The 57,671-nt window shown below is 65.7% G+C and carries 51 protein-coding genes and 4 tRNA genes (2 of these 55 only partly in view); 17 read left to right on the forward strand and 38 right to left on the reverse strand.

Annotation, left to right across the window (positions count from 1 at the left end; all coding sequences use genetic code 11):
- The 6 genes from smc to coaD all read right to left on the reverse strand — a co-directional run.
- On the reverse strand, nt 1–1,048 hold the 5' end (the start) of the coding sequence (gene smc, locus AC1MDG_RS12570) for a chromosome segregation protein SMC (RefSeq protein ID WP_479804183.1). 2,615 nt of this gene lie to the left of the window's left edge; 1,048 of the gene's 3,663 nt are visible here — the first part of the coding sequence; the start codon lies at nt 1,046–1,048; its stop codon lies off the left edge, out of view.
- 90 nt (nt 1,049–1,138) lie between these two features.
- A complete protein-coding gene (mutM, locus tag AC1MDG_RS12575; RefSeq protein ID WP_479804185.1) occupies nt 1,139–2,116 on the reverse strand; it encodes a bifunctional DNA-formamidopyrimidine glycosylase/DNA-(apurinic or apyrimidinic site) lyase in 978 nt (325 codons plus the stop codon).
- Nucleotides 2,117–2,123: 7 nt separating this feature from the next.
- Entirely contained in the window at nt 2,124–2,846 is a 723-nt protein-coding gene (gene rnc / locus AC1MDG_RS12580) for a ribonuclease III (protein ID WP_479804187.1), read from the reverse strand.
- Between the two features lie 18 nt (nt 2,847–2,864).
- On the reverse strand, nt 2,865–3,068 hold the full coding sequence (gene rpmF / locus AC1MDG_RS12585; RefSeq protein ID WP_009356569.1) for a 50S ribosomal protein L32: 204 nt from the start codon (nt 3,066–3,068) through the stop codon (nt 2,865–2,867).
- A 36-nt stretch (nt 3,069–3,104) separates the two neighbouring features.
- Nucleotides 3,105–3,629 carry a YceD family protein gene (locus tag AC1MDG_RS12590; protein ID WP_082049716.1) on the reverse strand — a complete coding sequence of 175 codons (525 nt, stop codon included), beginning with the start codon at nt 3,627–3,629 and terminating at the stop codon, nt 3,105–3,107.
- 175 nt (nt 3,630–3,804) lie between these two features.
- Nucleotides 3,805–4,305, reverse strand: coding sequence for a pantetheine-phosphate adenylyltransferase (gene coaD / locus AC1MDG_RS12595; protein ID WP_479804190.1), 501 nt, complete (start codon nt 4,303–4,305; stop codon nt 3,805–3,807).
- Nucleotides 4,306–4,349: 44 nt separating this feature from the next.
- On the opposite strand from coaD, the gene AC1MDG_RS12600 reads away from it, so the two are divergent.
- Genes AC1MDG_RS12600 through AC1MDG_RS12610 form a run of 3 tightly spaced genes read left to right on the forward strand, consistent with a single transcriptional unit; the run spans nt 4,350 to nt 7,218 of the window.
- Complete coding sequence (locus AC1MDG_RS12600; protein ID WP_479804192.1) at nt 4,350–5,225, forward strand: SDR family NAD(P)-dependent oxidoreductase; 876 nt, start codon at nt 4,350–4,352, stop codon at nt 5,223–5,225.
- The gene (locus AC1MDG_RS12605) at nt 5,222–6,430 is read left to right on the forward strand and encodes an aminotransferase class I/II-fold pyridoxal phosphate-dependent enzyme (RefSeq protein ID WP_479804194.1); all 1,209 of its coding nucleotides are present in this window, start codon (nt 5,222–5,224) and stop codon (nt 6,428–6,430) included. Before AC1MDG_RS12600 ends, AC1MDG_RS12605 begins: the two co-directional genes overlap by 4 nt.
- Nucleotides 6,427–7,218, forward strand: a complete 792-nt coding sequence (locus AC1MDG_RS12610) for a spermidine synthase (RefSeq protein WP_479804196.1) — start codon at nt 6,427–6,429, stop codon at nt 7,216–7,218. The genes AC1MDG_RS12605 and AC1MDG_RS12610 overlap by 4 nt, the downstream gene beginning before the upstream one ends.
- On the opposite strand, the gene rsmD is transcribed toward AC1MDG_RS12610, so the two are convergent.
- From rsmD to AC1MDG_RS12630, 4 genes are read right to left on the reverse strand one after another with little or no spacing between them, the layout of a single operon-like run.
- Nucleotides 7,219–7,797, reverse strand: coding sequence for a 16S rRNA (guanine(966)-N(2))-methyltransferase RsmD (rsmD, locus tag AC1MDG_RS12615; protein WP_043482386.1), 579 nt, complete (start codon nt 7,795–7,797; stop codon nt 7,219–7,221).
- Between the two features lie 39 nt (nt 7,798–7,836).
- A complete protein-coding gene (locus AC1MDG_RS12620; RefSeq protein WP_479804199.1) occupies nt 7,837–10,050 on the reverse strand; it encodes an ATP-dependent DNA helicase RecG in 2,214 nt (737 codons plus the stop codon).
- Nucleotides 10,040–11,041 (reverse strand): DAK2 domain-containing protein, encoded by a 1,002-nt coding sequence (locus tag AC1MDG_RS12625; protein WP_479809092.1) that lies wholly within the window; start codon nt 11,039–11,041, stop codon nt 10,040–10,042. The genes AC1MDG_RS12620 and AC1MDG_RS12625 overlap by 11 nt, the downstream gene beginning before the upstream one ends.
- Nucleotides 11,042–11,063: 22 nt before the next feature.
- Entirely contained in the window at nt 11,064–12,089 is a 1,026-nt protein-coding gene (locus tag AC1MDG_RS12630; RefSeq protein ID WP_479804201.1) for a thiamine-phosphate kinase, read from the reverse strand.
- Nucleotides 12,090–12,145: 56 nt separating this feature from the next.
- Here AC1MDG_RS12630 and AC1MDG_RS12635 point away from each other — a divergent pair, with 56 nt between their 5' ends.
- A complete protein-coding gene (locus AC1MDG_RS12635) occupies nt 12,146–12,649 on the forward strand; it encodes a DUF3515 domain-containing protein (protein WP_479804203.1) in 504 nt (167 codons plus the stop codon).
- Nucleotides 12,650–12,739: 90 nt separating this feature from the next.
- On the opposite strand, the gene AC1MDG_RS12640 is transcribed toward AC1MDG_RS12635, so the two are convergent.
- The 6 genes from AC1MDG_RS12640 to leuC form a co-directional block, all read right to left on the reverse strand.
- Nucleotides 12,740–13,888 carry a D-alanine--D-alanine ligase family protein gene (locus tag AC1MDG_RS12640; RefSeq protein ID WP_479804205.1) on the reverse strand — a complete coding sequence of 383 codons (1,149 nt, stop codon included), beginning with the start codon at nt 13,886–13,888 and terminating at the stop codon, nt 12,740–12,742.
- Between the two features lie 2 nt (nt 13,889–13,890).
- Nucleotides 13,891–14,943 carry an NAD(P)H-dependent glycerol-3-phosphate dehydrogenase gene (locus AC1MDG_RS12645; RefSeq protein WP_479804206.1) on the reverse strand — a complete coding sequence of 351 codons (1,053 nt, stop codon included), beginning with the start codon at nt 14,941–14,943 and terminating at the stop codon, nt 13,891–13,893.
- Nucleotides 14,940–15,686, reverse strand: a complete 747-nt coding sequence (locus tag AC1MDG_RS12650) for a lysophospholipid acyltransferase family protein (RefSeq protein ID WP_479804208.1) — start codon at nt 15,684–15,686, stop codon at nt 14,940–14,942. Before AC1MDG_RS12650 ends, AC1MDG_RS12645 begins: the two co-directional genes overlap by 4 nt.
- Before the next feature lie 10 nt (nt 15,687–15,696).
- A complete protein-coding gene (gene murA / locus AC1MDG_RS12655) occupies nt 15,697–17,022 on the reverse strand; it encodes a UDP-N-acetylglucosamine 1-carboxyvinyltransferase (RefSeq protein WP_043482405.1) in 1,326 nt (441 codons plus the stop codon).
- A 143-nt stretch (nt 17,023–17,165) separates the two neighbouring features.
- Nucleotides 17,166–17,768 carry a 3-isopropylmalate dehydratase small subunit gene (gene leuD / locus AC1MDG_RS12660; RefSeq protein WP_043482407.1) on the reverse strand — a complete coding sequence of 201 codons (603 nt, stop codon included), beginning with the start codon at nt 17,766–17,768 and terminating at the stop codon, nt 17,166–17,168.
- Nucleotides 17,769–17,838: 70 nt separating this feature from the next.
- A complete protein-coding gene (gene leuC / locus AC1MDG_RS12665; protein WP_479804211.1) occupies nt 17,839–19,293 on the reverse strand; it encodes a 3-isopropylmalate dehydratase large subunit in 1,455 nt (484 codons plus the stop codon).
- A 112-nt stretch (nt 19,294–19,405) separates the two neighbouring features.
- Here leuC and AC1MDG_RS12670 point away from each other — a divergent pair, with 112 nt between their 5' ends.
- Together AC1MDG_RS12670 and AC1MDG_RS12675 are read left to right on the forward strand one after the other, a co-directional pair.
- A complete protein-coding gene (locus AC1MDG_RS12670) occupies nt 19,406–20,125 on the forward strand; it encodes an IclR family transcriptional regulator (protein WP_011692361.1) in 720 nt (239 codons plus the stop codon).
- A gap of 60 nt (nt 20,126–20,185) precedes the next feature.
- Complete coding sequence (locus AC1MDG_RS12675; protein ID WP_479804213.1) at nt 20,186–20,731, forward strand: DUF1697 domain-containing protein; 546 nt, start codon at nt 20,186–20,188, stop codon at nt 20,729–20,731.
- Here AC1MDG_RS12675 and AC1MDG_RS12680 read toward each other — a convergent pair.
- The 4 genes from AC1MDG_RS12680 to AC1MDG_RS12695 form a co-directional block, all read right to left on the reverse strand.
- Nucleotides 20,728–22,347: a GTPase gene (locus AC1MDG_RS12680; protein WP_479804215.1), complete on the reverse strand. Its 1,620-nt coding sequence runs from the start codon at nt 22,345–22,347 to the stop codon at nt 20,728–20,730. The two genes, AC1MDG_RS12675 and AC1MDG_RS12680, sit on opposite strands and share 4 nt — an antisense overlap.
- The gene (locus AC1MDG_RS12685) at nt 22,344–24,125 is read right to left on the reverse strand and encodes a dynamin family protein (RefSeq protein ID WP_479804217.1); all 1,782 of its coding nucleotides are present in this window, start codon (nt 24,123–24,125) and stop codon (nt 22,344–22,346) included. Before AC1MDG_RS12685 ends, AC1MDG_RS12680 begins: the two co-directional genes overlap by 4 nt.
- Nucleotides 24,126–24,301: 176 nt before the next feature.
- Nucleotides 24,302–24,377, reverse strand: a tRNA-Glu gene (locus tag AC1MDG_RS12690).
- A gap of 127 nt (nt 24,378–24,504) precedes the next feature.
- Nucleotides 24,505–24,576, reverse strand: a tRNA-Gln gene (locus AC1MDG_RS12695).
- Nucleotides 24,577–24,916: 340 nt separating this feature from the next.
- Here AC1MDG_RS12695 and AC1MDG_RS12700 point away from each other — a divergent pair.
- Nucleotides 24,917–26,311, forward strand: a complete 1,395-nt coding sequence (locus AC1MDG_RS12700; protein WP_479804219.1) for a hypothetical protein — start codon at nt 24,917–24,919, stop codon at nt 26,309–26,311.
- Between the two features lie 14 nt (nt 26,312–26,325).
- Here the strand turns inward: AC1MDG_RS12700 and AC1MDG_RS12705 are convergent, their stop codons facing one another.
- From AC1MDG_RS12705 to AC1MDG_RS12785, 17 genes are all read right to left on the reverse strand, one after another.
- Nucleotides 26,326–27,063 (reverse strand): HAD family hydrolase, encoded by a 738-nt coding sequence (locus tag AC1MDG_RS12705; RefSeq protein ID WP_479804221.1) that lies wholly within the window; start codon nt 27,061–27,063, stop codon nt 26,326–26,328.
- Nucleotides 27,063–28,577 (reverse strand): glutamate--tRNA ligase, encoded by a 1,515-nt coding sequence (gene gltX / locus AC1MDG_RS12710; RefSeq protein ID WP_479804223.1) that lies wholly within the window; start codon nt 28,575–28,577, stop codon nt 27,063–27,065. The genes AC1MDG_RS12705 and gltX overlap by 1 nt, the downstream gene beginning before the upstream one ends.
- Before the next feature lie 120 nt (nt 28,578–28,697).
- Entirely contained in the window at nt 28,698–29,474 is a 777-nt protein-coding gene (locus AC1MDG_RS12715) for a fumarylacetoacetate hydrolase family protein (protein WP_043482418.1), read from the reverse strand.
- A gap of 77 nt (nt 29,475–29,551) precedes the next feature.
- Nucleotides 29,552–30,367, reverse strand: a complete 816-nt coding sequence (locus AC1MDG_RS12720; RefSeq protein ID WP_479804225.1) for an MBL fold metallo-hydrolase — start codon at nt 30,365–30,367, stop codon at nt 29,552–29,554.
- A gap of 196 nt (nt 30,368–30,563) precedes the next feature.
- Nucleotides 30,564–31,676 carry a branched-chain amino acid aminotransferase gene (locus AC1MDG_RS12725; protein WP_479804227.1) on the reverse strand — a complete coding sequence of 371 codons (1,113 nt, stop codon included), beginning with the start codon at nt 31,674–31,676 and terminating at the stop codon, nt 30,564–30,566.
- 102 nt (nt 31,677–31,778) lie between these two features.
- Nucleotides 31,779–32,831 carry a 3-isopropylmalate dehydrogenase gene (locus tag AC1MDG_RS12730; protein ID WP_479804228.1) on the reverse strand — a complete coding sequence of 351 codons (1,053 nt, stop codon included), beginning with the start codon at nt 32,829–32,831 and terminating at the stop codon, nt 31,779–31,781.
- A gap of 80 nt (nt 32,832–32,911) precedes the next feature.
- Entirely contained in the window at nt 32,912–33,715 is an 804-nt protein-coding gene (locus AC1MDG_RS12735) for a class F sortase (RefSeq protein WP_479804229.1), read from the reverse strand.
- Nucleotides 33,716–33,800: 85 nt separating this feature from the next.
- Nucleotides 33,801–34,583, reverse strand: coding sequence for a PT domain-containing protein (locus AC1MDG_RS12740; protein WP_479804231.1), 783 nt, complete (start codon nt 34,581–34,583; stop codon nt 33,801–33,803).
- Between the two features lie 429 nt (nt 34,584–35,012).
- Nucleotides 35,013–36,572: a methionine--tRNA ligase gene (gene metG / locus AC1MDG_RS12745; protein WP_479804232.1), complete on the reverse strand. Its 1,560-nt coding sequence runs from the start codon at nt 36,570–36,572 to the stop codon at nt 35,013–35,015.
- A 64-nt stretch (nt 36,573–36,636) separates the two neighbouring features.
- Nucleotides 36,637–37,392, reverse strand: a complete 756-nt coding sequence (locus AC1MDG_RS12750; RefSeq protein WP_011692375.1) for an ABC transporter ATP-binding protein — start codon at nt 37,390–37,392, stop codon at nt 36,637–36,639.
- Entirely contained in the window at nt 37,389–40,184 is a 2,796-nt protein-coding gene (locus AC1MDG_RS12755; protein ID WP_479804234.1) for an ABC transporter permease, read from the reverse strand. Before AC1MDG_RS12755 ends, AC1MDG_RS12750 begins: the two co-directional genes overlap by 4 nt.
- Nucleotides 40,185–40,393: 209 nt before the next feature.
- On the reverse strand, nt 40,394–41,983 hold the full coding sequence (gene serA, locus AC1MDG_RS12760; RefSeq protein WP_479804235.1) for a phosphoglycerate dehydrogenase: 1,590 nt from the start codon (nt 41,981–41,983) through the stop codon (nt 40,394–40,396).
- A 124-nt stretch (nt 41,984–42,107) separates the two neighbouring features.
- A complete protein-coding gene (ilvC, locus tag AC1MDG_RS12765) occupies nt 42,108–43,133 on the reverse strand; it encodes a ketol-acid reductoisomerase (protein WP_043482456.1) in 1,026 nt (341 codons plus the stop codon).
- A gap of 57 nt (nt 43,134–43,190) precedes the next feature.
- Nucleotides 43,191–43,703 carry an acetolactate synthase small subunit gene (ilvN, locus tag AC1MDG_RS12770; RefSeq protein WP_011692379.1) on the reverse strand — a complete coding sequence of 171 codons (513 nt, stop codon included), beginning with the start codon at nt 43,701–43,703 and terminating at the stop codon, nt 43,191–43,193.
- A gap of 2 nt (nt 43,704–43,705) precedes the next feature.
- Nucleotides 43,706–45,607 carry an acetolactate synthase large subunit gene (locus AC1MDG_RS12775; RefSeq protein WP_479804237.1) on the reverse strand — a complete coding sequence of 634 codons (1,902 nt, stop codon included), beginning with the start codon at nt 45,605–45,607 and terminating at the stop codon, nt 43,706–43,708.
- 405 nt (nt 45,608–46,012) lie between these two features.
- On the reverse strand, nt 46,013–47,734 hold the full coding sequence (gene ilvD / locus AC1MDG_RS12780) for a dihydroxy-acid dehydratase (protein ID WP_479804238.1): 1,722 nt from the start codon (nt 47,732–47,734) through the stop codon (nt 46,013–46,015).
- A gap of 140 nt (nt 47,735–47,874) precedes the next feature.
- Complete coding sequence (locus tag AC1MDG_RS12785) at nt 47,875–48,798, reverse strand: LysR family transcriptional regulator (RefSeq protein WP_479804240.1); 924 nt, start codon at nt 48,796–48,798, stop codon at nt 47,875–47,877.
- Nucleotides 48,799–48,884: 86 nt separating this feature from the next.
- Here AC1MDG_RS12785 and AC1MDG_RS12790 point away from each other — a divergent pair, with 86 nt between their 5' ends.
- The 5 genes from AC1MDG_RS12790 (at nt 48,885) to AC1MDG_RS12810 (ending at nt 52,686) form a co-directional block, all read left to right on the forward strand.
- Complete coding sequence (locus AC1MDG_RS12790; protein WP_479804241.1) at nt 48,885–49,496, forward strand: hypothetical protein; 612 nt, start codon at nt 48,885–48,887, stop codon at nt 49,494–49,496.
- A 76-nt stretch (nt 49,497–49,572) separates the two neighbouring features.
- Complete coding sequence (locus AC1MDG_RS12795; protein ID WP_479804243.1) at nt 49,573–50,667, forward strand: sunset domain-containing protein; 1,095 nt, start codon at nt 49,573–49,575, stop codon at nt 50,665–50,667.
- A gap of 87 nt (nt 50,668–50,754) precedes the next feature.
- A complete protein-coding gene (locus AC1MDG_RS12800) occupies nt 50,755–51,843 on the forward strand; it encodes a PQQ-dependent sugar dehydrogenase (protein WP_479804245.1) in 1,089 nt (362 codons plus the stop codon).
- Nucleotides 51,844–51,949: 106 nt separating this feature from the next.
- Nucleotides 51,950–52,025: transfer RNA gene (locus AC1MDG_RS12805), tRNA-Lys, on the forward strand.
- A gap of 391 nt (nt 52,026–52,416) precedes the next feature.
- Nucleotides 52,417–52,686 carry a hypothetical protein gene (locus tag AC1MDG_RS12810; RefSeq protein WP_479804247.1) on the forward strand — a complete coding sequence of 90 codons (270 nt, stop codon included), beginning with the start codon at nt 52,417–52,419 and terminating at the stop codon, nt 52,684–52,686.
- 76 nt (nt 52,687–52,762) lie between these two features.
- On the opposite strand, the gene AC1MDG_RS12815 is transcribed toward AC1MDG_RS12810, so the two are convergent.
- Nucleotides 52,763–53,245, reverse strand: a complete 483-nt coding sequence (locus AC1MDG_RS12815; protein WP_479809093.1) for a MarR family winged helix-turn-helix transcriptional regulator — start codon at nt 53,243–53,245, stop codon at nt 52,763–52,765.
- A gap of 96 nt (nt 53,246–53,341) precedes the next feature.
- Between AC1MDG_RS12815 and bcp the strand changes: the two genes are divergently transcribed.
- From bcp to AC1MDG_RS12840, 5 genes are all read left to right on the forward strand, one after another.
- Nucleotides 53,342–53,812, forward strand: a complete 471-nt coding sequence (gene bcp, locus AC1MDG_RS12820) for a thioredoxin-dependent thiol peroxidase (RefSeq protein ID WP_479804249.1) — start codon at nt 53,342–53,344, stop codon at nt 53,810–53,812.
- Nucleotides 53,813–53,956: 144 nt separating this feature from the next.
- Nucleotides 53,957–54,038 (forward strand) — tRNA-Leu (locus AC1MDG_RS12825).
- Between the two features lie 247 nt (nt 54,039–54,285).
- Entirely contained in the window at nt 54,286–54,960 is a 675-nt protein-coding gene (locus tag AC1MDG_RS12830; RefSeq protein ID WP_043482471.1) for a fasciclin domain-containing protein, read from the forward strand.
- A gap of 216 nt (nt 54,961–55,176) precedes the next feature.
- A complete protein-coding gene (locus AC1MDG_RS12835; RefSeq protein ID WP_479804251.1) occupies nt 55,177–56,847 on the forward strand; it encodes an ABC transporter substrate-binding protein in 1,671 nt (556 codons plus the stop codon).
- 79 nt (nt 56,848–56,926) lie between these two features.
- Nucleotides 56,927–57,671, forward strand: the beginning of a protein-coding gene (locus AC1MDG_RS12840) for a malate:quinone oxidoreductase (RefSeq protein ID WP_479804253.1). The gene runs 761 nt beyond the window's last position; only the first 745 of its 1,506 coding nucleotides appear in the window; it begins with the start codon at nt 56,927–56,929; the stop codon falls past the right edge of the window.

Genomic DNA, 57,671 nt, shown 5'->3' on the forward strand with positions numbered 1-57,671 from the left:
GCAGGATCCCGTCTTCCAGGGCGGCCTGTTCTTCGCGGACCCGGGCGGCATTCCTTTCAAGCTGTTCCGGATCCCGTCCGGAGTCGGGCATCTCGTCCGCAGCACCCAGGAGCCGGCGGCGTTCCTCCGCGAGCGACCCGAGGGAGCGGAATCTTTCCCGGCCCGCCGATAGCTGGTACCAGGTGTCACGCGCAGCATTGAGCCGGGGGGTGGCTTCCGCCGCAAGTTGTTCCAGCGCCGCCTGCCGCTCACGACCGTTTTCGAGGCCCCTCTCAACAACTGCCCGGCGGGCCTTCAGAGCAGATTCATCGGCTACGTCCTTGGCCAGGGCGAACTGCAACTGCACGAGGTCGTCCGCCAGGAGCCTGGCACGGGCGTCCCGGACCTCAAACTGGACGCTTTGGGCCCGGCGAGCCACTTCCGCCTGCTTGCCCAGCGGGGTCAACTGGCGACGGATTTCACTGGTGAGGTCGCTCAGCCGCTGCAGGTTTGCCTGCATAGCTTCCAGCTTCCGGACCGTTTTTTCCTTGCGCCTGCGGTGCTTGAGGATGCCTGCAGCCTCCTCGATGAAGCCGCGCCGGTCCTCCGGGGTAGCGTGCAGGACCTTGTCCAATTGGCCCTGCCCCACGATCACGTGCATTTCCCGGCCCAGGCCGGAATCGGAGAGCAGTTCCTGGATGTCCAGGAGACGGCAGCCAGCGCCGTTAATGGCGTACTCGGACCCGCCGGTGCGGAAGAGCGTCCGTGAGATCGTCACTTCGCTGTACTCGATCGGCAGGGCGCCGTCCGTGTTGTCGATGGTCAGCGAGACATGGGCCCGGCCCAGCGGCGGCCTGCCGGAGGTGCCCGCAAAGATGACGTCCTCCATCTTGCCGCCGCGCAATGTCTTGGCACCCTGTTCGCCCATGACCCAGGCCAGGGCATCCACAACATTGGATTTACCGGAACCGTTCGGACCGACCACTGCAGTGACGCCCGGCTCGAATTCGAACGTCGTGGCTGACGCGAACGACTTGAATCCGCGGACGGTCAGGCTCTTGAGGTGCAAGGTGGTTCGGATCTCCTGAGTGGCTGAAGCGGGCTGTTCCCGCCTTAAATCTACTGCGTGCCTCCGACAAAGCCCGGATTTTTCCCTTGCTTACCACCGGCCGTTGCGGGGGGGCGGCTGGCAGACAGGGCAGGTATAGGACGACCTGTTCATGAATTGTTCGCGCTTCATGAGGCTTACGATGCCTGCAGCGGCGCAGCGTTTGCACTGCTGGTTTTCCCTGCCGTACGCATTGAGTGACCGGTCAAAGTACCCGGAGGCGCCGTTGACGTTGACGTAGAGGGAGTCGAAGCTCGTCCCGCCGGCGGCGAGGGCGTCCAGCATGACGTCCCGTGCGGCGTCGATGAGCCGCAGCGCATCGGCGCGGCGAAGCGTGTCGGTGGGCCGGGCGTAATGGAGGCGCGCCCGCCAGAGTGCCTCGTCCGCGTAGATGTTGCCGATCCCGGAAACGAGCCCCTGGTCCAGGAGCGCCCGCTTAAGCCCGGTCTTCCGGGTGCGCAGCCGTCGGTAAAAGGAATCGAAGGAAAAATGGGGGTCCAGGGGATCCCGGGCGATGTGCGAGGCTTCCTCGGCAATGAAGGGCGCCGGGGTCTCCCCCAGGCCGCCGGGCCCGCCGTCGGCCGTCGGCACCAGCGTCGTGACGAACAGACCGCCGAAGATGCGTTGGTCCACGAACCTGAGCTGTTCCGGCATGCCGTCGGCGGGGCTCAGGCGCAGGCGGACTTTCAGGTGCTTCTCGTCCGGCACATCGGAGTCCTGCATCAGCAGCTGGCCGCTCATTCCCAGGTGGGCCATGAGGGCCACTCGCGGCCGGGACGGGCGCGCCGCCGGACCGTCCCCAGGACCTGGCTCGTCCGCCGTTTCCGCCAGGGGGAGCCAGAGGAACTTTCCTCGGCGCACCACGTCCAGGACCCGGGCGCCCTCGAGGTTGCCGGCAAAATCCTCGGCGCCGAGCGGGTGCCGGCGGATGGAACGCGGGTCCAGGACGTCGACAGAAGTGATTGTCCTGCCGCGGGCCCAGCTCACCAGGCCGCGGCGGACAACTTCGACTTCCGGCAGTTCGGGCACGGACTACCTAAAGTCCGGTTTCGGAGTCCGCCGGCTGGTTCGGCGCGGCGCCTACGGACAGTTTCCGCCAGGCGTCAGCGGCAGCTTCCTGCTCGGCTTCCTTCTTGGAGCGTCCGGCGCCCTGCCCGTAATCGGTCCCGCCGATCCGGAGCACGGCAACAAACGTACGCGCGTGGTCCGGGCCGGAGCCCTCCACGGCGTAGTAGATGCTGCCCAGCTGACGGCTGGCCGCCAACTCCTGGATGCTGGTTTTCCAGTCGGTGCCCGCACCAAGGGCGGCTGCGTCCTGGAGCAGCGGACCGATCAGACGCATGACCAGTTGGCGTGCCGTCTCGATGTCGTTGGACACGTAGGTGGCGCCAATGAGGGCTTCCATGGTGTCGGCGAGGATGGACGCCTTGTTCTTGCCGTCGGTGAGCTTTTCGCCCTGTCCGAGGTAGATGTACTCGCCAATGCCAAGGCTGCGGCCGATTCCGGCGAGTGCCCGGGTGCTTACCACCGCTGAACGCCGCTTCGCGAGGTCGCCCTCAGGCAGTGCAGGGTTGTCGCGGTAGAGTGCATCCGTTACGGAAAAACCCAGGATGGAATCGCCCAGGAACTCAAGGCGCTCGTTGGTGGGTATGCCGCCGTTTTCGTAGGCATACGAACGATGTGTCAGAGCAAGACGAAGCGTCCCGGCATCAATAGAGACACCGAGACGCTTCAAAAGCTCTTCAGTTGAAGACGTCATGGTCAGCCAGTGGGCCGATTAGACGTCCGCGACCTTGCGGCCCTTGTACTCAAGGAACAGCGCAGTGCCAGCCGAGTCGGTAACGACCTTTGCCTGGTGCGGCAGGCTGTACGTAACCTGGCCGTTCTCAACGGTCTTCACCAGGTGGGGGGCGGTTGCCTTCCACTGGGAGCGGCGGGCGCGGGTATTCGAGCGAGACATTTTCCGCTTCGGGACAGCCACGGCTAACTCATTTCTCTCTAGAAAAACACTTACAAATCAATTTTGCCGGTCAGGCTTAGCCAAGTCAGCTAGGGCAGCCCAGCGAGGATCTACGACCTCGTGGTGATGCCCCGGCTCGTCTTCCAGGCGTACTCCGCATTCGGAGCAAAGGCCCTGGCAGTCTTCCCGGCACACCGGCTGGAACGGCAGCATGGTTACAACTGCGTCCCGCAACACCGGCTCAAGATCGATTACATCGTGCTCGATTCGATATTGCTCTTCTTCGTCTTCTTCGGCGGAGAACTGGGCGTCCTCGTAGAAGAAAAGTTCTTGCACATCGACCTCGAGGTCATACGCAAGGGGATCCAGGCATCGGCCGCACTCGCCGGTTACTTCGACGTGAACGGTTCCTGATACCAGAATTCCTTCGTGTACGGCCTCCAGCCGCAGATCCAGCTCGACATCCGAGCCTTCCTGCACGCCAATGAGTGCCACACCAAGCTCACCTGGTGCGGGTACATGTTCCTTCAGCGTCCGCATGCTCCCCGGGCTGCGCCCGAGGTCCTTGACGTCGAACGCCAAGGGCGAACTAGCATCTCGTTTAATGAGAACTCCTGTTGAACATATGACCGACGTACTATCTTAGCCTGATCTGCCGGGCGGACTCAAACCGGCTGAATGCCACACAGTTGAGCACCGCGGGACGGACAGGGATTGGGCCGCAAAACCGACAGGGGCCGTTGCGTACCGATCAAGCCTACCCTCTGCCGGGCTGATCCGAGGACGGCTCGCCCGCCAGCAGGCCTTTCAACACCGATCGCGGCACGTAGTCGGACACATTTCCGCCCAGCGAAAAGACTTCTTTGATCAGCGTGGACGACAAGTGGAGGTAGTGGCCTTCGGTGGGAAGGAAGACCGTTTCCACGCCGCTGAGCTGACGGTTCATGGTGGCCATCGGGAGCTCGTAGTCAAAGTCCGAGGACGAGCGCAGGCCCTTCACAATGGCGGACACGCCCCGCTGCCTGCAGTATTCCGCCAGCAGGCCCTCCCCCACCGGCTCCACCACTATGCCGCGCAGGGACGCGAGGGTCTCGCGGGCCATGTCGATCCGCTCTTCCAGTGAGAAGCGGTACTTCTTGGCGTAGTTGGTGGACACCGCCACAATGACTTCGTCAAAGAGCCCTGCGGCCCGGGCGATGACTTCCAGGTGGCCATTGTGGATCGGGTCGAAGGAGCCTGGGCATACGGCGCGTCTCATGTTCCGAACCTACCGCATCGCCCGGGCGGGGATAACATGACTGGATGCCCGAGTCGAACATTCCCTTCACCGTAGCAGGGGGCGTGGTCCTTGTTACCGGCGCAGCCATGGGCATGGGCCGGCTGCACGCACTCCGTGCCGCCAAGGAAGGCGCCGCCGTCGTCATCCTGTGGGATCTGGACCGCGGCGGACTGGAAAACGTCGCCCGCGAAGTCACTGAGCTGGGCGCCCGCGCCGTGGCCCGCCAGGTGGATCTTGCGGACCGGTCAGCCATTGCCGAGGCCGCGCAGGAGTGCAGGGCGGAAGGCACACTGACTCTGCTCATTAACAACGCGGGGATCGTGCGCGGCGCACTCTTTTGGGACCACCGGCCCGGCCCGGACATCGCACTGACGATGGACGTCAACGCGCTGGCACCGATGTACGTCACGCTCGCCTTCCTCCCGGACATGATGGCCGACGGCGGGCGCCCCCGCCGGATCCTGAACATCGCCTCCGCTGCCGGCACGGTGTCAAACCCCCGGATGAGCGTCTACGCAGCATCCAAGTGGGCCGTGGTTGGCTGGAGCGACTCACTGCGGATCGAACTGGAGCAGGAAGGCTACCGGCATCTGCGGGTCACAACCTTCTGCCCGAGCTACATCTCCACCGGAATGTTCGCTGGCGCCCGCGGTCCCCTGCTCACGCCGCTCATGGCTCCCGATGACGCCGTCCACCGGGCATGGCGGGCCATGGCCGCGGGCCGCCCGCTCCTGATTGCGCCGGCGACGGCCAATCTCGGGAAGGTCCTGCGGGGGATCCTCCCGGTCCGCGCATGGGACCTCATCGGCGGGCGGCTCTTCGGGGTCTACGCCGGCATGGAAAAATTCACCGGGCGGGCAGAGGACCCCCCATCCAACGGACAGGCAGGCAAGCAGTGAGTACAACAGTTCCGGCACCGTGGCAGCGGGCAGCGTCCGGCGCCAACCTGCTGGCAGCCAACGGCACCCTCGGGGTCACCATCTTCGAGGAAATGACCAGCCTCGCGGTCCGGACCGGCGCCATCAACCTTGGCCAGGGCTTCCCCGACGAGGACGGCCCGGCGGAAATCAAGGCGGCCGCCCAGGCGGCGATCGCCTCCGGCGCCAACCAATACGCACCCGGCAAGGGAATCCTTCCCCTGAGGGAGGCCATCTCGGCGCACCAGCAACGGTTCTACGGGCTCACGCCGGATCCGGAGACGGAGGTCATCGTCACCACCGGCGCCACCGAGGCCATCGCGGCGTCGTTGCTGGCGCTCGTGGAGCATGGTGACGAAGTGCTCACCTTCGAACCGTTCTACGACTCCTACGGCGCCATGATCGGGCTGGCCGGAGCCACGCACGTAACGGCTCCGCTTATCGCCCCGGACTTCATGCCGGACATGGCCGCCCTGGAAGCAGCCTTCAGCAGCCGCACCAAAGTGGTGCTCATCAATAATCCACACAACCCCACCGGCGCGGTCTTTCCGCGTGAGGTGCTTCAGCGCGTCGTCGAACTTGCCGCAAAACACGACGCCGTGATCATCACCGATGAGGTGTATGAGCACTTGACGTTCGGAGAGCCGCACATGCCGGTGGCAACGCTCCCCGGCGCGGCCGGCAGGACTGTGACCATCTCCTCCGCGGGCAAGACGTTCTCCTTCACCGGCTGGAAGATCGGCTGGCTCAGCGGACCTGAACACCTCGTGTCTGCCATCCGGACAGTGAAGCAGTTCCTGAGCTACAGCTCCGGCACGCCGTTCCAGGGCGCCATCGCCGTGGGGCTCGCCCTGCCCGACGACTTCTACACCGGAATCTCCGAGACCCTCCGGCGCAAGCGGGACATCCTCAGCGACGGGCTGAAGGCCGCCGGCCTGGACGTGTTCACTCCGCAGGGAACCTACTTCGTAAATGTGGACACGGCGCCCCTGGGCATCTCCGACTCCGTGGACCTCGCCCGGAGGCTTCCGGACCTGGTGGGGGTCGCCGCCATCCCGGTGCCCGTCTTCTGCCATCCCGCGGGCGCCGAACGGACCCGCAGCCTGCTCCGCTTCGCCTTCTGCAAAAAGACCGAGGTCCTCGAAGAGGCCGCATCCCGGCTGGCCACCCTCCGGGACAGGCTGTGACAAAGCCAGCCCGGACCCCGGCAGGATCACGTTTCCTCCGCACCACCGGACAGCACGCCACCATCGAACCGGATGCCTTCACCGAGGGGTCCTACGTGTTGAGCATCGGCGGCGCTGAGCAATCCCACGTGAACCTCGCCGAGCCGGGCGAAATCTTCTACGAGTATCTCCGCCGGATCGGGCACGTGGTGGATCTGGCGGCGCCTGCCGGCGAGCCCGTCAGCGCCCTGCACCTTGGCGCCGGGGCCCTGACCCTGGCCCGCTACGTCCAGGCGACGCGCCCGGGGTCCCCGCAGTACGCCGTGGAGCTGGAACGCGAGCTGCTGGACTTCGTCCTGCAGCAGCTGCCGATGCCTGAAGGAACGGTATTGCACACCTTGATCGGCGACGCCAGGGACGCGCTGGCGGAACTGCCGGCGGACCTGCGTTTCGACGTCGTGATACTGGACATCTTCTCCGGGCCGGAGGCACCGGAGCACATTGCCTGCGCCGGGTTCTATGCGGAAGCCGCAGCCAGGCTGACGGCACGCGGTGTGCTGGTCGTCAACGTTGGCGACGAACCGGGGCTGACCCTGGTGAGGAGCCAGGCGGCAGCCCTGCGGCAGGTCATGGGCGGTGTCGCCGCGTTCGCCGAGTCCGGGATGTTCGCCGGGCGGCATCCCGGCAACATCATCCTTGCCGGCACGAGGGGCCCGTGGCCTGCGGAGTGGACCGCGGAGCTGACGGCACGCGGCCCGCACCCTGCGACGGTGCTGGCGGGCGTGGATCTCGACTCGCTCTCCGGCTAGTCAGCTGCCGCCGCCCACAGGTTCAGCAAACCACAGCTTGGTCTCGCCGTATTTCTTCTCGGCAAACCGTTCCAGAGATGCCGGCCAGGACGGCTCGGGGCTGCGGGACGAGCGCTCCACGACCACCACGGCGCCCTCGGCCAGGTACGGCGAGAGCTCTTCCAGCACCGCGCCCATGGCGGGCTCGTCCAGCGGATACGGCGGGTCCAGGAACACGAGGTCCCACAGGGTGCCCGGCACGGTCCGCTCCAGGAACGACTCAACCCGGGACCGGTGGACCGACACCGCCTTGCGTCCGACGGCCCCGTTGACGAGGTCGGCATTGCGCTGGCACACCTCGCTGGCCCTCCCGTCGAACTCCACGAGGTCGACGGTCTCCGCACCCCGGCTGGCACTCTCGACGCCGAGCGCACCGGAACCCGCATAGAGGTCCAGGACCCGGGCGCCCGCCACCACGTTGAAGGCCTCAAGCCGTGAGAAGAGCGCTTCCTTGACCCGGTCCGTGGTGGGGCGGGTCATGGAACCGGGCACGCTGACCAGGGGCATCCCGCCGCTGGCGCCGGCGATGATCCGGCTCATGTGCGCACCCTCCCGCTGCCTGCAGCCCTGCGCCAACTCCTAGCCACGCTCAAGGAACGCCTCCTTCTCCGGGTTCAAATACTCTTCGATTGCCTCCGCCAGGGTGGCATGTTCCGTCAGGCCTGGATCCCCGGCCACGATCCGTTGCGCGTCCTGGCGTGCCTTCGCAATGACGGCCTCATGTTCCAGCACGCGCAGCAGCTTGAGCGTGGAGCGTCCGCCGGACTGGGAGGCGCCGAGGATGTCGCCTTCGCGGCGCAGCTTCAGGTCCTCCTGCGATAGCTCGAATCCGTCGGTCGTGGCTGCCACGGCGTCCAGGCGGCGGCGGCTGGGATGCCCTGGCTCGAGTGTGGTCACGAGGAGGCAGGTGCCAGGCAACCCGCCCCGCCCCACGCGTCCGCGGAGCTGGTGCAACTGGGAGATGCCGAACCTGTCAGCGTCCAGGATCACCATCAGCGTGGCGTTGTGGACGTCGACGCCCACCTCGATCACGGTGGTGGACACCAGCAACTTTGTTTCATTCGCCGTGAAGGATGCCATCGTTGCAGACTTCAGGACGGGATCCTGCCTGCCGTGCAACGGCGCCAGCGAAACGCCGGCCAGCGCGGGTTCGTCCTGGAGGTGTTCGACGACGGCCGTGACGGACGCGAGCTGGCGGGCGGGCCCGTCCCCTTCCAGGTCGGCTGCGGAGGGCTCCGCTTCGCCGGGGCTAAAATCGCCGTCGTCGTCCTCGCCGATCTTGGGACACACGACGTAGACCTGGTGGCCGGCGTCGATTTCTTCCCGTGACCGGGACCAGATGCGCCCGGCCCAACCGGGATTTTCGGCGAGTCCCACCACGTGAGTGGAAATGGGGGCGCGGCCTGCGGGCAGTTCGTCCAGCACCGATGTTTCGAGGTCGCCGAACACTGTCATGGCCACGGTCCGCGGAATGGGCGTGGCAGTCATGACGAGCAGGTGGGGCGGTTTGCTGGCCTTGGCCCGCAGGGCGTCGCGCTGCTCCACCCCGAAGCGGTGCTGCTCATCCACCACGATCAGGCCGAGGTCGTAGAACGAAACGTTGTCGCTGAGCAGCGCGTGCGTGCCGATCACGATTCCGGCGGTCCCTGACACCGCGTCCAGCATGGCCTGCCTGCGGGCAGCCGTGGGCATCGATCCGGTAAGCAGCGTGACCTGCACGGCGTCAGGACCTGATCCGCCCAGCAGGCCGTCCCGGGACAGCGGACCCAGGGTCCTGCGGATGGATTCGAAGTGCTGCGCCGCCAGCACTTCCGTGGGCGCCAGCAGGGCGACCTGGCCGCCGGCGTCAACCACTTGAAGCATGGCGCGCAGCGCAACAATGGTCTTGCCCGACCCCACCTCGCCCTGGAGGAGCCGGTTCATCGGGCTGTCCTGCGAGAGCTCCTCCGCGAGGGTCTTCCCGACGGCGGACTGGCCGGCGGTGAGGGTAAACGGCAACTGGCGGTCGAACGCCGTAAGAATCCCGCCGGCGACCGGCCGGCGTGCCGTGGCCTCCTCGGCTGCCAGCTGGGCCCGTCGCCGGGCGAGGGCGGACTGCAGCACCAGGGCCTCCTGGTACCGGAACCGGTCCCTGGCGCGCTGCCAGTCTCCTGGCACCTCCGGCATGTGGATCAACCGGTAGGCCCGGGCGGCCGGCAGGAACTTCTCCCGCGCCGAGACCTCGGCCGGCAGGGGGTCGTCCAGGAGGTCCAGGTCGACGGTGTCCAGCAGGGTGGAGATCACTTTCTGGATGGACCAGCTGGTGAGCTTGGCCGTTGCCGGGTAGACCGGGATGGGCATGGCGGCGAGCTTCTCCGGATCCATGCCCGGGGTTTCCGGGTCCTCGTCCAGCAGCAGGAAGTCAGGGTTGGTGAGGCTGAGGCTGCCGCCGTACCGGGAGACCTTGCCCGAGAACATGGCCCGTCGGCCGGGGAGCAGCTCGGCTTTGGCCCTGAATCCGTTGAAGAAGCTTACTTTGAGCGTGCCGGCGTCGTCCGTGATCACGACGTCGGTCAGGGTGCCGCGGCGCGCCCGCATAGCGCGCGTGCTGCTGGACACGACACGCGCTATCAGAGTGACCTCCTCATCCAGCGGGACCTCACTGATGGGGGTCAGTTCACCCCTGCTGAGGTACCGGCGCGGGAAGTAGTTGAGCAGGCCGCCCACGGTAGTGATGCCCAGGTGCTTCTCAATGACAGCTGCGGACCGTTTGCCGATGCGGCGTTCCAGGCCCAGTTCAAGCTCAGCGTTCATGTCCGTCGGGGTCCCGCGGCAGTGCGAGTTGGCTGACGGATATGTCCGTGGGCTGACCGAGGGAGCCGATCAGCGCCACGGCCGGTTCCGGGGCGGGCACATGGACGTGCACGCGCCAGCGGTACTTTCCGTCGGCGTCGACTGCGCCGCCCACCTGGCTCATGATCACCGAATCGCCCATTTCATCCAGCCGCTGCCGCAGCGTTGCCGCGTCCAACGGAGAAAGGCTGATGGTGCACATGACCTCCACGCCCTCGTCGTCGGGCATATCGGTATGGATGTGGGGGTCCTGGACGTCGTATCCGTGCAGGCCGTCCAGCATGGCACCCTGAAGTTCTTCACCCAACACAGCGGAGCGCAGGCAATCAAGGATGAGGAGCATCCCCACCCCGCCGGCGTCCACGACATGGGCCTCGTGCAGCGCTGCCAACTGGTCTTCGGTGCGGACCACCGCTTCGAGCGCCGCCTCCACCGCCGCATCCAGGGCGAGCCCCAGCACATGGTTGCTGTCGTCGCCGTTCTGGTCGGCGTCCACTCCGGCGGCAGCGCGCGCGGCAGCCTCCATGACCGAGAGCATGGTCCCCGGAACAGGATCGCTCAACGCCGACCAGGCCCGGATCTGGGCGCGGTTGAGAGCAGCTGCGAGCAGCGGGGAGCTCAGGCGGGTGTGGCCGGCCAGTGGCTCCGCGGCGGCACACAGGAATACCGAAAACAAGGTGCCGGAGTTGCCTCGCGCCTGCTCCATGGCAGCCTGGCCGGCGCGCGCAAGCACCGCCCCGACGTCCTGCTGGCCCGGGGCTCCGCCGGACTGCAGCGGAAAACCGGGGTCAGGCGACGTCGCGGGGCTGTTGAGGGCCTGCGCTGCAGCACGGACCGTCAGGTAGAGGTTGGTGCCGGTATCGCCGTCCGCCACAGGGAAGATATTGATGGCGTTCAGGCGGTCGCTGTGGTTCCCGAGCACTGTTTCAGCCTTGCCCAACCACCGCTTCATCGCTTGCGCGTTGGCGGCAATCTTAGTCTGCAAAGTGATCCCATCCCACAGTGTCCGCGGGCCGGCCCGCTATCTTGACGCCAGTGCTTTCCGTTGGTGCAAGGGCTTCTACTGAGCCTATCGCAGCGAAACCCGGCGGCAGCTGAACGCCTGCGGGGAATGTGGCAAGAAGTCCATGATCTTCCCCGCCGCCCAGCACCCAGGCCATAGGGTCCCCGTCCACCGCATCTGCCGCGGCGGCCAAAGGTTCGGCGAGTTGCTTGAGCACAGCAGGATCGAGATCCAGCACAACGCCGCTGGCGGCGGCAAGGCGGTTGCCGTCCCGGACCAGTCCGTCGGAGATGTCCATCATGGCCGAGGCGCCCGCGGCAAGTGCGGAGGGACCTGCCTCCAGCGGCGGCAGCGGCCGGCATTGCCTGTCCATCATGGTCCGCTGCTCCGGCGTCAACCGTTCAACGGCCAACCCCGACTCCAGCAGGGCAAGGCCCGCCGCCGCGTGCCCCAGCGTTCCAGCCAGGGCGACGGTATCCCCGGGACGGGCCCCCGAGCGCAACACCGGCTCCCGCCCGTCCAAGGTGCCCAGGATGGCCACGGTCACGGCCAATTCCCGGCCCCGGCCGAGATCCCCGCCAGCCACCGAACACCCTGCCGCACCAAGCTCGCGAATGGCGTGCGACAAGCCGTCCGCGAAATCTTCGACCCAGGAGACCCGCGTTTCGGGAGGCAGCGTCAGGCTTACCACCATGGACACGGACCGCGCGCCCATGGCGTTGATGTCGCTGAGGTTCTGCGCTGCGGCCTTCCAGCCGACGTCGAAGCCTGTGGTCCGGTACCCGTTGCGCCACACGAGCCGGAAGTCCTGGTCCTGGACTTGCGTGTCGATGCTGACCACGGTCCGGCCGTCCGGGGCTGCCACAATGGCGGCGTCATCGCCGGGGCCAAGCAGGAGGGCCGTGCCCTCGGCAGGCCCGTTGTTCAGGCGCGGAAAGATCCTGGCAAGGAGCTCGGCTTCGGAAAGTCCGTCAACGGTGAGGTGAGATTCAGGCACACCACTACGCTACAGTCAGGGACCGACATCCGTCCGGACCGGGATAGGCTTAACCGATGCACCAGCTCCGCACCCCGGCTTCCGCCCGTTCGCTTCGACTGCCAGCAACGGCTGCCGCGGTGGTGCTGGCCCTCACGGCCTGCGCGCCGGTAGTGGACGTCGCACCGGCCAAGGACGCGGCCAACCCTGCCTGCGCGCCCATGATGGTGGCCCTTCCGGACACCATGGGTGATGCTGCGCTGCGGAAGACCAACAGCCAGGCAACCGCGGCCTGGGGCGATCCCTCCAAGGTGATCCTCCGCTGCGGGGTCAATGTTCCCGGCCCCACGACCGACCGTTGCGTTAGCGTCAACGGAATCGACTGGGTCATCAAGGAAGGCGACCCCGTCTGGACGCTGACTACCTTCGGCCGCGAACCGGCCACCGAAATCCTCATGGACCCGGACCAGATCAGTTCCGCGACCGTGCTGGCCGAACTGTCCGCCGCGGCCGGGAAGATCAAGGCCACCAGGAACTGCGTGGGCCAGGAAGAACTGCAGAATCTGCCTACCGGGAAATAGCGGGCCAGGCGCCGGGCCCACGCCGGCAGGGTTCCCTGATCGGCAGGGTTCCCTGGCCGACGCGAAGCGAGGTTAGGGTGCCGGTGGGGACTAGCGCAGCCCGGTCTTCCGGTTCAGCGCCAGGTAGATCAGTTCGTCGATGAGTTCGGCGTAACCCAGCCCGGAGGCAGCCCACATCTGCGGGTACATGCTTTTCGGCGTGAAGCCCGGCATGGTGTTGATCTCGTTGATGATCAGCTCGCCGTCGGGAGTGTAGAAGAAGTCCACCCGGCTCAGCCCCTCGGCCCCCACAGCGTCGAACGCGGCCGCAGCAAGCTCACGGACCCGGGCGATTGCCTCCTCGGGAATGTCAGCGGGGCAGCTCAGCGAGGCGGCGTCGTCTTCCACGTACTTCGCATTGAAGTCATAGAACTCGTGCTCCCCCGGCGCGACGGCGATCTCTCCCGGCATGGAGGTCCGCGGCGGTTCCGTGCCCCGGCCTTCCAGGACGGCGCACTCGATTTCGCGGCCCGTGATCCCGGCCTCGATCACCAGCTTGAGGTCATGCTCGCGGGCAGCCGCGATGGCTGCGTCCAGGCCCTCCAGGGAGTCCACCTTGGAGATGCCCATGGACGATCCCGCCCGGGCAGGCTTGACGAAGACGGGGTAACCCAGCAGGTCGACGCGTTTGCGGACGGATTCCGGGTCAGTGAGCCACTGCCGGTCCGTCACGGCGATGTACGGGCCCACCTGCAGGCCGGCGGCCTCAAATACCACCTTCATGTAATGCTTGTCCATCCCGACGGCGGACGCCAGGACACCGGCGCCGACGTAGCGGGTATCGGAGAGCTCCAGCAGTCCCTGGATGGTGCCGTCCTCACCGAACGGGCCGTGAAGCAGCGGGAAGACAACGTCCACGGCACCGAGTTCCTGGGGAACTTCGTTCGGGGACGCCACAATCAGCTGGTGCTCTCCGCCGATTTCGGCAAGTGTGACCGTGCGGGCAGACGGTGCCACCTCGGGAAGCGAGGAAGCGGAGAGGGACCATTGACGGGTGTCCCCGGGGGCGAGGACCCACTGTCCGGTCTTTGCGATGCCGATGGGGATCACGTCGTACTTGTCGTAGTCGATGGCCCCGAGGACACCGGCGGCCGTCACGCAACTGACAGCGTGCTCGCTGGAGCGGCCACCAAACAAAACGGCGATGCGCGGTTTGGCGTGGCCGGACCCGGTGTGCTTGTTCAATACTTCTTCCGACACAGTCAGTAATCGCCTTCGGATTTCAGGTCCCGGGCCAGCAGTAGCGGTCCCAGTTCGTCAACGGACAGTTTTCCGGCCAGCACGGCAACCACGGCCGCGGTGATGGGCATCTCGACGCCGAGCTTTCCGGCGAGTTCATGCACGGCCTGGCCGGACTTGATCCCTTCGGCCGTTTGGGTCATTTCCGCGGTCACCTGTTCCAGCGTGAGCCCGTTGCCCAGCAGGCGTCCGGCCGTGTGGTTCCGGGACAACGGCGAGGAGCAGGTGGCCACGAGGTCGCCCAGGCCGGCGAGGCCGGCCATGGTCTGCGCTTCTCCCCCGAGGGCAAGGGCAAGCCTTGAGGTCTCCGCGAGCCCGCGGGTGATGACGGACGCCTTGGTGTTGTCACCCATCCTCTTGCCTTCGCAGATACCCACGGCGAGTGCAATGATGTTCTTCACGATGCCGCCGATTTCAACACCGACGACGTCGGTGGTGGTGTAGGGGCGGAAATACGGTGCGGTGCAGCTGCGGGCGATCCAGGACGCCACTTCCGCGTCCGCGCAGGCCACCACGGAGGCGGTCGGTTCCTCGCGGGCGATTTCCATGGCCAGGTTCGGCCCGGACACCACCGCAATCCGGTCCGGCTTGATGCCCAGTTCCTCACTGATGACCTCGCTCATGCGGGCATCGGAGCTGAGTTCCAGCCCCTTCATCAGGGACACCACAAAGGCAGCCGGCGAAATCAGCCGCCGCCACTCGCGCAACTGCAGCCGCAGCGACTGGGCCGGCACCGCGAGAACCACCAGGTCCGCACCGGCGAGCACGTCCGCCACGTCAGTGGAGGCAGTGATGCTGTGCGGGAGGTCGATGTCCTTGAGGTACTGCGGATTCCGGTGCAGGGTGTTGATCTGGTCAACCACCTCGCTGCGGCGTCCCCACAGCCGGATGCTCCGCTCAACGCCGGAGGCCGTGGCGGCGTCGGCCAGGATCTTGGCAAACGTGGTGCCCCAGGAACCGGCACCGAGGACTGCGACCGACGTTGCTGAGCCGGTTACGGTCGGAGCGGGGGTCATTTGCCGCCCTCCTCGATGATCCGTCCGTGCTTGCTCTGGTTGTGGGCGGCCGGATCCCACCGCTCAGCGGGAGGCTGTTCCGACCGCAGGGTGGCCAGCAGCCCGGTGATGGCGTCCATGATGACTGCCGTGGCGGCGGTCAGCGTTGCCTTGTCCAGCGGACGGCCCTCAAAAGCACTCAGGTCCACGGGGTCGCCGACAATGACGCGGGAGGTCCGGCGGGGGAACAGGTGGAAGCGCTTCGCGTAGCGCGGGAAGACCTGGTGTGCTCCCCAGTGGGCCATCGGAACCACCGGAATGCCGCTCTCCAACGCCATCCGGGCAGCACCGGTGTGGCCCTTCATCGGCCACAGCTCCGGGTCCCGCGTCAGCGTACCTTCGGGGTAGATGATGATGGCGCCGCCTTCGTCCACCACTTCCTTGGCGATCTGCAGCGAACGGTTGGCGCCCGCCGTCGAACGTTCCACCGGGATCTGCTTGGTGGCCCGCAGCACAGCTCCGAGGACCGGCACCTTGAAGAGGCCGCCCTTGGCCAGGAAGTGCGGCATCCGCTTATGGTTATAGAGCAGGTGACCGATCACCAACGGGTCGATCTCGGTGCAGTGGTTGGGTGCGGCGATGAAGCCGCCTGCCGGAAGCTTCTCCAGCCCTTCCCACTTCTTGTTCATGAGCAGGTTCATCACGGGCCTGACGATCCCGGCGACGATGACAAAGGTGGTGCGGCTCTTGGCCGTTTCCTTCACTGGGACCCCGTTACTTGGCTGCGGTGATGTCGAAATCGGCGCCCAGGCCTGCGAGCTTCTCGGTGAAGCGCTCATAGCCGCGGTTGATGATATCGATGCCGGTCACCCGGGACGTGCCGGTGGCGGCCAACGCGGCAATGAGGTGGCTGAAGCCGCCCCGGAGGTCCGGGACGTCGATGTCTGTGCCCTTGAGCTGCGTCGGTCCCGAGATGACGGCCGAGTGCAGGAAGTTGCGCTGGCCGAAACGGCACGGCACGCTGCCGAGGCATTCCCGGTGCACCTGGATGTTGGCGCCCATCCGGATGAGGGCGTCGGTGAAGCCGAAACGGTTCTCGTAGACGGTCTCGTGGACGATCGATACGCCTTCTGCCTGCGTCAGGGCCACAACCAGCGGCTGCTGCCAGTCCGTCATGAATCCCGGGTGCACGTCCGTTTCGAGGACGAGCGGGTTCAGCTTGCCGCCCCGGTGGTAGAACCGGATGCCGTCCTCACCGATGTCCATGCCGCCGCCCACCTTGCGGTAGGTGTTCAGGAAGGTCATCATGTCCCGCTGGGAAGCGCCTTCGACGAAAATGTCTCCGCGGGTCACCAAGGCCGCTGACGCCCAGGATGCGGACTCGTTCCGATCCGAGAGGGCACGGTGGTTATAGCCGCCGAGGTCCCTGACGCCTTCGATGCGGATGGTGCGGTCCGTCTGGACGCTGATGATGGCGCCCATCTTCTGCAGCACGGCAATGAGGTCGATGATTTCCGGTTCCGTGGCGGCACCGGACAGCTCCGTGATGCCTTCAGCCCGGGTGGCGCTGAGCAGGACCTGCTCGGTGGCCCCGACTGACGGGTACGGCAGGGAGATTTTGGCGCCCTGGAGTCCCTTGGGCGCGGAAATGTGGATGCCGCCCGGACGTTTTTCGACGACGGCGCCGAACTGGCGCAGCACGTTGAGGTGGTAATCAATAGGGCGGTCGCCGATCTTGCAGCCGCCAAGGTCGGGAATGAACGCTTCACCGATGGCGTGGATCAGCGGACCGCACAGCAGGATGGGAATCCTGGAGTCGCCGGCGTGGGCGTCAATCGCGGTGCTGGACGCGGTCTTGGCGCCCTTCGGATCCAGGGTCAGGTCCCCGGTCACCGGGTCCTTTTCCACCGTGACGCCGTGAAGCTGGAGCAGGCTGGTGACAACCTCGACGTCCTTGATTTCAGGGACGTTGCGCAGCACGGACGGCTCGTTGCCCAGCAGGGCGGCCACCATGGCCTTGGGGACAAGATTCTTGGCCCCGCGAACGGTGACGCGTCCAGTTAGCGGGACGCCTCCGCGGATTGTCAAAACACTACTCATATACCGGTTTCCTCACGACTACTCGCCCCCAAATCCTTACAAAGGCTCCAGCTAAGCATAGGAGCTAGCGTTACCGATCTGAAATGCGGCGCGTTTTTCCAGACGGCGCGGCGGGGCGTGGCCGTCCGGCGGAACCGTCCCGTCTAGGACAGCCGTGCAGGCAGGGTCTTTGGCTTGAAAGCGGGCCTTGTGGCTTCGTAGGCAGTGATGTCTTCCTCATGCTGGAGGGTCAGCCCGATGTCATCCAGGCCTTCCAGGAGGCGCCAGCGCGTGTAGTCGTCGATCTCGAACGGCGCCACCACGTTGCCGCACATCACGGTCTTGGAGCCGAGGTCTACGGTCACTTCGGTGCCCGGGGCGTTCTCCAGCACTTTCCAGATGAGTTCGATGTCGTCCTGGGCGACTTCGGCAGCCAGGAGGCCCTGCTTGCCGGAGTTTCCGCGGAAGATATCGGCGAACCTGGAGGACAGCACGGCCTTGAATCCGTAGTCCTTCAAGGCCCACACTGCGTGCTCACGGGAGGACCCGGTGCCGAAGTCAGGTCCGGCCACCAGCACGGAGCCGGCACTGAACGGTTCCTGGTTCAGGATGAAGGCCGGGTCCTTGCGCCAGGCCGCAAACAGTGCGTCCTCGAAACCCGTGCGGGTGATGCGCTTGAGGTAGACGGCCGGGATGATCTGGTCGGTGTCCACGTTGCTCTGGCGCAGCGGGACGCCGACGCCGGTGTGGGTGCTGAACTTTTCCATGGCGGATCCTTTGGTGCTGGGTAGGTGTGGGCTGCTGCGCGTGTGGACTGCGCTGCCTAAGCGGCGTTATCTAGGCGGCGCTGCTGCGGACGGCGGCGGACTCCGGAGCGGGGTCCAGGTCCGACGGCGAACTGAGCGTGCCGCGCACCGCGGTCGCTGCCGCGACTACCGGTGAGACGAGGTGGGTGCGGCCGCCCTTGCCCTGGCGTCCTTCAAAGTTGCGGTTGGAGGTGGATGCGCAGCGCTCCCCCACCTCGAGCTGGTCCGGGTTCATGCCCAGGCACATGGAGCAGCCGGCAAAGCGCCATTCGGCTCCAAAGTCCTTGAAGACCTTGTCCAGGCCTTCCGCTTCGGCTTCGAGCCGGACGCGTGCCGAGCCCGGGACCACGAGCATCCGGATGTCCGGGTCCTTGGTGCGGCCGCGGATAATGTCCGCTGCCGCGCGAAGGTCTTCCATCCGGGAGTTGGTGCAGGAGCCCAGGAAGACGGTGTCCACCCGGATCTCCTTCATCGGGGTGCCGGCTTCCAGCCCCATGTACTGCAGTGCCCGTTCGGCCGCGGCCTTGGCGTTTTCATCGCCGAAGTCCTCCGGCGAAGGCACCTTGGCGGACAGCGAAACACCCTGGCCGGGGTTTGTGCCCCAGGTGACGAAGGGCTCCAGCGTGTCGGCATCCAGGTCCACCTCGACGTCGAACGTCGCGTCGTCGTCGGACCGGAGCGTGTTCCAGTATTCGACGGCGGCGTCCCACTCCGCACCCTGCGGCGCATGCGGGCGCCCGTACATGTAGTCGTACGTGGTCTGGTCCGGAGCGACGAGCCCTGCGCGTGCCCCGGCTTCGATGGACATGTTACAGATGGTCATCCGGGCTTCCATGGACAGCGCACGGATCGCGGAACCCCGGTATTCGAGGACGTAGCCCTGCCCGCCGCCGGTGCCGATCTTCGCGATGACCGCCAGGATGATGTCCTTTGCCGACACTCCGGGGCGAAGGGTTCCCTCGACGTTGATCGCCATGGTCTTGAACGGCTTCAGGGACAGCGTCTGGGTGGCCATGACGTGCTCCACCTCGGAGGTGCCGATGCCCATGGCCAGTGCGCCGAACGCTCCGTGGGTGGACGTGTGCGAGTCGCCGCAGACCACAGTCATTCCCGGCTGGGTCAGGCCGAGCTGCGGCCCCACAACGTGGACGATCCCCTGCTCCGCGTCGCCCAGCGAGTGCAGGCGGACCCCGAATTCCTTGCAGTTGTTACGGAGGGTCTGGATCTGGGTCCGGCTGGTGAGATCGGCGATAGGCTTGTCGATGTCCAGCGTGGGGGTGTTGTGGTCCTCGGTGGCGATGGTGAGGTCCGGGCGGCGCAGTGGACGCCCGGCGAGCCGCAGCCCTTCGAAAGCCTGCGGCGACGTGACTTCATGCACCAGGTGGAGGTCGATGTAGAGAAGGTCCGGCTGGGCGTTGGCACCTTCGCCGTCGCCTTTGCGCACCACGTGCGCGTCCCAGACTTTCTCGGCCAATGTCTTTGCCATGGCCATCTCCCTTCACTGCTGTTGGCTGTTTATATCCACTGAACCAGCACAGCCTCGTAATACGCCAGCCAAATGATTTGCATCTCAGATATTGAGACGGCAATATCATTACATGGACAATTCTAGTGGCGTCGGTGTCATCGATAAAGCGGCCCATGTGCTTGACGCACTTGAGGCGGGGCCCACCACTCTGGCGCAGCTCGTGGCTGCCACCGGACTGGCGCGGCCGACTGTACACAGGCTCGCCCTGGCACTCGTCCATCACCGGCTTGTCAGCCGCGACATCCAGGGCCGTTTTGTGCTCGGCAGCCGCCTGGTGGAGCTCGCCTCCGCCGCCGGCGAGGACAGGCTCATCGCCTCCGCGGGACCCGTGCTGATGCAGCTGCGCGACGCCACCGGCGAAAGCGCCCAGATCTTCCGCCGGCAGGGTGACTGGCGGGTCTGCGTCGCCTCTGCCGAACGCCCCATCGGGCTCCGCGACACCATCCCGGTGGGTACGCAGCTGTCGATGAAGGCCGGCTCGGCCGCCCAGGTGCTCCTCGCCTGGGAGGACCACGACCGGCTTCTCGAAGGGCTGCAGGCGGCGCGCTTCACGCCCACGGTCCTGGCCGGAGTACGACGGCGGGGCTGGGGCCAGAGCCTCGGCGAACGCGAGCCGGGGGTCGCCTCCGTTTCCGCACCTGTCCGGGGTCCGTCCGGACGCGTGATTGCCGCGGTGTCCATTTCCGGTCCGATCGAGCGCCTGACCCGCCAGCCGGGCCGGCTGCATGCCGAAGTCGTCTGCAATGCCGCCCGGGTGCTGACCGAGGCGCTCCGCAAGAACAACGACTGACACCGCGGGCACAGCCCAGTCAGTGGCCGCCCCGCCGGCACCGGGTATTAGGCTGTGCCAATGAACAGCTATGCGGTCTTCCTCCGCGGCGTCAACGTGGGCGGAATCAACATCAAAATGGCGGATCTCAGGAGCGCCCTGGCCGCACGGGGATTCGCCGACGTGAAGACGCTCCTGGCCAGCGGCAACGTTGCCCTGTCCAGCAATCTCGGGGCGGCTGCAGTCAAGGACGACGTCGAAGCCTGCCTGCGCCAGGCCTTTGGCTATGACGCCTGGGTGGTGGTGATGGCTGCCGCCCGGGTTGCCGCGCTCGTCGAGGCGTGCCCGTACCCTGCCGAGGACAAGGCGACGCACACCTACATCACGCTCAGTTCGGACACGGCCGTGCTGGACGAGCTGTTCGAGGCCGGTTCCCGGCTGGACGGAACGCAACAACAGCGCCTGGGTCCTGAGGCCATGGCCTGGCTGGCACCCGCCGGCGGCACGCTGGCCAGCCCGTTCAGCAAGCTGTCATCCAAGGCCCGCTACAAATCGACCACCACGACGCGTAACCTTCGCACCATGATCAAGGTCCGCGACGCCACGCAATCGCTGGAACAGGGCTAGACGCGGCGGGCGGATTTCACGGCAGCATTGTAGGACTTGAGCCGGCTGACTTCCACTTCCACCGGCTCAACCACCAGCCTGTCCGCGACCGCGGCCACGGCTGCCCTCAGCTTCTTCCCCGCCGCGGCACCCCGCAGCCGGGCTGCCGCACCGGCGATGACCTTGCCGGCGATGGCCAGCACCATGCCCAGTAACACTCCACCGGCGATCATCAGTGTCGGAACGGGCCACCCTTCCACCCGTGGTACTTCCGGCACGGGCAGCTGGAGGTACCCCAGCCCGGCCAGGACCCCGAGCCAGCCGACGCCGCCCAGAGCCGCAACGAGGGCCAGCCATTGGATGACATTGAACAGTCCCCACCACCACGATGTGCGTCCGGCTAGCAGGTCGGTGCCGGCAATGGCCTGATCCAACGCGTCCGGCAACTGCTCCCGGCCCTCACGTGCCGCACTGCGGATGGCCGCGCGCCATGGTCCCGGTGCCCCGTCGCTGGCCGCATCCGCGAAGTCCCGGACGGCGGCGTCTGTCCTGGCCCGTTCCGGAGCACCCGCCGGCGGCAGCGATGTCCTGTTGACTTCGTAGTTGCCGCCCTCGCGCCGCAGGTTCAGCCGCCGCAACGGGTCCGGACGGAAGCGGACCAGCCAGCGGGTCAACGGCCAGCCTGTGCGCCGGGTGGCTTCCTGACGGTACGACCGCGACACAGCATCTACCACGAGCGGGACGTTCGCGGCGGAGGCCAGCTCGTTTGCAAGCCGGGACCTGGTGCCTGCTTTGACACCCGCGGCCTCCCCGGTTCCGGAGGCATCCACAAGCCCGGCGGAGGCCTTGGAAACATCCGCTGCGAGCCGCTGCGACAACGCTTGCCGTTGCACCGCTACGTGGCGGATGGCCGCCCGGACTTTATCCACGCCCGTCCCCTCCAGCGCAGAGGCGCCAAGGACCTGCACCTTCCCCAGGCCGTCCCGGGCAAGGATGGCTTTGAGGGATTCCAGCACGGGCCCGATGTCCGACGCCGGCAGCCGGTCAACCTGGTTGAGGACCACCAGCGTGACCGCTCCGTGCGAAGCCAGGGGTGTGAGGAAGTCGTTATGCACCGCGGCGTCCGCATATTTCTGCGGGTCCAGTACCCACACCAGCACGTCCACCAATCCCACCATCCGCTGGACAATCTCCCGGTTGGCGGCCTTCGTTGAGTCGAAATCCGGCAGGTCCAGCAGGATCAGGCCGGTGGATTCGTCGGCGAACCCCGGCACCGCTGAGGAATGATGGCGTTGTGTAACTCCGAGCCAGTCCAGCAGCGGCTCGCTGCCCTCTGCTCCCCAGACACCCGCCAGCGGTTCGGACGTCGTGGGTCGGCGGACCGCCGCCGTCGCGATTTCAGCGCCGCTGACCGCATTGAAGAGCGAGGACTTGCCGCTGCCCGTTGCACCGAAAAATCCCACTACGGTGTGGTCCGAGGACAATGATCGGCGCGAACTGGCGCGCTCAAGGACCCGAAGCACTTCATCCAGCGCCTCGTCCGGCAGCACCCCGCCGGCAAGCTCCCGCGCGTCGTTCAGGGCCTGCAGGCGGGCGTCAAGCCGGGAGGCTTCCCGGGTTCCACTGTGCCGGCTCATGCAGCGCCCGCCAGTTGCTGGAGGGCGCGCGCATGATCGGAAAGGACCTCGGGCGGAACACCGGTGCTGAAGTCGAGGCGGTCAAGGAAGCGCTGCTGCTCTGCCTGCAGCAGCTTGTGGCACCTCGCGTTCAGGTCCTCGCGCGCAGTTTGCGCGAGGCGCCGCACGGCGTCCTCGCCGAAGACGGCTTCCAGGAGCCGCTGACCTACGACGGCGGTACCTCCCGCCACGCCGATCTCCAGCCCAGTGAGCCCGGCAGTCATGGAGAAAACAACGATCATCAGGGCTGCCCCGAGTCCGTTGACACCGAAGGAAAGCCACCGGGCCTGGGTCCGCTTCCCCTGGCCCTCCGTCCGGATGAGCTCCATCAGCGCCCCCTGCCAGGCACGGATCTCTGCCGCCACCGTGTCGGCAAACCCGGCACTGGTGCCGGAAAGGTCGTCCGTGCCCAGGAGCTGGCGGCCCGCAGGGTCGGATCGCCAGCGCTGGTCTGCGTCCTCGGACGCGTTGGCGGCTTCGTCCATGATGACCGCCTGCAGCCCCGTTTCAATGGCTGTTTCCACCTTGACAGCGGGAGCGGGCTCGCCGCGGAAGAAAGCGCCCATCCGGTCCCGCATCCGACCGATGTTCTGTTCCAGGACACGGAAGAATTCCCCGGTACCGACGAAGTCCTGCCAGCGGGCCAGAACTTCGCCGCGCAGGAGGGCACCGTCCCGCGTAGCGTCAAGAATCCTGGCGCCGGCATCCTGATAGGCGTTGCGAACATCCCGGGCCAGGACATCCCGGGATTGCTGTTGCTCCCTCGTGGCCTGCGCCAGGGCGGCCACGCGGCCGCTGAGCGCCCGAACTGTCCCGTTCAGGGTCCGCCGGGCAATGTCGGCCCTGCCGGCAGAGTCCGCTGCCAGTTCACGCAGCCAATGACCCAGGGGTTCCACGGCCCCGCCGGGCAGCATTCCAAGAACGTCGAGAGTCACCTCCGGAATGATGAACAGCCGGGCTGCGCCCAGGCCCTCCCGCTGCAACATGGTCCGGAGGTCCGCGCTGACCTCCGCCTCGGCGGCCGGGGGCACGCGGTCCAGCACCACCGCCACCATGATGTCCCTCGACGCAGCGTCGAGGAGCAGCTTCCAGGGCACGGCGTCGGCATAACGGTTGGCTGTTGTCACAAATACCCAGAGGTCGGCTGCAGCGAGCAACTGGCCGGCAAGCGTCCGGTTGCCGTCCGAGACGGAATCGACGTCGGGAGCATCCAGGATGGCGATGCCTTCCGGCACTGCAGGGTGCCCCAACAGCACCAGGGAGGATATTGACGCGCTCTCCGGAGCAGCACCGGCCCGGTTCGCGGGCAGCGGGGTTTCCACCACTGCGCCCCGAATGCGGCTCAGGTTCGGCAGTACCCGCTGGTCCTCGAACCAGCCGGAATCCGCCGGGTTATGGAGCAGGATCGGCTGCCTGGTGGTCGGCCGGATGGCACCGGCCCTCGTGACCGGATGTCCCACCAGGGCGTTGACCAAAGTTGATTTGCCGGCTCCGGTGGATCCGCCCACGACTGCCAGCAGCGGAGCGTCCAGGCTGCGGAAGCGCGGGAGCATGTAGTCGTCCAGTTGCGCCAGCGCGTTCCTGATGTCGAGTCGGGCCGCGTCCGCACCGGGCAGCGCGAGTGGCAGCTCGGCCTCGGCGAGGTCCCTGCGGACGGCCTCGAGCAGTTCCACGGCTGCGGCCGCCCTGGTGTTCTGCGCAGCCGGGCGCTGGGGCGAACTCTCAGATGGGGATGTCACAGCTTCATCATGCCAGTTCAGCCCGCGTCCGGCCCGGGCATCGCCCCGGGAAGTCCCCTCCAGGCGGTCATATCCCCCTCGCGGTTCCAGGGGAAAGGACCATTCGGCGGGGAATAGCAGGGAAAGTATCCGGACACATAAAAGCGGCCCCGGGCTATTGCCCGGGACCGCTTTAGTGGTGACCCCAGCGGGATTCGAACCCGCGTTACCGCCGTGAGAGGGCAGCGTACTAGGCCGCTATACGATGGGGCCGCGTACTTCCAGATAGCATTTCTGCCATCAGGCTCAGTGATTGTTTCATAAACCGAGCCAGTGTTTCAAATCGGATAAACCGCTTGAAACCCCTGATCTTCCGCATCGAAATGCGGCTTTCTCAGAGCTGGGATACCAGGACTCGAACCTAGAATGACGGTACCAGAAACCGTAGTGTTGCCAATTACACCATATCCCAATGGCACTTTCGGACCGGATGTTCAGGCCTAAACCTTCGCTCCCGGCGCCTCAGCACGAGTAATTACTTTACCCGAGAGTTTTGACTGGCACAAATCGAGGCCTCCGGCCTGCCCCGCGGCCAGCGAACCGGCAGCGCCGGCACCCCGGCCTGCCCGTGGCGCGAAAAAATCCTTGCAAATACAGGGCAGATAAGTTTACGCTCGGTAAGTTACCGAAGAGTAACCATGCCACTGCCCCCGTCCGGACGGCAGCTCCACGCTCATTTCCGAATGTTAGCTGCATCACGGCCGGGCGCCCGGGGCCAGCCGAGTACCCACCATCGTCGAGAGGAACCATCCGTGCCACAGAGTCGTGCCACTGCTGCCCTGAATGCCCGCACCCGCGGCCAGCAGATCGCCATAGCGGTCCTTGCCTTGCTCCTGATTGCCTTGCTGGGTTTTTACACCTTGGTCACCGGCCGCATCACTGACGGTTCAGCGCGCCTCAAGGACGGGGCCGGCCAGGCGTCCGCCGGCGCTGACCAGCTCGAGGAGGGCGCCGGGAAGCTCGCCACGGGTGCCACGCTGGCAGACACAGGGGCAGGCAAGCTCTCCGCCGGGGCGCAGAAGATACATGCCGGCATCATCAACAAACTCGCTCCCGGCGCGGACCAGCTCCAGGCCGGCGCCGGGAAGCTCGCGGCAGGCGCGGTGAAAATCGAGGCGGACGTCAACAACAAGCTCGCCCCGGGGGTGTACAAAGTCGATGACGGCGCCGCCAAGCTTGCTGCCGGAGCGGTGCAACTCTCTGCGGCGCTGACCCCCACTGCTTCGGGAACCGCGGAAAACAACCTCGCCGACGGCGCCACCAGGCTCTCCGACGGCGCGTCCCGGCTGGAGGCCGGGGCCGGCCAGCTTGCCGCAGGAACGACTCAGCTCAAGGGCTATCGCGGGGCCAACGGCAGCCCGGAAGCCGGCACGGGAACCGCGGCCCTGGCCCAGGCCTTGGAGCTGTTGCAGGCTGCCGCCGACGATCCCGTCCAGGGGCTCGTGCCGCTCTCCGTGGTCAAGGACAAGATCGCCAAAATCACGGCCGGTGCCCGCAAGCTCGACGCCGGAGCCGCCCAGCTCCAGTCCGGGGCCACCCGGCTCCATGAAGGCTCCGGAGAGCTGCGTGCCGGTGCCGGGCAGCTGACTGCGGGCTTCACCACCCTGAGCGCCAAACTCAACAGCCAGGATCCGGAAAACCCCGGGGTTGTGCTTGGCACGCGACTCCTGGCCGACGGGACCGCCAGAATCAGGGAGGGTATGGACGGCGTACCCGGGAACACGGACCGCCCGGGCCTGCTCAAGGCGGCGGCCAGCATGACCGAGGGCTCCGCCCGGCTTGCCGCCGGAACCACGGCGCTGAACGCAGGCATCAAGGGCGACCCGGCGGATCCCGCGAATCCGGGGCTCCTGAAAGGTTCCGAGGCCCTGGCCGCCGGAGCATCCGAACTCTCCGAGGGCAACACCAAACTGGCGTCCGGTTCAACAAAGCTCGCCACCGGGGCGGGCAGGCTCGCCGAGGGGAATGCAAAGGTGGCAGCCGGGACGGAAACGCTGCACTCGAGCGCAGCGGCGGTGTCTCCGTCGGACGTGGCCGGCCGGCCCGATGCCGGGACCGCGGTGGGCATGGTGGGCGCGCTGGGCCTCGGTTCAGTGGGCGCCTTCATGGCGCTGCGGATCAGGCGGAAGGTTGGACAGTCCGCCTGATCCGGCGGGCGCTGCTACCCCAGCAAATCCACGAGTGAACCCACCTGGTGGCCGGAAAACGCCGACTCCGTTTCCCCGCTGCGGTTCAGCCAGACGCCCAGCAGGCCGGCCGCCGTCGAACCTTCCGCATCCAGCAGGCGGTTGTCTCCCACATAGAGCGTCTCAGCGGCACTGCTGCCCAGGAGGCGGACGCCCTCGAGGTAAATGGCCGGATCAGGTTTGGGAACGCCCACGGTGTCGGTTCCCACCAGCACCGTGATCCGTTGCAGGCCCGCGGTATCCAGCTTCACCCGCTGGTAGTCGTGCACATTGTTGCTGACCGCACCGTAGGGAATTCCTGCCGCGTCGAGGGCATCCAGGACCGGGCCCACGTCCTCGAACGCACGGACGTAGCCGTGCTGCAGGGCCGCATAGGACGTAACCCAGGCATGGGACTCCTCGCCGTCTTCCAGTTCCACTCCGAAGTGTCCCAGGGCAGCCCGTCCCCGGAGCAGCCGCTGCTCGTTGAAGGTCAATTCGCCGGCCAGGTAGCGGTCGTAGAAATGTGTGGTTTCGTGCGTGAAGATGCGCCCGAACTTCTCCCACCCGGCCTGGTCCAGGCCGGGCAGGAGATGTTCGCTGACATCACGCAGCGCCGTGGTCATGGCGTACTCAAGGTCCACCAGGGTGTCGTCAATATCGAACAGGACACCCCGGATCACGCCGAAGCCCGTGTGCAGGACACGGCCGCCGTCGCCGCGCATGGCAGTCATCAGCCGCGGAAGGCGTGCAGGCGGGCCAGTGAGGAAGCCTTGCCCAGGATGACCATGGATTCAAAGAGCGGCGGGGAAATCCGGCGCCCCGAGATGGCCGTCCGGACCGGACCGAAGGCCAGCCTCGGCTTGATGCCCAGATCCTCCACGAGTGCCTTCTTCAGCGCCGCCTGGATGCTCTCGGCATTCCAGTCGGCAACGGCGTCCAGTGCTGCGGTCGCGGCGTCCAGGACCTCGGTGAGGTTTTCCGGAAGTCCCTTGCGGGCGTCATCCGCGACGTCGATGGCGTCGTCGTTCTTGAACAGGAAGGAAATCATCTCCGGTGCCTCGCCCAGCAAGGCGATGCGTTCCTGGATCAGCGGCGCGGCCTCGGCAAGGATCTCCTCTTCGCGGGGGGTCAGGGTCTCCCCCACCAGGTTGGCTGCACGGAGGTACGGAACCAGGCGGCCCCTGAAGTCGTCAGCGTCCAGCATCCTGATGTGGGTGCCGTTGATCGCTTCGGCCTTCTTGATGTCAAAGCGCGCCGGGTTGGCCAGGACGTCGTGGACGTCGAAGTGCTCGATCAGCTGTTCCACCGTGAAGATGTCTTCGTCGGCGGACAGGCTCCATCCCAGCAGCGAGAGGTAGTTGAGCAGGCCCTCGGGGATGAACCCGCGGTCGCGGAGGAGGAACAAGTTGGACTGCGGATCGCGCTTTGACAGCTTCTTGTTGCCCTCGCCCATGACGTAGGGAAGGTGGCCGAACACCGGCATGTAGCTTGCGACGCCGATCTCCATCAGGGCGCGGATCAGCACCACCTGGCGGGGGGTGGAGGACAGCAGGTCCTCGCCGCGCAGCACGTGGGTGATCCCCATCAGGGCGTCGTCCACGGGGTTCACCAGCGTATAGAGCGGGGAGCCGTCGGCGCGGACAATGACGTAGTCGGGGATGCTTCCGGCCTTGAAGGTGATTTCACCGCGGACCATGTCGGTGAAGGTGACGTCCTCATCAGGCATGCGGACACGGAGTACCGGTTCGCGGCCCTCCGCCTTGAACGCGGCAACCTGCTCGGCACTGAGGTCGCGGTCGAAGTTGTCGTAACCAAGCTTGGGGTCGCGGCCGGCGGCACGGTGGCGGGCCTCGACTTCCTCCGGCGAGGAGTAGCACTCGTAGGCGTAGCCGGCTTCCAGCAGCTTGGCAACCACGTCCTTATAGAGGTCAAGACGCTGTGACTGGCGGTACGGCTCGTGCGGTCCGCCCGTTTCCACTCCCTCTTCCCACGAGATGCCCAGCCACTTCAGGGCCTCGAGCAGCTGCTCGTAGCTCTCTTCCGAGTCCCGCGCCGAATCCGTGTCCTCGATGCGGAACACAAAGGTCCCCTGCGTGTGCCGGGCGTACGCCCAGTTAAACAGCGCCGTACGGATCAGGCCCACGTGCGGGGTGCCGGTGGGCGACGGGCAGAACCGCACCCGGACCGGGGTTTCGGCGGTGACGGCAGGACTGGAGACAGCGTTGGACACAGAAGGAGTAGTCATAGTGACTCCAACTTTACCGCCTGCCCGGGGGCTCGGCCCCGCCCTCAACTTCGCCGCGGAGACGAACAGCCGCCCCGGGTATCCCGGGGCGGCTGTCCTGGCTTCGGTGTGCGGTTGGGGCTACCGCCGTACGACCGGATTGGAGAGCCGGCCGATGCCTTCGATTTCCACGTCAAAACGGTCGCCGGCTGAAACCAGGCCCACGCCGGCGGGCGTGCCGGTCATGATCACGTCGCCGGGAAGCAGCGTGAAGGCCTGCGACACGACGGCGACGAGCTCACGGACACCCCGGATCATCTGGCTCGTGCTGCCGTCCTGGCGAAGTTCACCGTTCAGCCAGCCCTGGATCCGGAGGTCGTCGGTGTCCAGTTCAGTCTCGATCCACGGCCCCAGGGGCGCCGAGGTGTCAAAGCCCTTGGCCCGGGCCCACTGCAGGTCGGTCTTCTGGACATCCCGGGCAGTCAGGTCGTTGCCGCAGGTGTAGCCGAAGATGACGTCGTCAACCCGGTCCTCGGGTACGTCCTTGCAGATCCGTCCGATGACCACGCACAGCTCGGCCTCGAAGGAAACCTCCTCGGAGAACTCGGGCAGCACGATGGGATCATTGGGCCCCACCACCGACGTGTTGGGCTTCAGGAACAGCAATGGCTGCTGCGGCACTTCGTTGCCAAGCTCCTTGGCGTGCTCAACGAAATTGCGTCCGACGCCCACCACTTTGCTGCGCGGAATGATGGGTGCGAGCAGCCTGACGTCCTCAAGCTTGTACTTGACGGTGCTGCGTTCAACGCCGTTGAAGAATGGGTCACCCTTGATGACAGTGACTTCCTCACTGCCGGGCTCGCCTTCGACAACGCCGTAAAGGGGATCAGAATCAGCTACAAACCGGGCGATACGCATGGCTCCAAGCGTACCGTCTCCGGCGCGCGCGCCGGACTACGCGGCAGGCCGGGCGGCGTGTGCCGGCACCTGCCAAGTCACTGACCCGGAGGCGTTGTGGTGGTGCGGCTGCCCAGGCGCAGGTACTGGAGCTGGGCAGCCACGGAGAGTTCCGCTGCGGGCCGCACGGCCGGATCGACGGCGGCGTACACGGCGTCGGCCACCTCAGCCACCTCAGCGCCGGCGCCAAGGCTCTCGAGGGCCGTGCGGATCTGCCCGAGGCGGTCCTCGCGGTGGTCCCGGTAGGCGCGGACCACCGTATCCAGGGCAGGAAGCATGGGTCCATGGGCCGGGAGGACGGTCGCAGGGCCCAGGCGTTCCAGCCGGTCCAGCGAAGCCAGGTAGTCACCCAGGGTGCCGTCGGGATAGTCCAATACCGTGGTTCCGAGGCCCAGGATCGTGTCGCCGGTGAGGACCGAACCCCGGGCACCGTCCCCGGGCAGATGGAAGCAGACCGAGTCGGAAGTGTGGCCGGGTGTCGCCAGCACGCGGATCTCGGCCCCGGCGGCGTGGATGACTTCACCGTCCGCCAGCGGGATTCCTCCGTGGCAGTGCGCGGGGTCCTTGGCGCGCACGGGGGCTCCGGTCAGTTCGGCAAACCTGGCGGCGGCGGCAGTGTGGTCCGCGTGCCGGTGCGTAAGCAGGATCAGCTCGACGGCGCCTGCCCGGGCCAGCTCCTGCAGGTGCGGCTCATCCAGCGGGCCGGGATCCACCACAACAGTCCCGGCCGCACCGGGGGCCGCAATCACGTAGGAGTTGGTCCCGTGCAGGCTCATCGGCCCCGGGTTGGGGGCCAGCCTGAAGCGGGTCAGCGTGGTGGTGCGCACGATGGCACGGGGGTCGTCCGGGATCACGGTTCCATCTTCCCACCGAAGCCGCAGTCGCACGAGCGGTCATGTCGCGAGCAGCAGTACCGCCGGCGGCCCGGTCCGCTCCGGTCAGGAGAAACCGCCACGCCCGGCCGCGTGCCTGGCGATCAACCACGACGGCGGCCCCGCACCGGAAGGTGCGTGCCGCCGTCGAAGGTTGCCTTGAACTGGGTCGTGAAGCCTAGGCGAGCCGGGTCAGCCAGCCGTGCGCGTCAGGCACGGTCCCGGTCTGGATCCCAAGGAGCTGCTCGCGGATGGCCATGGTGGTCTCCCCTGCCTTGGCATCCTCGGAACCGATGAACTCCGTGGCGTCCTTGAGCACGCCGATCGGGGTGATCACGGCCGCCGTCCCGCAGGCGAAGACCTCGGTGATCTCGCCCGACGCAACGCCGTCGCGCCATTCGTCGAGGGTGATCTTGCGCTCGGTGACGGTACGGCCCATGTCCTTGGCCACCTGCATGACGGACATCCGGGTGACGCCCTCCAGGATGGTTCCGGTCAGGGCGGGCGTGACCAGCGAGCCGTCCTTCATCACGAAGAACACGTTCATGCCGCCGAGTTCCTCAACGGCGTTGTCATTGAACTGGTCCAGGAAGAGGACCTGCTTGCAGCCGTGGGCTTCGGCCTCCTGCTGGGCGATCAGGGATGCCGCGTAGTTGCCGCCGCACTTCGCCGCCCCGGTGCCGCCGCGGCCTGCGCGGGCGTACTCACGGGAGATCCAGATCGACACGGGCTTCAGCTCGCCGCCGAAGTAGTTGCCGGCAGGGGACGCGATGACGCGGAAGGAGACTTCCCTGGCCGCACGCACGCCGAGGAAGGCCTCGGTGGCGATCATGAACGGGCGCAGGTAAAGGGCCTCTCCGTCCCCGGCCGGAACCCACTCCCGGTCGGCCTGCACCAGTTCGCGGATGGCACCGAGGAAATACTCTTCCGGAAGTTCCGGCAGCGCCAGCCTGCGGGCGGACTTGTTCAAGCGGGCGGCGTTTGCCTCCGGGCGGAACGTCCAGACCGAGCCGTCGGCGTGGCGGTAGGCCTTGAGCCCCTCAAAGATCTCCTGGCCGTAATGCAGCACAGCCGCCGACGGGTCAAGCGAGATGGGACCGTATGCCTCGATGCGCGCGTCATGCCAACCGCCCTTGCCGTTCTCGTCGACGCTGTAGTCGACGATCGCAGTGTGGTCGGTGAAATAGTTGCCGAAACCCGGGTTCGCCAGGATGGCTGCACGCTCTTCAGCAGACTTCGGGGTTACCGAGGGCTGATGGGTGAATTCGACGCCATGGGCAGTCTGAGTCATGGTTCCTCCACGGTCGGCTGCCTGGTGTGTGAACGTGGTTCAGCGTCGGACCACGGCAGCATTATTGGTGATTCGAGACAAGCTTACGCCCGATGCGGGACCCTACAGGGCGGCGGCGATTGCGTCGCCGATCGCGCTGGTGGTGCGTTCCCGGCCATCGCGGCTTTCGACGTCGGCAATGACTGCGGCCTCGATCTTCTTTGCTGCATCCGCATAGCCGAGGTGGTCCAGCAGCAGGGCCGCCGACAGGATTGCCGCCGTCGGATCAGCTTTTTGCTGGCCTGCGATGTCGGGGGCGGATCCGTGCACGGGTTCGAACATGGACGGGGCGGTGCGTTCCATGTTGATGTTGCCCGATGCCGCCAGGCCGATGCCGCCGGTGATGGCAGCGGCGAGGTCGGTGATGATGTCGCCGAACAGGTTGTCCGTGACGATGACATCGAAGCGTGCGGGGTCGGTGACCATGAAGATGGTTGCAGCGTCGATGTGCAGGTAGTCGTGGGTCACATCCGGGAATTCCTGCGCCACCGCTTCAACGGTCCGCTTCCACAAGTGGCCGGCATAAACAAGCACGTTGTGCTTGTGCACCAGTGTGACGTGCTTGCGCGGACGGTCGCTGGCGCGGCGGAACGCGTCGCGGACAACCCGTTCCACGCCGTGGGCAGTGTTCAGCGAAACCTCGGTGGCAACCTCGTGCTTGGTCCCGGCACGCAGTGTGCCGCCATTGCCGACGTACGGACCTTCGGTGCCTTCCCGGACCACGATGAAGTCGATCTTGCCGGGATTGGCCAGCGGGCTGCCTACGCTGCCGAAAAGGCGCGACGGGCGCAGGTTGACGAAGTGGTCAAGGCTGAAGCGGAGCTTCAGCAGCATCTCGCGTTCAATGATGCCGGACGGGATCCGGGTGTCGCCAGGGGCCGCACCGACGGCGCCGAACAGGATGGCGTCCCGCGTCCGGAGATCGTCAAGGACTTCCTCCGGAAGTGTCTCACCCGTCTCGAGCCAATGCTGGGCTCCCAGCTTGTAGTGGGTCTGGTCCAGGGTGACGCCTTCAGCGGCCACAACCTTCTCCAGTACCTTCAAGGCTTCGGCGATGACCTCGGGGCCGATGCCGTCGCCGGGAATGACAGCAAGATTAATCGTGGATGCGCTCATGTTTTCAGGGTAGCCAAGCCATCCACATGATGGTCAAGTTGTCTCAATATTCGAACACACCGTTAACCGGCGGGTGACCATCAGCGTGCCGGCACGGGTGACGCCACGACGGCTACGTTCTTTCCCCACAGATCCCCGGTGTAGCAGCTGATAAGGACCAGCCTGTTGGGTACCACCGCCCAGATAGGACTGTCCTTCAGCGTGGACTTTGTGTAGGTGGTGACTGAGTCAACCCTGTAGGTCATGGTGCCGGCCGACGTGGTGACGGTCAGCTCATCCCCGGCTGCGGCGGCTGAACTCAAGTGGTTGAACGGCGCATCCAGCCCTTCCCAGCTGTGGCCGATGACATAGCTGGTGTTGGCCGAACCGGCCCCCGGTGTCCCGAAGGGCGTCAGCCAGTAACCGTCCATGGTCTCCGGCGGGACGATGCTGTGGCTGTCTGCATCGGCGGCGGCGGGGTCCAGGGGGTGCACCACAACATCCATGCCGGCGGCCGGATAGGTGATGCGTTGCGGGGCCGAAGCAGCGGGATAGGGAGAGGCAGCTTGTGCCACGGGCTGCGCCGGGGCGGAAGCGGCTGGCAACCCGCCGACAGCCAGCGGCACGGCGGGCAGCGCAACCGGGTCCGATGCCGCGGCGTCGGACCCCGGCACAACGGGCGGCGCCAGCGGATCCGGCAAGCGCTCCGACAGGACCGTTGCCTCCGATTGCCCGGTTGCAGGTGCGCCGTGGCTGGCGGCACCGGTCAAGCCGTAGGCCAGCCAGGCTCCAAGAATCCCCGCGACGCAGACCACCAGCACCGTGAGGTCCCTGAGGCTGAGAATCAGGCCGTGGATGCGGACGGCATGCTTCGGCCGGTTCAGCTTCCGGACGTGACAGACCATGCGGGGCTCCTGTAGAGGTTGAGGCCTTGTGCTAACCGGAGGGCGGGTGCCGTAACGTCACGGCACCCGCCCCGGTTTTATTTGTCTAGCTGTGTGCGCCGCGGGACCGCAGGCCGCTCTTTGCGAGCACCCAGGCACCTGCCGCGGTAAAGAGGCCCGTCAGAATGGCCAGCCAGGCAGGGATTCCGCTACCGGAGCTGCCAACGGCCGTCTGGACGTTGTAGCCGGCGTTGCTCGCTGCCGGAACGGAAGCTGCCGCAGCCCCCACCGGCGTCGACGCAACCGGGGCTACCACGACGGGTGCCGGCGTGGTAGCCGGCGGAGTCGTCGGCTGTCCCGTTGGCGTTGCGGTGGGCGATTCCGTCGGGGTTTCCGTGGGGCGCTCCGTCGGAGTTTCCGTGGGGTGACCCGTCGGCTCGTCCGTCGGCTCGTCCGTCGGTTCATCCGTCGGGTGCCCCGTCGGCTCGTCCGTCGGGTGCCCCGTCGGTTCATCCGTCGGGTGCCCCGTCCACTCGTCCGTCGGGTGCCCCGTCGGTTCATCCGTCGGCTCATCCGTGGGCGGAGTGGTCGGCGGTGTCGTTGGCACCACCCCGCCACCCTTGCAGCCCTGGGCCAGGAGTGCGAGGTTAGCCGGCGTCAGGTTCTGGCCCTGCGGCATGGTGGCGCCGCTGTTGGTCGGGATGATGTCGGCCGGGTCGCCGCCGTGGCCGTTGAGTCCGCTCAGGTCGACCTGTACGGCGTGGTATTGGCCGGCCCCGTCGGCATGGCAGATGGTGATCTTTTCGGCGTCCGGCGCGGCATAGGCCGCGACTGTGGCCCCCATAACCCCGAGGCCCACCACCCCCAGAGTGGCAATTGTCCGTTTCATGTTCGGTCCCTCCATACCAAATCCGATCGAACTGACCAGACTGCGCGGAGTAACCGTCTTCGAGACCAGGAAAAGCAAACCTGCGTGAGACCTCAAACAGCGAAGTGAAGGTGACAGTTACTCCCCAGACAGTGTCATCAGTTCGCTTGCCTTTTCAGGCTAGGTTTGCGGCCAGGGTTAAACCCGAGTAACTGGTACGCGTTTACTCAGGCGTGCGCAGGTACCAATTACCTGCTTCGTGAATATATTCACTCGCATGCATACAGCGGACTACTTGGAAACTCACCCGCCTGCCGCCAGCGCCTGAGCCGGGCATCGGGATTCCTGCCGGTACCAAGAACGCTCCCCCACGTGCCAAGGCAGTGAGGGAGCGTCCGGTGGTTCGGGGTGGCCGGTTCGGGGCGTCAAGCGGGAACCGGCTTGCGCGTACTAGGCTTCGGCCGGTTCCTCATACTTCGGGAAGATCGGGGCAGGGGCGGGGAGTTCCGTCCCGGGAACGAGCGGCGTGGCGATCGCCGAGAACCGGCGGTCATCGCCGTCGGGCTGGCCGAGGGACGCCAAAAGTGCGGCGGACGCCGTCGGCATCACCGGCTGCACCAGGATGGCCACAATGCGGAGCACCTCAAGGGTCACGTACAGCACAGTATTCATGCGCTCGACGTCGGTCTTCCGCAGCACCCACGGCGCTTGCTCGGCGAAGTAGGCGTTGGTATCGCCCAGGACGCCCCAGATGGCCTCCAGGGCGCGGCTGAATTCCTGCTTCTCGAACGCTGCCCGGGCGGCATCCAGCAGGCCGTTGGCCCGGGCCAGCAGGGCAGTGTCTTCCGCGGTGAAGTCCCCGGGGACCGGAACGCGGCCCTCGCAGTTCTTGGCAACCATGGAGAGTGAGCGCTGTGCGAGGTTGCCGAAGTTGTTGGCGAGGTCGGAGTTCATCCGGCCCACGATGGCTTCGTGGCTGTAGCTGCCGTCAGCACCGAAAGGCACTTCGCGCAGGAAGAAGAAACGCACCTGGTCCAGGCCGTACTGGGCCACGAAGTCCGAGGGCGCCACCACGTTGCCCAGCGACTTGGACATCTTGACGCCGTTGTTGTTCAGGAAGCCGTGGATCATGATCCGCTTGGGAAGCTCCAGCCCGGCACTCATCAGGAATGCGGGCCAGTAGATGGCGTGGAACCTGGAGATGTCCTTACCGATCACGTGGACATCGGCCGGCCAGTACTTCTTGAACGATTCGGATTCGGTGTCAGGGTAGCCCACACCGGTGAGGTAGTTCGTCAGGGCGTCCACCCACACGTACATCACGTGTTTGTCGTTGCCGGGAACCGGAACGCCCCAGTCGAACGTCGTCCGGCTGATGGAGAGGTCCTCCAGCCCGCGCTTGACGAAGCTGATGACCTCGTTGAACCGCGACTGCGGGGCACCGAATTCCGGGTGTGCTTCATACAGCGCCAGCAGCTTGTCCTGGTAGGCGGAGAGCCGGAAGAAGTAGCTTTCCTCGGCCGTCCAGGTCAGTTCTGTATCCGTCTCGCGCGAATAGCGGAGGCCGTCCTCTTTGACGACGGTCTCGTCCTCAACGTAGTAGGCCTCGTCGCGGACCGAGTACCAGCCTTCGTACTTGGACAGGTAGATATCGCCGTTGGCCTCCATCTTCTTCCAGATGGCCTGGGACGCGGCGTAGTGGTCTTCGTCCGTGGTGCGGATGAAGCGGTCGTACGAGATTCCCAGGGCGGAATGGGCGCCCTTGTAGATCTCGGCGTTCCGGTCCACCAGTTCCTTGGGCGTGATGCCTTCCTTCTCGGCCGTCTGCGCGATCTTCATGCCGTGCTCGTCGGTGCCGGTCAGGAAGAACACGTCATAGCCGTCCAGGCGCTTGAACCGTGCCATCGCGTCCGTCGCGATGTACTCGTAGGCGTGGCCGATGTGCGGCACGCCGTTCGGGTACGTGATGGCAGTGGTGATGTAGAACGGGGTGTGGGCTGAAGACGACACTCTGGGAAGTTACCTTTTTTCGGAAGCGGTGGCGGACCGGGGGCTGGGAATGCTACCCCTAAATCTAGATCAGTTCGGTCAGGGTATCGCTGAGCCGGACAAGTTCGTGGTCATGTGACGCCACCAGCACGGCAATTCCGTCGGACGTGGTGTCCTTGAGGATGCTGATGATGCGGTTGGCCGAGGTCCGGTCCAGGCTTGCCGTGGGTTCGTCGACCACAAGGACGCGGGTTCCAAGGATCAGGGCGCGCGCGATCGCCACGCGCTGACGCTCGCCGCCGGAAAGCTGGGCAGGGCGGTGGCGCATGCGCCGCCCGAGGCCAACAAGGTCCAGGAGGTCCTTTGCCATGTCGCGGCGCTGGTCCACTTCGCCGTCCGGCACGGCGGGCAGGAGCACGTTCTCCAAGGCGCTCATGCCGTCGATCAGGGCCCCGCCCTGGTCAACGTAGCCGATCAGGGCCCGGCGTCGGTCGGCGATTTCGTCGTCGCCCATGCTTTCCAGGGACTGGCCTTCCCAGAAGACACGGCCGGACGTGGGCAGGGTGAGCCCGGCGCCCACCGTCAGGATGCTGGTCTTGCCGGAACCGCTTCGGCCGGCGACGCAGTGCATTTCCCCGGCATGGAGGGTCAGGTCGAAGCCTTCGACGACGTTGACGGCGTCGGCTCCGCCCTTCTGGCCGCCGTAGCGGATGGTGATGTTGCTCAGTTCCAGCGGGGTTCCGTGGTCTGCGGCCTTCAGGATGGTGTTGGCACGGGTCTGGAGCGAGCCGTCCCCGGCGTCATCCTGGGGAATCCGGTCGAGATTCAGGTCGTTGTTCATTGGACCACTTTCGTTGCAATTGGAATCCAGCAAAGTACAGCCACGAGTCCGGCCAGGGCGGCCCAGAGCGCAGCATAGGGTGCGAGCAGGAGCCCGATGCCGAGGGCGCCGACCACGCCCAGCGGCAAGGCCACGGTGCCCACGAGGGCGTTTTCGAACAGCCGGACCTGGCCCAGCATGTCCGGGTTCCAGCCCATGGCTTCGAGGGTGCCGAGGTACTGGCGCTTGGCCTGCAGCTCGAAGCGTCCGGTGACGAGCGTCAGCACCAGGCCCACGGCTACCCCGGAGAGTGCCAGGATGATGCTCGGCAGCGCCACGCTGGCCGCCGCCAGTCCGCTCAGTGCGCTCGCACCGGCGGCCCTCGGGATGTCGATCAGCAAGGCGATCAGGCCGCCCACGGCGGCGCCAAATACGCCCACTGCCACAGCCAGTGAGATGGTGTTGAATTTGTTGGTGCTCAGCTGCCGGTTGGCGAATGTGAGCGGGGAGTCGACGGCGATCAGCCGCTCGTCGTGCTGCGGTTCCTGGTCAACTTCGTCACGGTGCCTCAGCTGCTGTGCCGCGAAGTAGGCCGCGGCGGCGTAGAGGACCAGTACTGATGCGGAAACGATGACCGTGGCGAGGTTCCAGCTGAGCAGGCTCAGGATGGTGCCGGCGATCGCCAGAAGGGCGGCTCCCACGCCGAACTCCGCGAGCACCCAGCTGCGGATCCTTTTTTGTGTCCAGCCCATGGCCCGGAGGGTGCCGGCTTCGCGGCGGCGCTGGCGGATGTAGCTGACAGTGGAGGCACCGGTGAGCAGGGCCGCGCCGCACAGGGTGAGGAACAGCAGCGTCACGTTGGTTCCGGTCAGGGAGCCGGACACGGCGTCGGCGGCATCCTGGCGGACCCACGACTGGGTGACGGTGCCAAGCGCGGATTCCTTGCCGGCGTCGTCCTTCGAGTAACCCGGCACAAAAATGTTGGCGTCTTCACGCGCGGAGCCGGCAACCACCGTTACTTCCAGTCCCATGTCCCGGATTTCGTCCGCGAGCTGCTCGACCTCCGGCTGCGACTCCTTCCAGCTGCCGGGCGCCTTGGCCCGGACCCGGACGGCGTCAATCACCGAAGCGTTCTGTTCATATCCACGGGCGGCGGCGAGGCCGTAGTAGTCGGTGATGGCCCCGGCGGACTGGCTGACCAGGCCCGTGGCGCTCAGCGAGGGCTTGAGTACGGTGTTCTCCACCTTCTTGCCCTGGGCGTCCTCGGTCAGGGTAAGCGGTGAGGGGTCATAGCCGCCCAGGGGCAGCCGGTTGACGTCACCGGCGGCTTCCTTGACCTTATCGGCGTCGAACGTGCCATAGACCATGGCCAACGGTGCCGCGACCTTGCTTCCGGTCTCCAGGCTGTCGCGGTAGGAGCGCTCGTCAACGGGCTCGCGCTGGGTCTGGTCCACCGGCGCGCCGCCGGCACCCTTTTCCGGAAGCCGGTTGACGGTCACCCACTCCCCCGGAGTGGCGGTCTTGTCCACGGCGCCGTTGCCGGCGGTTGCACCGTCGGTGTATTTGGGGGCGGAGGCGAAGTCGGTGCTCCACGTTGCCGGGTTGTAGAGGCCCTGGCTGAAGTTTCCGGTGTTCCCCAGCAGCTGGGAGTAGTCCTGCGAGCCCGGCCAGGAGAGCGAGAACGGGGACTTGGAAACGAACGGCAGGTAGTCCTTGTCCAGCGACCGCGTCACCGTGCCGACGTCCTTGACGACGTTTCCGGAGTCGTCGATTTCTTCGATCTTCACCGAGTACTTGAGGTCCAGGGAGGTACCGGAGCGGACGATCAGCGGGATGGCCTGGGAATCGGCGGTGAGCTGGCCGTTGCGCTTTGCCTGCTGGTACTGGGTCATCAGGGGCGCCCAGTACTTCAGCTTGACGCCGAGGAAGTCAGGTCCGTCCTCGAGCTCCTTCATGCTGATGCCCGAGGTGAACAGGCTCTCGAAATGCCGGCCGATGGCGCCGGCGTTCCGCGCGTCTGCCGGCGGTGCCTTTTCGAGCGGTGCCAGGAAGTCGCCGGCAGAACCCAGCAGGGCACGCTCGGAGACGGGGTCGACGGCGACCACGGACTCGGTCACCTGCGGTGCCAGCGGAAGCGACACCGAAAGATTGAAGAGGTTGTGCTCGGAGCCGCCCGCGGGAGCCGGGAATTTGATGCCGGTTTCCCCTTCGGCGCCCGCGATGCGGATGCTCTTGCCGCCGGCGGTCTGCTCCTCGATGAGCCTGGCCTTGCCGAGGGAACCCTCAGCCATGGACTTGAACAGGGTCTGTTCCGACTGCCCGTCCGAGCTTACGGCGCTGGCTGTCAGCCGGTATTTCTTGGCCGCATCGGTGAGGACAGATTCCGCCGCCGGCCACTTGCTGGGGTCGGTTCCGCCGGGCTCCCCGGCGGTCGCCGTCCCTACAAGTCCGGCGTTGAATCCCAGGTAGTCCATGGCATCGAGCCGCGGGGATTCGAGGTTCTGCGACACCCGTGACACGAGGCTGATGGGGGCGGCCACCGACGTACCGGAGAGCTTGCGGATGCTGTCCAGCTGGTCGAAGCTGATGCCGCCCTGGCCGTTGGCGATTTCCGGCTGCATGAGGGCTCCGCCGGACCCCGCTTTCGCCTGGACGAGGATGTCATAGAGTCCGCGGGAATTCTGGTCGACTGTTCGGTTGAGCGCCGCCTGCGACTGGCCCTGGACGAGGACGGACAGGCACATGGCGACGATCAAGATGGCCGCGGTCAGCAAAAGCACTCGGCTTCTGATGAACCTCTGGACGGCGTTCATTGGGCTCCCTGAAAAGCTGGATTGCGTGAGCGCACACCTCAGTCCACACCTAATGGATGTGAAGGCGTCCCCTGCCGGATGTGCAAAAAATAATGGCCGGTCTGCCGGCCGGATCCGAAAATCGGACCCAGCCATTGTACGCAGACCGGCCAATCATACGTGGCAGAAGTTAACCTCTGTCACGTGAAGTTCACCGAATAGGCGGGTAGTCAGTCCTCGAGGTCGACTTCCCGGACCATCTCGGCACCGATGCCGGCCTTGATTGCGTCAAGGACCTGCTGCGGAACCGAGCTGTCGATGGTCAGGAGCGCCAGGACCTGGCCGCCCTCCGCCTGGCGTGCAACCTGCATGCCGGCGATGTTGATGTTGTTCATGCCCAGGATGTGGCCGATGGTACCGATCACGCCGGGACGGTCCGCATAGGCCACCACCACAAGGTGCTCGCTGATGGGAATTTCCACCTCGTAGCCGTTGACCCCCACGAGCTTCTGGATCTGCTTGGGCCCCGTCAGGGTTCCGGCCACGGAGATCTGGCTGCCGTCGCTGAGGGCACCGCGCAGCGTCAGCAGGTTGCGGTAGGACTCTGTTTCGGGAGTGGTGATGAGGCGGACGTTGATGCCGCGCTGCTCTGCAATGACGGGGGCGTTGACGTAGGAGACCTGTTCGGTCACGACGTCGGCGAAGATGCCCTTGAGTGCAGCCAGTTCCAGCACCTTGACGTCGAGGGAGGAGATCTCACCGGCAACTTCGACGTCGAACTGCGTCAGGGACGCGTGGGTCAGCGCGGTGAAAATGCGGCCCAGCTTCTCAATCAGCGGGATGCCCGGGCGCACGTCCGGGGCAATGACGCCGCCGGCAACGTTGACTGCGTCGGGGACCAGTTCGCCGGCCAAGGCAAGGCGAACCGACTTCGCCACGGAGACGCCGGCCTTTTCCTGGGCTTCGTCGGTGGATGCGCCCAGGTGCGGGGTCACCACCACGTTGTCCATCTCGAAGAACGGCAGGTCGGTGCTGGGTTCCTTGACGAACACGTCAACGCCGGCGCCGGCGATTTCGCCGTCCTTCAGGGCGGCGTGGAGGGCTTCCTCGTCCACCAGGCCGCCGCGGGCCACGTTGATGACGTAGGCGGTCTTCTTCATCTTCTTGAATGCCTCAGCGCCCAGCATGCCCACCGTCTCAGGCGTCTTGGGCATGTGGATGGTGATGAAGTCGGACTGCGCCAGCAGCTCGTCCAGGGTGACCAGCTGCACGCCCAGCTGGGCGGCGCGGGCGGAGGTGATGTAGGGATCGTAGGCCAGGATCTTGGTGTCGAAACCCTTCAGGCGTGCCGCCACGAGGGCGCCGATGCGGCCCAGGCCGATGATGCCGATCTTCTTCTCGTAGAGTTCAATGCCCGTGTATTTGGAGCGCTTCCATTCGCCGTCCTTGAGGGCGGCGCTGGCCTGCGGAATGTGGCGCGCGAGGCTCAGGATGTGGCCCACGGTCAGTTCGGCAGCGGAAACGATGTTCGACGTCGGCGCGTTGACCACCATGACACCGGCCTGCGTGGCCGCCTTGATGTCGACGTTGTCGAGTCCGACTCCTGCGCGGGCAATAACCTTGAGGTTCTTGGCCGCCGCGATGGCCTCGGCGTCCACCTGCGTGGCGGAGCGAACCAGGATTGCGTCAACATCCGCGATCGCCGAGAGCAGCTGGGAACGGTCGGCGCCATCGGTCTGGCGGATTTCAAAGTCCGGGCCCAGGGCCTCGACTGTGGCGGGTGAAAGTTCTTCGGCGAGCAGTACTACGGGTTTTGACACGGCTGATCCTCTGCGTTGCAGTCCGGGGGATAAATCAAGTCTAGGCTGACGGAAAGGCCGGGCTCACATTGTTAAGTGTGAACCCGGCCTCACTGGTGACTTCCGAGAGTCCTTAAGGGCAGCCTTAGCGGGCTGCCGAGCCCTCTACGTAGTCCTCGTCCTGCTGCTGCCAGGAGAACAGACCGCGCAGTTCGCGGCCAACGCTCTCGATGGGGTGCTGCTCCGCCTTGGCCCGCAGCGCCTTGAACTCGACTCCGCCATTGTCCTGGTCCTCGATGAAGCGCTTGGCGAACGCGCCGTTCTGGATGTCGGCAAGGACAGCCTTCATGTTCTCCTTCACCTCGGGGGTGATGACGCGCGGGCCGGAAACGTAGTCGCCGTACTCTGCGGTGTCGGATACGCTCCAGCGCTGCTTGGCGATGCCGCCTTCCCACATGAGGTCAACGATGAGCTTGAGCTCGTGCAGGACCTCGAAGTAGGCAATCTGGGGCTGGTAACCGGCCTCGGTGAGGGTCTCGAAGCCGTACTGGACCAGCTGGGAGACACCGCCGCAGAGCACGGCCTGCTCGCCGAAGAGGTCGGTTTCGGTCTCTTCGGTGAACGTGGTCTTGATAACGCCGGCGCGGGTGCCGCCGATGGCCTTGGCGTAGGACTTCGCGAGGTCCCAGGCTGCGCCGGTGGCGTCCTGCTCGACGGCGATGATGTCCGGGATACCGCGGCCGGCTTCGAATTCACGGCGCACAGTGTGGCCGGGAGCCTTCGGGGCGATCAGGATGACGTCAACGCCCTCCGGTGCCTGGATGTAGCCGAAGCGGATGTTGAACCCGTGCGCGAAGGCCAGGGCCTTGCCGGGGGTCAGCTTGTCCTTGATGGAGTCGTTGTAGATCGAGCGCTGGTGCTGGTCCGGTGCCAGGATCATGATGACGTCTGCCCATTCGGCGGCGTCGGCGACGTTCTTGACCGTGAAGCCGGCATCCTGGGCCTTGGCGATCGAGGCCGAGCCCTCCTTGAGGGCGATCGTCACCTCGACACCGGAGTCGCGCAGGTTCAGGGCGTGGGCGTGGCCCTGCGAGCCGTAGCCGACGATGGCTACCTTGCGGCCCTGGATGATGGAGAGGTCTGCGTCGTCGTCGTAGAACATTTCAGTCACTTGCGTAACTCCTTTTGAGTGGATTCTCTGGTGTAAATAGTCTGTGGTGCTGCGGTACTACGCGGAGCGTAGTGCCCTGTCACTCATGGAGCGGGATCCCCGTCCAACGGCAAGGGTGCCTGACTGCACAATTTCGCGGATGCCGAAGGGCTCCAGCACTGACAGCAGCGCGGTGAGCTTTTCGGGATGGCCGGTTGCTTCAATGACCACCGAGTCTGTGGAGACGTCGACCACTGAGGCGCGGAACAGGTCTGCAGCCTGGGTCACCTGCAGGCGTGTTGCGGCATCCGCACGTACCTTGACCAGGATGTGGTCTCGCTGTACGGAAGATTCTGAGGTGAGTTCAACAATCTTGATCACGTTGATGAGTTTGTTCAACTGCTTCGTGACCTGTTCGATCAGGTCACCGTCGGCGTCGACGACGACGGTCATCCGGGACATGCCCGGAACTTCCGTCGGGCCGACGGCCAGGGAATTGATGTTGAAGGCACGGCGAGCGAAGAGGCTCGCGACCCGGGTCAGCACACCGGGTTTGTCTTCGACCAGAACGGACAGCGTGTGGCGGGTCATGATCAGTCCTCCTCTTCCCATTCCGGGGTCATATTGCGGGCGACCTGGATCTGGTCATTGCTCACTCCGGCGGGCACCATCGGCCACACCATGGAGTCCGGGCTCACCACGAAGTCGATAACCACGGGGCGGTCATTGATTTCAAGGGCTTTCTGGATGGTGGCGTCGATGTCCTCGGCGCGCTCGCACCGGAAGGACGCGCAGCCGTAGGCCTCGCCCAGTTTCACGAAGTCCGGGATGCGGACCGTTTCGTGACCGGTGTTCAGGTCGGTGTTCGAGTAGCGGCCTTCGTAGAAGAGCGTCTGCCACTGGCGCACCATGCCCAGCGAGGAGTTGTTGATGACGGCAACCTTGATGGGGATTTTGTTGATGGCGCACGTGGCCAGTTCCTGGTTGGTCATCTGGAAGCAGCCGTCGCCGTCGATGGCCCAGACCACACGGTCGGGCGCACCCACTTTGGCACCCATGGCAGCGGGGACCGCGTAGCCCATGGTGCCGGCTCCGCCTGAGTTCAGCCAGGCGTGGGGGCGTTCGTACTTGATGAACTGCGCCGCCCACATCTGGTGCTGGCCAACTCCGGCAACGTAGATTGCCTCGGGGCCGGTCAGGGCACCGATGCGCTCAATGACGCGCTGCGGTGCGGTGAGGCCGTCCTCCGGCTCGGTCCAGCCCAGCGGATACGTTTCCTTCAGGTTGTTGAGGAACGTCCACCAGTTCTCCAGGTCCGGCTTGCCGGAAGCAGCGAACTGCGTCTTCACGGCTTCGGTGAGCTCCGGGATGATCTCCTTGACGGAGCCCACGATCGGAACGTCGGCCGTGCGGTTCTTGGAGATCTCGGCCGGATCGATGTCCGCGTGGATCACCTTCGCATTCGGCGCGAACGTCTTCAGGACGCCGGTCACCCGGTCGTCGAAACGGGCGCCCAGCGTGATCAGGAGGTCGGACTGCTGCAGTGCGGTCACGGCAGAGACCGTGCCGTGCATGCCGGGCATGCCGACGTGCTGCGGGTGAGAGTCGGGGAACACGCCCCGGGCCATCAGGGTGGTGACCACGGGCGCGCCGGTGATTTCGGCCAGTTCCCGCAGCTCAGCGGAAGCGTGGGCCTTCACAACGCCGCCGCCGACGTAGAGAACGGGCTTGCTGGCCGCGGCAATCAGCTTCGCTGCTTCGCGAACCTGCTTGTTGTGGCCGCGAAGCACCGGGCGGTAGCCGGGAAGGTCGATCTTGGGCGGCCAGGAGAAGGTCATCTGGCCTTGCTGGGCATCCTTGGCGACATCCACCAGCACCGGGCCTGGCCGGCCCGTCGAAGCCAGGTGGAACGCTTCCGCCATGACATGCGGGATGTCGTTGGGGTCGGTCACCAGGAACGAGTGCTTGGTGATAGGCATGGTGATGCCCACGATGTCCGCTTCCTGGAAAGCGTCCGTACCAATGACTCCGCTGGACACCTGGCCGGTGATCGCAACGAGCGGCACGGAGTCCATGTGCGCATCCATGATGGCGGTAACGAGGTTGGTGGCCCCGGGACCCGAGGTGGCAATACAAACGCCAACCCGCCCGGTAACCATGGCGTAGCCTTGCGCGGCGTGGCCGGCTCCCTGTTCGTGACGGACCAGCACGTGATTCATGCTCGAGGCCATCAAGGGGTCATAGGTGGGCAGGATCGCGCCACCGGGCAAACCAAAAATATCGTCCACGCCGAGTTCTTCGAGCGAGCGGACAATAGCTTGTGAACCGGTCATCACCGTCGGGGGTACGACGTTGTTCGGTCCAAGGACAGGAGAGACAGCAGCAGCGTGCTCGACGCCGGCATCGGCCGTGCGGTCGGCGCGTTCCGGAGCCTTGGGGGCTCCAGCGGACTTTGTAGCCATCAGCGAGGGGCTGATCGGCGATCCTTTGCTCATCGGACTCTTCCTTTGTGGATCTTCATTAGCGGGTGGTTCTCATGACGGGTGCAATAGCTGAAACAAATAAAAAAACCCCTCAGCCTGGCGGCTCTTCGAGGGGTTGCGCGTGACGGTTCGTTACCAGTCGGGCTATTGAGCCACGCGCTTGGTAAGGACGACGGATACACCCAGAGCGGTGCCGACGGTAACGAATGCGATCATGCGTTCAGTTTTCCCTCTGGTGGGAAGCGTGTCAACGACGACGATACGCATCTCACCATGTGGACATCATTGTCCACGGGTTGATCCTACCCCAAGCCTCCGGCGCGAGCGCCGTCCGTCCGGGGCCCCTCGGATCAGCCGTTATTAAGCCCTGCCGCCTCCAGCGGCACTGTCACCGCCGGAGGCCATCAAGACGGCCTGCTATCCGCAGTAGGCGCCGGTAGAGGCGCTGTGCACGAGCTTGGCGTACTTGGCCAGGACGCCCTTCGTGAACTTCGCCGGGAGCGGCTCCCAGCCGATCTTGCGGTTTTCGAGTTCGGCCTCGTCCACCAGCAGGTCGAAGGTGCGGCTCGCGATGTCGACGCGGATCCTGTCGCCGTCCTTGACGAAGGCGATCGGGCCGCCGTCGACTGCTTCAGGGGCGACGTGGCCGATGCACAGGCCGGTGGTCCCGCCGGAAAAGCGGCCGTCCGTCAGGAGCAGGACGTCCTTGCCGAGCCCTGCGCCCTTGATGGCGCCGGTGATGGCGAGCATCTCGCGCATTCCGGGGCCGCCCTTGGGGCCTTCGTAGCGAATGACAACGACGTCGCCCTTCTGGATCTGGCCTTTGTCCAGCGCGTCGAGTGCGCCCTGCTCGCGTTCGAAGACGCGGGCGGTCCCTTCGAAGACGTCGGCGTCGAAACCGGCGCTCTTCACCACGGCACCTTCAGGGGCCATGGAACCGTGCAGGATGGTGATGCCGCCGGTCTTGTGGATCGGGTTGTCCAGCGCGCGCAGGATCTTGCCGTCCAGATCCGGCGGGTTGATAGCCGACAGGTTCTCCGCGACGGTCTTGCCGGTGACGGTAAGGCAGTCGCCGTGCAGCAGCCCGGCGTCGAGCAGTGCCTTCATGATGACCGGGACGCCGCCGATCTTGTCGACGTCGGTCATCACGTAACGGCCGAACGGCTTCAGGTCGCCCAGGTGCGGGATCTTGTCGCCGATGCGGTTGAAGTCCTCAAGCGTCAATTCCACTTCAGCTTCGCGGGCGATGGCGAGCAGGTGCAGGACGGCGTTGGTGGAGCCGCCAAAGGCCATGGTCACGGCGATGGCGTTCTCGAACGCCTTCTTGGTCATGATGTCGCGCGCGGTGATGCCGAGGCGGAGCAGGTTCACTACTGCCTCGCCGGACTTGCGTGCGAACTCATCACGACGGCGGTCTGCCGAAGGGGGAGCCGCGGAGCCCGGCAGGGACATGCCCAGGGCTTCGCCGATGCAGGCCATGGTGTTTGCCGTGTACATGCCGCCGCAGGCGCCTTCGCCCGGGCAGATGGCGCGCTCGATGCGGTCAAGGTCGCCCCGGCTCATCTTGCCGGCGGCGCAGGCGCCCACGGCCTCGAAGGCGTCGATGAGGGTGACTTCCTTTTCGGAGCCGTCCTCCAGCTTCACCCAGCCGGGCATGATGGAGCCGGCGTAGAGGAACACACTCGCGAGGTCCAGGCGCGCGGCTGCCATCAGCATGCCGGGCAGCGACTTGTCACAGCCGGCCAGGAGCACCGAGCCGTCAATGCGCTCGGCCTGCATCACGGTTTCCACGGAGTCGGCGATGACTTCGCGGGACACCAGGGAGAAGTGCATGCCTTCGTGGCCCATGGAAATGCCGTCCGAAACGGAGATGGTGCCGAACTGCATGGGGAATCCGCCGCCGGCGTGGACGCCTTCCTTGGCGCCCTGGGCCAGCCGGTTCAGGGAAAGGTTGCAGGGAGTGATCTCGTTCCAGGAACTTGCCACGCCAATCTGGGGCTTCGCAAAGTCGTCGTCGCCCATGCCGACCGCCCGGAACATTCCACGCGCGGGCGCGGCGTGGATTCCATCGGTTACGACCCGGCTGCGGGGCTTGATGTCCGGCTTGTTTTCTGTCGCGGTTTGGGTGTCCTCACTCATGGGTCAAAGTCTATGGCGCAATGATGGGCGCCAACGACCCGGAGCGGACCGTTAAGCCGAAAACCGGGAATATTTCGATCAAATAGTGGACTCTCGTCTCAGATAATGAGACGGACGCTGCGCGCCTGCCCGGAAATGTGTCAGCCGTCACGCAGGCCAGCGGCGTCGATGGTCGCCGCCTCGGCTTCGAGCATGGACAAAACCTGGGCGATGGTGGTGCGGGCCGCCACGTCCGGACGTGCCAGGGCCACGATGCTCCGGCGGGCAGTGACTCCGAGCAAGGGACGCAGGACGAAGCCGCGTTCCTGGTTTCCCAGGGCCGTGTACCGCGGCAGCAGGCTCAATCCGTGGCCGGCACTGACAAGGGCCTCCAGGACACGAAGGTCCGGAAACAATTGCGCGCGGACCGCCGGGGAACCTGCTTGGACCTCGATCTGGCGCAGCACCGTATCGAACGGAAAGCCTTCCGGGACGCCCATCCACGGAAACCCCACCACATCGCCGGCGGTTAGCGAAGGCTTTGCCGCCAGCACGTGCCCCGCGGGCACGGCCACGTCCAGCGGTTCGTTCAGGAGCGGAACCACCACCAGCCCCTGCCGGGCAAAAACATCGGGACCATCCACACTGTGGGCCAGCACAATGTCGTAATCGGCGGCCAGGGCAGCGAACCCGGCAACGCCCGGGTCCTCGAAGCAGGCCTCGAACCTTAGGCCCTCCACCGCCTTGACGCGGTGCAGGAGGCCGGGGAGGAACATTTCCGCCGCGCTTGGGAAGAAGGCCGCTTTGACATGCGTTTGCCAGCCCCGCCGGTACGTGTCAATGGTGGCTTCGGCGCGCGCCATGGCCGTGGAAACATCGGCCGCCGCTGCCGCCATGGCCCGCCCCGCTTCCGTCAGGCGCACTCCCCTGCCGGACTTTTCAACCAGGACCACACCCAGTTCGTCCTGCAGCGTCTTGAGCTGCTGCGAGACGGCCGACGGCGTTACCTCCATCGCTTCGGCGGTGGCGCCTACTGTGCCCCGGTCCGAGAGTTCACGGAGAATCCGGAGGCGTTTCAAATCCATGAGGCGAGGCTACAGGACGGCGCTCGTCAGGACGGTGCCGTCGCTCGCCGGGGTGTGACACGCCGCCATGCGCAGGGTCTGGTAGCGTGCGAGCCACCCTGCCGGCCGACCATCAGGACTTCACCGTGAACAGCAAGCCCCCGCCGATCAACCCCGACGCCGCCAGCCCGGCAACCGGCCCCGCTCCGGGACCCCCTGCTTCCGCGCCCGCCAGCGAGGAGCTCAAAGCAACGCTCCGGGCCGTGTTCGACCGCCAGATACCCAACTATGGCGACTACAACCTCGTCTGCGGCTCCAACAGCTTTGAGGTCCCGGGAGTCGCAGCGAGGGGCTGGGCTCCCCCGCGGCGGCGGAATTTTGTGATCGGCTACCGCTGGCATCCGGCCGAGGTCATCGTGGCCCCTTTCGACGAAAAGTCCTTGGCGGCTACCGGGGTGCCGGTGGCTATCAATATGACCAACCTTGCCCGCGCACGCCGGCTCCCCGCCGTGCGGTCTTCCCTGGGCGGCTACGAAGTGGCGGCAAGCACGGGAAAAGCTTTCCGCTTCGGAGTGGAAAACACCATGCCCCTCGCTTCGCCGAGCGGAAGTCCGGATGAGCGTGCCGTCCGCCGGCTCCGGAGCATCGAACAGGCCCACGATGCCGCGGACTTCCATGAATTTATGGCGGACTTCGTGCAGCGCGGCCAGCCGCTCTGAGCCTTTACAGCCCTGATCGCACCGACGTAACGTCAAGCAACGGCAAACCTTGCCTTGTGTACAGAAGGGCACTGCTATGGACTGGATTATCTGGGTCATCGTCATCGTTGTAATCGTCGGAGTCGTGTGGTGGCTCCTGAACCGAAACAGTTCAGGGAACACCACCGGAACACCCGCCTCCTCCGGTTCCGGCGCGTCCTCTCCACGGGCAGCGCAGCCCGCCGTCGACCGCCCTGCGAGTGCCGCCCCCGCCGGTGGCGGTGCTGCACCGTCAGCAGACGCCGCAGCCACGGCCGGAATGCCGGGCGCGGCAGGCTTTAGCCAGGGCGCCCAGGCCGCGCCGTCGACCTCCGCACTGTCGAGCCCCGGACCCGCAGGTTCCCCGGCAGCAAACGCTGCTCCGGCCGGCGGCGACGTGGATGACTGGGACGAGGACACAACGGCAGCTACCGCAGTGCCGGCTGCCGGCAAGGAGGAGGACAAGGCCGAGTGGGAGGCGCAGTGGTCCGAGGCGGGCAGCACCCCGCACGCGGCCCAGGCGCATATTTCCGAGTCTCCGGCCAAGGAATCAGTGGCCGGAGAGACTCCCGCCGGACAAACGTTGCCCGCCGCGGCCGGACATCAGGTTCCGGTGCACCACCCTGAGTACACGGAGCCCCACGCGCCCACGCTTCCCGGCGCCGAATCCGCAGCGGCGGAAGACGCCCAGGACACGGCCGTCAGCGACGCAGGCATCAGGCACCCAGGCGTCAAGGATTCAGGCATTGAGGATTCCGGAGCCGTCGCAGGACTGCCGCCCGCCGGCGCAACCGCTCCGGCCGCCACCTCAACCGCTCCGGCCGCCGTGAGCGGCGCCGGCGTCCTCTCCGAAGGGGATGCAGAGACAATGCAGGCGGCCGCCTCATCGGCTGCCACGGAGGCAGCCGCAAGCCATACGGCGGAGCCCGCAGGACACCTGGCAGCGGACAAGCCCTATGGGGAGGGCTCAGCAGCACCGGGACCCGACGGCAGCGGACCCGACGGCTACACGGTCAAGGGCAATGCGCAAACAATGATTTACCACGATGAAACCAGCCCCTCCTACGAAGAAACCACTGCCGAAGTCTGGTTCGAGTCGGCCGCCCACGCCGAAGCGGCAGGGTTCCGCGCCCCGCGCCGGAGCCGGCACTAGGCCCCCAGCCAATAGGACCGGTGTACTTATGAAGCCGGTGTCCGTGTGAAGCGGCCAAGGAGCACATCCACGCTTGGACGCCGCCTTATGCGTGCTGCCGCTGCCCTTGCGTGGACGCTGGCGTTGGCCGCCTGCACCGGCGGCGGCAGCGGCGGTCCCACGGGCAACGCCGGTTCAGTCACGGGCGGCACCGACGCGGCGCGCGAACCCCGGGTCCTCCGGACGGTGGAAGGGCTGCGGCTGCCTTGGTCCGTGGTGTTCCTGCCGGATGGCACAGCCGTCATTTCTGAACGTGACAGCGGCGACCTCAAAGCGGTCAAGGACGGCAGAATAATGGTGCTTGGCAGCATCCCGGGGGTTGTTCCCGGAGGTGAAGGCGGCCTCCTGGGCCTGGCGGTGTCACCAAACTATGCTTCGGACAAGTCGCTGTTCGCCTATTTCACTGCCAGGACAGACAACAGGATTGCCCGGCTCACCCTCAGTGAGGCCGCACCCGGGGGCCCACTGACGCTCGGCCCGCCGCAGACCATCTTCTCCGGCATCCCCAAGGCTTCCACCCACAACGGAGGCCGCATACGTTTCGGACCGGACGGGAACCTCTATGTGGGAACCGGTGACTCGCAACGCCGGGACCAGCCACAGGATCCGAACGCGCTCGGCGGGAAAATCCTCCGGATCACTGCTGAAGGCCGGCCTGCCCCGGGGAACCCGTTTGGTGACAACCCGGTCTACAGCCTCGGCCACCGGAACGTGCAGGGCCTGGACTGGGATGACGCCGGGAGGCTGTGGGCCAGCGAATTCGGGCCAACCGTGGACGACGAACTGAACCTGATCCAGCCGGGCGGCAATTACGGCTGGCCGGAGGTCACCGGGGCGCCCGGCAGGCCGGGCTTCATCGATGCCAAGGTGGTCTGGCCGTCCACCGCGGATTCTTCCCCGAGTGGGCTCGAGATCGTCGGCTCCACGGCATATCTCGGGGCACTCCGGGGCCAGCGGCTCTGGGCCGTCCCCCTCGACGGCGAAAATGCGGGCAATCCTGTGAGCCATTTCACAGCCAAGTTCGGCCGGATCCGCGACGTTGCCCTCGCCCCGGACGGCACTTTGTGGATGCTCACCAACAACCAAAACCCTGATTCCGCGCTGATTTTGGGCCCTCCCGGAAGAGCTGGAGAGTGAAACAGCCGCCGATTTCACACTGCGCAAAATCTCGTGTAGAGTTTCATGTCGTTGCGGAGATGAACGAGGGAAACAAAAGCCCCCGGGAAGAACCAAAACAACAGCTGCACCTCTAGCTCAACTGGCAGAGCAATTGACTCTTAATCAATGGGTTCCGGGTTCGAGTCCCGGGGGGTGCACCACAGAAACCCCGTCTTCACTGGCCACAAGCCATGAAGGCGGGGTTTTGTTTTGCCCGGAAATCTCCCCACGGCCACGGCCACGGACACGGGCACCGGCCTTTGCCTCCGTGGCCGTTTAGGGCCTCGCCGGGCGGGAGCAGGCGAGCCTGGTCACGCCCGGGCTGTTGGGGGCTGTTGGCGTCAGCGCTGTGGCGCCGGGGGTGGTGCTGGCTTTGGACGTCCGTGGATCGGCGCGTGCCTACGCGGCCACCGGGAATCCTCCACAACCGCATGCGCCGGTCCCGGAACCTGGGCATATCTTTGCGAAAAATTCACCCTAAGCATCGGAATACCCGCGCCGCACTGGATAGAGTGGCGTCACGACTAGGTGTGGGAGAGGCAAACCATGGCTGTGTTTCGGTTTACTGTGACGGGCACGATTGAGGCCGATGCCGAGGCCATTGGCGCCGCCATGGCAGCGTCCCTGCCGGTTCCGTCGAGTGACGCGGGCGCGCTGGCGGCACTGGAGAGCAGCCTGGAATTCAGCGAAAACCCCGGTTCGGCTCTTCAGGCGTTGCTGGAGATGGGCGTGATGGCCGTTCTGCAGGCCAAACTGGGGCCCTTGAACAAGGACTGGGATCTCCAGGCGCTGGAGGCGATCGCCGTCAGGCTTCTGGGGTAGGAGGAAACTCCGGCTCAGGTCCTGCCAGCCGCCGTGGGGGCCGGTCAGGCCAGGCGGGCTGTCAGTTGACGGTCCGTCAGTTAACGCTGTTTGCGTCCACAGTGAGGCCGGACTCGGCACTTGCCACGATTGCTTTGGTCTCAGGCGAGGAAAAGCGGCTGGCCAGGACAGTTACGACGGCCTGCAGCTCCTGGCGGAGAACGTCCGGGTCGATCGACGCAGCGGCCAGAACCGCTCGTTCCATATCGGCTGCGGCGGCTACAGCCTCCACCCCGCGCTCGGTCAGGGACACCACGTGGCTCCGACGGTCGGACGTGCTGCGTTCACGGCGGATGTGCCCATGCACTTCGAGCCGGCTAAGGGTCTTGCCCATGGTCTGCGCTTGAACGCGGACCAACTGAGCCAGCTGTGCCTGGGTCATGGGCCCGTTGAGGGCAAGGACTTCCATGGCGATCACCCCGGCATGGGTGAGCCCAATGGCTCCCAGCTTCTCATTCCAGGAGTGTTCCACGAGACGTGCCGCGGTGGACAAAAGGCGCCCAGTGGGCCAGCGATCCATATCAGGCATACAACTTAGTATAGCCAGCGTGGGATTCGTCCCTCGCTCCCCCGCTTATTACGCTTGAATGTCCAGAACATTCCTAAGGAGAAAACCTTGGCTGAACGACTCACTCCCGGCACTCCCGCACCGGACTTTACGCTGAAAGATTCCACAGGGAAGGACGTCAGCCTGAAGGACTACCGGGGGCGGAATACCATCGTGTACTTCTACCCGGCAGCATCGACGCCCGGCTGCACCAAGGAAGCGTGCGACTTCCGCGACACCCTTGCTTCCCTGCAGAGGGAAGGCTATGACGTCCTGGGCGTCTCCCCCGATCCCCTCGGAAAGCTCGCCGCGTTCGCAGAGAAGGAGGGCCTGGCCTTCCCGCTGTTGTCCGACGAGGACCACGCCGTGGCCGAGGCTTACGGCGCGTGGGGAGAGAAGAAGAACTACGGGCGGACTTATGAGGGGCTCATCCGGTCCACGATCGTTGTGGATCCGGACGGCGAGGTGGCCGTCGCACAGTACAACGTGCGGGCCACCGGCCACGTGGCAAAGCTGCGCCGGGACCTTGGCCTGGCCTAGGAATCCAGTCCGGCACCAGCGGGCACGGCGTGCCACTCCTCAAGCGGAAGGCGCCCCCGGCAGGTACACTGGAGCCTGGAATCCGCCGTCGAACGTTTTTCGCTTTCCCAGGGACAGCAGGAAAAGCACGCACGGCGGCGCCGCGCGCGAGTGGTGAAATTGGCAGACACGCAGGATTTAGGTTCCTGTGCCTTCGGGCGTGGGGGTTCAAGTCCCCCCTTGCGCACAGCTGCACGATTCTCGGAATCCCGGGCCTCACGGTCCGGGATTCCTTCGTTTAACAACCTGCTCCAGTGCCTGAAGAAGACCTCGAAAAAAAGATTTCCCGGTTCACCCATCCTTTCCTGCCGAACCGCCGAATACCCATTGAGACACCAACCTAGGGTCGGTGCCCACAGTCGGAAACAGCCAGAGCAGTGATCGAAGAAGTCGTTCGCCGCAGGCAATGATCGGCACTAACAAGGAGAATCGAAATGCAGTCATTCAAGCGCACAACTTTCACCGTTGCAGGTGTTGCAGCTGCAGCTCTGCTGAGCCTGACCGCATGCGGCGGATCTGCCACCACGGCCAGCAGCTCCTCCGCACCGGCTTCCACGCCGGCCGCTTCAAGCATGGCCCCGTCACCGTCAGCCAGCTCCGCGGCCGCCATGGATCCCGCCGCCAACCTGGTGGGCCCCGGCTGCGCAGGCTACGCAGAGAAGGTCCCCAGCGGCGCAGGATCGGTAGCGGGAATGGCCCTCGATCCGGTTGCGGTTGCCGCTTCCAACAACCCGCTCCTGACCACCCTCACGGCAGCGGTCTCCGGCAAGCTCAACCCCAAGGTCAACCTCGTGGATACGCTCAATGGCAGTGAATTCACGGTCTTCGCACCGGTGGATGACGCGTTCGCCAAGATCGACGCAGCCACGATCGAAACACTCAAGACCGACGACGCCCTGCTGAGCAAGATCCTGACCTACCACGTGGTTCCCGGCCAGATCACCCCTGACAACATTGTGGGAACCCACAAGACCGTGCAGGGCGGCTCCGTCACCGTCACGGGCACCAAGGATGCGCTGAAGGTCGACGACGCCAGCGTCATCTGCGGCGGGGTCAAGACCGCCAACGCCACGGTCTACCTGGTGGACTCCGTCCTGATGCCGAAGTAGGCAACCACCAACGCTCCTGCTGCGGCTCCAGCCTGACTCCCTGGACCGACCCCGGAGAAAACGAGACCCGCACCGTCCGGTGCGGGTCTCGTTTTGCTCCCCGCACGCCCTGCCGGCAGCACGGCGCGCATCCGGCAAGTGTCCAGGATCGGTCAATTAGACTGGGGACCGGTCCGCTGTCCGCGGACCTTCCGGCCGCCCAGAGGTGATCATCGAGTGCCCAGCAGTAAATCGCGCCGCATTGCAGTCAGTATCGGTGCGGGGGTCCTGTCGCTGCTGCTGGCCGCGTGCACAGGAACGCCTGCTCCGGCACCGGCGTCCTCCTCCGCGGCTCCTGCCGGCACGTCCGACCCGACCGCAACGTTCACTTTCGGCACGGCGGCACAGCCGCTGGGACTCGATCCCGCGCTCGCGTCAGACGTGGAGTCCTACAGGATCACCCGCCAGGTCCTCGAGGGCCTCGTGGGAGTGGACCAGACCACAGGGCTGCCCACCCCCCTGCTCGCCACCGAATGGGCAGAATCAAACGAGGGCCGCGCTTACACCTTCAAGCTCCGCGAAGGCGTCACCTTCCAGGACGGCACACTGTTCGATGCAGCAGCCGTCTGTACCAACTTCAACCGTTGGTTTAATTTCCCGGCGAGCCTGCGGACGCAGGCCCCGGGGACCTCGTTCAAGGGTGTGTTCAAGGCTTATGCAGACCAGGCATCGCTCTCCATTTACAAGGGCTGCACTGCGGTCTCCGCAGGGAATGTCCGGATCGACCTCACCCAGCCGTTCACCGGGTTCCTGCAGGCGCTGACGCTCCCTGCTTTCGCCATGTCCTCCCCTACGGCCATGGCGGCACAGAAGGCGGACAACCTCAGCCAGACCCGCGACGGCCAGCCGGTCTCTGCCTATGCCCTCCATCCCGTCGGCACGGGCCCCTATAGCTTCGCAGCGTGGCAGGATTCCAGCGTCAAGCTGGTCAGCAACAAGGACTACTGGGGCGACAAGGGCCAGATCGGCACCATCAACTTCGTCACCTACGATCATCCGCAGTCGAGGCTCCAGGCCCTCCTCGACGGGAAGATCGACGGCTACGATGCCGTCACCGTGGGCAACTTCGACCAGCTCGTCAAACGCGGACAGCAGATCATCCAGCGCGACCCGTTCTCCGTGATGTATCTCGGTATGAACCAGGAAGTTCCCATCCTGCAGAACATCAAGGTGCGCCAGGCCATCGAGTTGGCCGTGGACAAGGAAACGCTGATCCGCCGGTTCTTTATCGACAACACGGCCCAGGCGACCCAGTTCGTCCCGCCCAAGCTCAGCGGGTTCAACAACAACGCCCCCTCCCTCGGCCATGATCCGGCCAAGGCCAAGGCGCTTCTGAAGGAAGCCGGGTACAAGGGCGAGGAACTCAAGTTCTATTACCCCCTGAATGTCACCAGGCCCTACCTTCCCACGCCCGAAAAGGTGTACGCAGAGCTCAGCAAGCAACTCACCGCGGTGGGCTTCAACATCAAGCCGGTGCCGGTGGAGTGGTCGGACGGATACCTGCAAAAGGTCCAGTCGCCCGGGGACCATGCCCTGCATCTGCTCGGCTGGAACGGTTCCTACGCCGATCCGGACAACTTCGTGGGTCCCCTGTTCGGCGAGAAGACCGGCGAATTCGGCTACCAGGATCCACAGGTCTTCTCGAAGATCGCGCGGGCACGCGGCTTGCCGGAGGGCGCGGAGCGGACGGAGCAATACCGCACCATCAACGCCCAGATCGCCGAATCGGTCCCCGCCGTCCCCATTGCTTTCCCCATTTCCGCGCTGGCCCTCTCCGACCGGGTGCTGAAGTACCCTGCCTCGCCGGTATTAAACGAGGTTTTCACAAAGGTGGAGCTAAAACCTTGACGGACCGCCCCAATTTCAGTTAGTAGGGTGCTCGGGGATATTCTGTGACAGCCAGAGCCGCTGCTATCGGAGACTGATTGTGACTTTCATATCCAAGACCCAACATGCCGACGTCGTCCTGATTGGCGGCGGCATCATGAGCGCCACGCTGGGTGCGTTCATCAAGCAGCTCGAACCGAACTGGACCATCTCGCTGTTCGAACGGCTCGACGAAGCCGGCCTGGAAAGCTCAGGCCCGTGGAACAACGCAGGAACAGGGCACGCCGCACTGTGTGAGCTTAACTACTCCCCCGCAGCCAAAGACGGCTCGGTTGATCCCTCCAAGGCGCTGCATATCAACGAGCAGTTCCAGCTGTCCCGCCAGTTCTGGTCCCACCTGGTCAGCAACTCGCTCATCGGGTCCCCCAAGGGGTTCATCAACACGGTTCCGCACATGAGCTTCGTCATTGGTGACGCCAATGCGGACTTCCTGAAGACCCGGTATGAAGCGCTGAAGCCGAACACCCTCTTCCGCTCCATGGAGTACTCCGAGGAGCACGCGCAGATCGCCAAGTGGGCGCCCCTGATCGTCAAGGGCCGCGACCCCAGGCAGAGGATTGCGGCCACCCGCGCGGCCGAAGGAACCGACGTCGACTTCGGCGCCCTGACCCGCGAGCTGACCACCTACCTCGGCAACAACGGCGTGGAGATCAACTACGGACACGACGTCAACGGCATCCGCCGCGCCCCGGGCGGCGGATGGGACCTGACGCTCAAGCACAAGGGGTCCGGAGAACACGGCAACATCCGCGCGAAGTTCGTGTTTGTCGGTGCCGGTGGCGGCG

The organism is Arthrobacter sp. AIWTK1 (genome assembly GCF_056680535.1).

Bases quoted from the DNA above. Each gene is read 5' to 3' on its own strand.
- AC1MDG_RS12815 (WP_479809093.1), bottom strand. From the start codon at position 53,245: ATGGATCGCTGGCCCACTGGGCGCCTTTTGTCCACCGCGGCACGTCTC.
- AC1MDG_RS12795 (WP_479804243.1), top strand. From the start codon at position 49,573: ATGGACTGGATTATCTGGGTCATCGTCATCGTTGTAATCGTCGGAGTC.
- AC1MDG_RS12750 (WP_011692375.1), bottom strand. From the start codon at position 37,392: ATGAACAACGACCTGAATCTCGACCGGATTCCCCAGGATGACGCCGGG.
- AC1MDG_RS12775 (WP_479804237.1), bottom strand. From the start codon at position 45,607: ATGAGCAAAGGATCGCCGATCAGCCCCTCGCTGATGGCTACAAAGTCC.
- AC1MDG_RS12755 (WP_479804234.1), bottom strand. From the start codon at position 40,184: ATGAACGCCGTCCAGAGGTTCATCAGAAGCCGAGTGCTTTTGCTGACC.
- AC1MDG_RS12675 (WP_479804213.1), top strand. From the start codon at position 20,186: ATGAACAGCTATGCGGTCTTCCTCCGCGGCGTCAACGTGGGCGGAATC.
- AC1MDG_RS12670 (WP_011692361.1), top strand. From the start codon at position 19,406: ATGGACAATTCTAGTGGCGTCGGTGTCATCGATAAAGCGGCCCATGTG.
- rnc (WP_479804187.1), bottom strand. From the start codon at position 2,846: ATGACGTCTTCAACTGAAGAGCTTTTGAAGCGTCTCGGTGTCTCTATT.
- AC1MDG_RS12730 (WP_479804228.1), bottom strand. From the start codon at position 32,831: ATGAGCGCATCCACGATTAATCTTGCTGTCATTCCCGGCGACGGCATC.
- AC1MDG_RS12680 (WP_479804215.1), bottom strand. From the start codon at position 22,347: ATGAGCCGGCACAGTGGAACCCGGGAAGCCTCCCGGCTTGACGCCCGC.
- leuD (WP_043482407.1), bottom strand. From the start codon at position 17,768: ATGGAAAAGTTCAGCACCCACACCGGCGTCGGCGTCCCGCTGCGCCAG.
- AC1MDG_RS12800 (WP_479804245.1), top strand. From the start codon at position 50,755: ATGCGTGCTGCCGCTGCCCTTGCGTGGACGCTGGCGTTGGCCGCCTGC.
- AC1MDG_RS12785 (WP_479804240.1), bottom strand. From the start codon at position 48,798: ATGGATTTGAAACGCCTCCGGATTCTCCGTGAACTCTCGGACCGGGGC.
- gltX (WP_479804223.1), bottom strand. From the start codon at position 28,577: ATGACTACTCCTTCTGTGTCCAACGCTGTCTCCAGTCCTGCCGTCACC.
- AC1MDG_RS12645 (WP_479804206.1), bottom strand. From the start codon at position 14,943: ATGACCCCCGCTCCGACCGTAACCGGCTCAGCAACGTCGGTCGCAGTC.
- AC1MDG_RS12740 (WP_479804231.1), bottom strand. From the start codon at position 34,583: ATGAAACGGACAATTGCCACTCTGGGGGTGGTGGGCCTCGGGGTTATG.
- AC1MDG_RS12620 (WP_479804199.1), bottom strand. From the start codon at position 10,050: ATGAACGCTGAGCTTGAACTGGGCCTGGAACGCCGCATCGGCAAACGG.
- AC1MDG_RS12715 (WP_043482418.1), bottom strand. From the start codon at position 29,474: ATGCGTATCGCCCGGTTTGTAGCTGATTCTGATCCCCTTTACGGCGTT.
- AC1MDG_RS12705 (WP_479804221.1), bottom strand. From the start codon at position 27,063: ATGACTGCCATGCGCGGCGACGGCGGCCGTGTCCTGCACACGGGCTTC.
- AC1MDG_RS12830 (WP_043482471.1), top strand. From the start codon at position 54,286: ATGCAGTCATTCAAGCGCACAACTTTCACCGTTGCAGGTGTTGCAGCT.
- murA (WP_043482405.1), bottom strand. From the start codon at position 17,022: ATGAGTAGTGTTTTGACAATCCGCGGAGGCGTCCCGCTAACTGGACGC.
- AC1MDG_RS12625 (WP_479809092.1), bottom strand. From the start codon at position 11,041: ATGAAGCGGTGGTTGGGCAAGGCTGAAACAGTGCTCGGGAACCACAGC.
- rsmD (WP_043482386.1), bottom strand. From the start codon at position 7,797: ATGAGCCGGATCATCGCCGGCGCCAGCGGCGGGATGCCCCTGGTCAGC.
- AC1MDG_RS12725 (WP_479804227.1), bottom strand. From the start codon at position 31,676: ATGACTCAGACTGCCCATGGCGTCGAATTCACCCATCAGCCCTCGGTA.
- AC1MDG_RS12635 (WP_479804203.1), top strand. From the start codon at position 12,146: ATGCACCAGCTCCGCACCCCGGCTTCCGCCCGTTCGCTTCGACTGCCA.
- leuC (WP_479804211.1), bottom strand. From the start codon at position 19,293: ATGGCAAAGACATTGGCCGAGAAAGTCTGGGACGCGCACGTGGTGCGC.
- AC1MDG_RS12600 (WP_479804192.1), top strand. From the start codon at position 4,350: ATGCCCGAGTCGAACATTCCCTTCACCGTAGCAGGGGGCGTGGTCCTT.
- coaD (WP_479804190.1), bottom strand. From the start codon at position 4,305: ATGAGACGCGCCGTATGCCCAGGCTCCTTCGACCCGATCCACAATGGC.
- ilvD (WP_479804238.1), bottom strand. From the start codon at position 47,734: ATGAGTGAGGACACCCAAACCGCGACAGAAAACAAGCCGGACATCAAG.
- AC1MDG_RS12735 (WP_479804229.1), bottom strand. From the start codon at position 33,715: ATGGTCTGTCACGTCCGGAAGCTGAACCGGCCGAAGCATGCCGTCCGC.
- ilvN (WP_011692379.1), bottom strand. From the start codon at position 43,703: ATGACCCGCCACACGCTGTCCGTTCTGGTCGAAGACAAACCCGGTGTG.